This is a genomic window from Sporolactobacillus sp. THM19-2, assembly GCF_004153195.1.
In the GTDB taxonomy this organism is placed as follows: domain Bacteria; phylum Bacillota; class Bacilli; order Bacillales; family Sporolactobacillaceae; genus Sporolactobacillus.
Genome location: NZ_SEMC01000017.1, coordinates 1 through 55,246, shown reverse-complemented (window position 1 = coordinate 55,246; position 55,246 = coordinate 1). Strand labels below are relative to the sequence as shown.

The following is a 55,246-nucleotide window of genomic DNA, read 5'->3' as shown; positions in this document are numbered from 1 at the left end:
CCCACGTGTTACTCACCCATCCGCCGCTCACCTCAGGGAGCAAGCTCCCCTCTGTGCGCACGACTTGCATGTATTAGGCACGCCGCCAGCGTTCGTCCTGAGCCAGGATCAAACTCTCCAAAAAAGTGTTGCTTCTTCCGGATCCCTTTCGGCATCCGGGTCAGACTTTTTTCGTTCATAAGATCCATAGCAAATTGAATTGATCAGGGGATAACCCCCTCAAATCACGCTTGGCTTTTGTTCAGTTTTCAAGGAACATTCAAACAGCAACTCTAATATTATACTATCAAACAGGAATGATGTCAACACCTGAAAAATATCAGACGAAACATTCACTGTCTGTCGAAAAGGGCAAGAAAAATCTTATCATGTTCGTTCAGACAAGTCAACCGGAAATTTTAAATCAATCCGTCAATCTGTCGCTGAAAGAACATGTTTGATGTTCCCGCCAAAAGACAACGATATATAATCTAACATGGATTTTATCGATCGTCAATACCTGATCGTAAAAATCAGTAAAGCAAAATCCGCCAGAATATAATCAATCAACAAAACCAGGCTCCAATGGAATTGAAATCAGGAGCCTGGTTGAATCTCACACATTCATCTCATTGATTCAGACTTCCATCGGGAACATGCCTTACTCTATTTTCCGACGGTATCCGGATCGTCGGTATGAATGGCTTCTTTATGCTGACATTCCGGACAGATACCATACACTTCCAGCCTGTGCGAATCGACTTTAAATCCTGTCACCTGAGCCGCCAGAGACTGAACTTCATCCAGTCCCGGATAATAAAAGTCTACAATTTTTCCACACTTGCGGCAGATAATATGATAATGCTGTTTGGTTGAAAAATCAAAACGGCTTGACGAATCTCCATAGGTCAGTTCTTTAACCAGACCTGTCTTTTTAAAAACACGCAGGTTGTTATAAACCGTCGCAACACTCATATTAGGAAATTTATGTTCCAGAGCTTTATAAATCTCATCAGCAGTTGGGTGCGAACCGGAAACCACAAGGTATTCCAGAATCGCATGGCGCTGCGGTGTAATTCGAACACCGGAGTTTTTAAGCATATCAATGGCTTTATCAACTTTCACCGTTCCTGTATCCACCGTCACGCACCTCGCTTTCAGACAGATAGCGTTATCAAATATAAATTATCACCTTAAAATGGTTACAATTCATTTTCAGTTTATCCTGTTTATGCCTGTCCTGTCAATGCAGAGCACTTAGTCTGTCTGTCCGCCATGTTTTTCCAGATTGTGTCCGGACCGGATCATATTATTATGTATATCATATACCGATTTTTCGATGTGTATCCGAATTCTTTTTCTCAACTGCGCCTGTATCTGAAAAGATCTGTTTAACAATAAGTAAAGAAAAAACCGGACAATGAACAACGTCCGGTTTACCAAAGGGAAGTGATGCATTTACTTCCGAATTAATTCAATTTTTCTTTTACAAACTGATAAACATCGGCAATATGTCCGGATACTTTAACTTTCGGCCAGACCTTTACGACCTTGCCCTGCTTATCAATCACAAACGTTGAGCGGACAATACCCATATACTCTCTGCCGAAATTCTTTTTCTTCTGCCAGGCTCCGTACAGCTTCGCTGCGGTATGATCAATATCTGCGAGAAGGGTAAACGGCAGATCGTGTTTCGCTGTAAACTTCTGATGCTTCTCGATCGGATCCGGGCTCACACCGATGACGACGGTGTCCAGGTCTTTAAACATTTTATTCTGATCACGAAAATCGCACGCTTCATTCGTACAACCCGGTGTCATGTCCTTCGGGTAGAAATACAGAACAATATTCCTTCCCTTCAATTTTGACAAGGTTACATTTTCTCCGCCGGTTGCCCGAAGAGTAAAATCCGGTGCTTCCGTTCCTTCTTCAATCATCAACAATGCCTCCTGGTTTGATTATGTTTTTCAGGAAATCCGAATACCAATCTTTCCAAACTGTGTGCCCGCCTTCAGTTTCTGAAGCGCTTCTCCGGCATGTTCCAGGGGGACGACTTCATCTACTACGGGCCTGATTTTGTTTTTACGGAATAAATCCGTCATCCGTAAAAATTCCTCAATACTGCCTAAAGTGGATCCGTGCAGATTCCACTGATTGTAGAAAAACTGTCGCAGATCCAGCTGAATGATGTCTCCCGCCGATGCACCGAAAGCAACGACCGTTCCGCCCTCCTTCAAGAGGCCGAGCGAACGGTGAAACGTCGCGGCTCCGACACTTTCAATGACCAGATCGACCGTCTCACCTTTTAAGGCTTTCTGCCAGTCCTGATCATTTTCCAGCGTGATATCGGCACCGAGGTCCCTTGCCTTCTCCAGCTTTTCTGTGCTGCGTGAGGATACAATGACTTTTGCCCCGACAGCCTTTGCCATCTGCAGCATATATGTAGCAACGCCGCTCCCGATACCAGGAATAAATACGGCTTCCCCCTCCTTCAGGGCACCGCGGGTGAACATCGCGCGGTAACCGGTCAGTGCAGACAGGGGCAGCACACCAGCTTCATCCCACGACAGATATTCAGGCTTTGCGGTCACCTGAGACTCAGCGACAACGATATATTCCGCAAGCGTCCCGTTGTCAGGCAGTCCGAGAATCTCAAAATCTGCAGGGGGGGCAGGAGACTCCTTTTCCCAGCGCAGAGCAGGGATGATCAGCACCTCATCACCGACCCGTGCTTTCGTGACACCCTCTCCTGTCGCAGTAACGACACCGGCGCCGTCTGAACCGATAATCAGCGGTGGATCACCTGCCTGATGGCGTTTCTGAACGACAAACAGATCACGATGATTGAGACCGGAAGCTCTGAGTGCGACTTTTACTTCACCCGGGCCAGGCTGAGGTTCGGGGAAATCGTTTCGAAAGTGCAGCCCTTCAAAACCCGCGTGACCTTCATGAACCAATGCTCTCATTTTGACCACCTCACGTCTATTCTCTCAAAAGTGGCATCAATACACAAATTAAACGGCATTTATATCGCCATGGATTATGGTAAAATGAGTTGAAACTGGATTTTCAAAGGTGAGGACATGGATTTAAAAAGTATTCAACGACGCATTGAAAATGACGGCATGATTATCGGGGAAGATACGGCAAAGAAAACATCCGTCTTTATCCCGCTGATCCCCGATCAGGATACATGGGACCTCCTTCTTGAAGTCCGCTCGATGAACCTGAAAAGGCAGCCGGGTGATGTCTGCTTTCCGGGCGGGCGCAGCGAGAAAATAGACAGCTCACTCCGCGGAACGGCTATCCGGGAGACGAGTGAGGAGCTGGGCGTACCGGAAGAAGCGATCACCGTGATCGGCAGAATGGCGACCTGCATTGCGACACCGGATCTGTTTATTTATCCGTTTGTCGGGGTGATCGATGCCGACGTACCGATCAGGCCGAATCCGGACGAGGTAGCGGAAGTCTTCACGATTCCGCTGCCCTGGCTGATGAAACAGATGCCGGAAAAGTTCCCGCTCTCCCTTTCCGCCGATCCTGATCAGGATTTTCCCTTCGAGCGGATTGTCTCAGGTAAAAATTACCCTTTCCGTTCGCGAAAGATTATTGAGCCCTTCTATGACTATCAGGGCCGGACGATCTGGGGACTGACCGCCCGCATTCTCGAACATTTTGTTTCTCTAATCAATCACAGAATGTTTGAATAACGAGACCGGTCTGACTCTTGTTAAAATCATCCATTTGGCGGATACTGGATATGCCCGCTCAGATAAAGTGAAACGTCGGTCAGCGGAGAGTTTTCGGACACAGGATGTGCCCGTGCAGGCACTGCGACAGCGCCATCGCTTTTAGCCCGCGTCATCCTCTGCTGATTGTCAGTTGAACCCATCCGGCTGCTGCGCGCCTCAGCCTGCTCGTTTACCCTCATGTCCTGAAGCAGGGTCTTACTGCCCGTTCATGCGGGAAAAAGAAGTAAAGAAGTAAAGAAACTAAGGGGAGATTTTTTCATGAACATCAGCACTTCAGAAAAACTTTATCAGGAAGCACTGGAACATATCGTCGGAGGAGTCAACAGTCCTTCCCGCGCGTATGCAGCGGTTGGCGGAGGCGCTCCGGTTTTTATGAAGAAAGGAAAGGGCGCCTATTTCTGGGATGAAGACGGCAATCGGTATATCGATTACCTGGCGGCTTACGGGCCGATTATTACCGGTTTTGCCCACCCGCACATTACGGAAGCCATTAAGAGGCAGGCTGAACTCGGCGTTCTGTACGGGACGCCGACAAAACTGGAAACCGAACTTGCGGTCATGCTGGAAAAAGCCATTCCTTCGATGGATAAAGTACGCTTCACCAATTCCGGTACCGAGTCGGTTATGACGACGGTACGTGTCGCCCGTGCGTATACAGGCAGAAAGAAAATCTTAAAATTTGCCGGGAGCTATCATGGCCACTTTGACCTGGTACTTGTTGCCGCCGGTTCCGGACCTTCCACACTTGGATCCCCGGATTCAGCCGGTGTGACGGAAAGTACGGCCCATGAAGTGATCACGGTTCCCTATAACAACGTCGACACCCTGCAGCAGGCTTTTGATAAATGGGGCGATGATATCGCCGGCGTTCTTGTTGAGCCGATTGTGGGCAACTTCGGTATGGTGATGCCAAAACCGGGATTTCTTGAAGCGATTAATAAAATTGCACACCAGGCGGGAGCGATTGTCATCTACGACGAAGTCATCACCGGATTTCGGTTTATGTACGGTGGTGCTCAGAATTATCTCGGCGTGATTCCCGACCTGACAGCGATGGGCAAAATCATCGGCGGCGGTCTGCCGATTGGTGCTTACGGCGGACCAAAGAAAATCATGGATGAAGTCGCACCGCTCGGCCCGGCATATCAGGCCGGTACTATGGCCGGTAACCCGCTTTCCATGGCGAGCGGCATCGCCTGCCTCGAAGTTCTTCAGAAACCCGGCGTCTACGAAGAAATGGACAGACTCGGTCATAAGCTGGAAGAAGGCATCCTGTCACTGAACGTGAAATATCATCTGCCGATTGCAATCAATCGAATTGGCGGATCGATGACCCTGTATTTTTCCGATCATCCAGTGACAAACTATGAAGAAGCGAAAAAAACAGATACGGAAATGTTCGGCCGCTTCTTTAAACTGATGCTGTCTAAAGGTGTAAACCTGGCGCCATCAAAATATGAAGCCTGGTTCCTGACGACTGAACATACAGAAGCAGATATTGATGAGACACTTGATGCTGTTGATTATGCTTTTTCAGAACTTGCAAAATAATCACCGCCCGAGCTGAGCATGCTTTAACCCGGACGGAATTGAGGGGCAGACGCCCCTTTTTTTATGCGAAAAAGCAGTCAGTCTTTGCAGGAAAAAGGATCAGAAAAAGGTCTCTGACGCCTGTAACTGGCCCGCCTGCGTTTTTCTTTATAAAAAATTATGGAGGATGGACGATGCATCTGGGTGCAAGAAGCCTGAAGACAGGAATAGCCGTTACTATCGCTCTGATGATCGCCGATCTGTTTCAGCTGACGCCTCCGATTATGGCCGGTGTTGCCGCTGCCGCAACCACATTACCTTCTGTCCGTCGCTCTTTCCGGGCGATGATCAATAATATCTATGGTAATCTGATCGGTGCCGTCATTGCGATTTTGTTTATGATTCTGATTGGTGATCACCCGATTTCCGTTGGTCTTGCCGTCGTCACAGTGATTGCCATTCATCTGAAATTCAGTCTGAATAACACGCTTACACTGACGATGATCACCGTTATTTTCATTATGTCGAGCGGGATGGATGACCAGATTGCTTTTATCTTTGAAGCCTTCAGACGTTTCGCTCTGATCTGCATTGGTGTTGGCTCGGCAACTCTGATTAACATCCTGCTCCTGCCGCCAAAATATGAAGACAGCCTTTACCAGTCAATTCTCGGACAGACCGGCGGACTTTTCAAATGGGTCCGGCTGCTCAGCGCAGGGACGTCGGACAATACAAAAATAAAAAGCGAACGGACGGCCTTTGACCGGGAGAAGCTGAAAATAGAAGACTACTATCACTGGTATAAGGAAGAACGCGTTTATTCACGCAAAATACGGCTGGTGAAATTCAGGCGGTGTGTCCTGTTCCGGGAAATGATCCGGACGACCGGGCGGCTGCATCGTATGCTTGACCTCCTCGATCGGCAGGAAAACGCCTGGCGCAAGCTTCCTGCTGATTTCCGGCAGATGTTTAAAGCACATCTGGATGCTCTGATGGACTACCACGAACGGATTTTGCTGATGTATGACGGAAAAATCAGGCGTAAACGCCATGAAGAGCAGGCAAAAAGCAGTGGCCGGGATAAAAGCGGCGTCGTCTCTGCTTTTGCGCGCCATTGTGCCGATCCCGTCGACGGGGTATGGATAGATGTTTTGCCACTGATATCCGCACTGACCGAATACAGTCAGCATGTCGAACATCTCGATTCACTTGTAAACAGCTTTCAGACCTGGCATCGCAAAGAAAACCGGATCCGGATCAACGGCAGGCCGGGATAATCTAATCTGTTTCTTTCCCATACGCCTTAAGTCCTAAATTGAAATACAGCGGAGGCTCATTACCCGGCCTCCGCCTTTTTTATACACTTAAGTCATGGAAAGGGGGACACAATTCATGAAAAAATTTCTGCTTTTCGTACTCGGAGCTGTCAGCCTGATCATTCTGCTGACCCAGATCGGCCCGCTTATCGGACTCGTCGTCAGCCTGGCTGTCCTCTGGTTCGCATTCAGAAGATTCATCCGGTCAGGCGAGACCGGGAGCAAAATCCTCTGGGCAGCGGTCGGTCTGATTGCCCTGTGCTTCTCAATCGGAAACGTTCCGGCCATCATCGGTATCGTTGCACTCGCCGGCCTTTATTTCGTGTACAAATTCTGGAATAAAGAGAAAAAGGAAGAAGCAGAACCTGCAGATCCTTTCGACAACTTTGAAAAACAGTGGAAAGAAATGCACTGAATGAAAAAAAGGAGCGAATGAAAATGAGTAACCTCTTTACCCGTATCAAAGATTCCATTTCAGCTGATCTGAATGATCTGCTCGACCAGAAGGAACAGAAAAATCCGATTGCCATGCTGAATCAGCATCTGCGCCGCTGTGAAAAGGAAGTGAAGCGTGTCCGTGAACTGATCGACCGCCAGTATCTTCTGAAAGACACTTTCATGAAAGAATATCATCAGGCAGCGGACATGGCGGCAAAACGTGAGCACCAGGCAGATATCGCTGAACACGCTGCCGAAACAGAACTCGCCGGATTCGCACGCAAAGAGCAGCAGGACTACGCAGAAAAAGCGACACGTCTAAAATCGGCGTATGAAAAAAACCTACGCCAGATTGATCAGCTGGAACAGAAGTACGCGGACATGAAGCGTAAGCTGAAGGATATGTATCTGAAAAGGATGGAACTGATGAGCCGTGAAAATATCGCCAATGCCAGCCGGCGGATCGATCATGTGATCCGTCCGGACCAGGCGTTCGGCCAGTCTTTCTCGAAGTTCGAAGAAAGTGAACTGTACCTGGAGCGTCTGGAGCAGAAAGTGAACGCGGATTATCATCATAACACCATTGATGCGCGGATCCGCCAGATTGAACGCGAGCTGGAGAAAAAGGGTACTGAAGCCCGATCCTGAGCAATAAACGGCTGTGGCAGACATAGTGGCACTCTGATAAAATGAAAAAGGCGTATCAGGCGCCTTTTTCTCTTGTACATAATGGAACGCCCCGGGAAGGCAGGTGATCCCCTTGTTCGAACAGTTCAGAAACGATAAATACAGCTGGACACTGATCGGCGGACTGATACTGATTATTGTTCAGGCCGTATTCGGCGATTGGGGATTTCTCTTCCCGGCCGCCCTCTTCGGCGCCATGGTCTATTATGGAAAAAATAAAACTCCCTCAAGGAAGGGAAAAATCATTTTCTGGATTGGGATCGCCGGGCTTATTTTCACCGTAGTGAACCTGATTGTCTTTAAATTAGTGATTCTGATCCTGCTTATTTTCCTGGTCTATGAATTTGTTCAGAACAAAAAACATCCGAAACACATTTTCCCGGCATTTCATCCGGATGCAGACGATGAAGCAGGATCAGAAACGGTATCCGGGACCCCGCTCCTGAAAAATAAATGGTTCGGGTATCAGAAGACCCCTGACGGAGATTACGAATGGCAGGATATCAATATCCAGACAGGTGCCGGGGACACGCTGATTGATCTCAGCCGGACGATACTCCCGAAGAAGGAGTCAGTGATCTTTATTCGTCACTTTGCCGGGCGCGTCCGTATTCTCGTCCCTTATGGTGTCGAAGCGGCCCTGCAGTATTCGATGGTTCTCGGTCAGCTTCAATTTTTTGACCGAAAAATACCGCAGCTGGTCAATTCATCCCTCACCTTCGAGACAAAAGACTATGCACAGGCCGAACAGAAAGTGAAAATTTTCGTCTCTGGCGTAGCCGGTAACCTGGAGGTGCGTCGCATATGACGGCCATGAAAAGGCAGATACTGACCGGCGTGTTTTTCGCATTCGGTTTTCTGATTCTGTTTTCAGTGCTTTACCTGTTTGCCTTCCCGATCGATGACTGGTCCCTGCTCTGGAGGCGGCAAATATGGAATCTTCCCTTTGTCTTTATCGTTCCTGTTCTCGCTCTGTCGGCAGGTGCAGCGGCCGGTGTGCTTTCCGGATTTTTCTGGCGGAATGCACTCATGTCAGTCAGTGACGCTGTGGACGGTCTGACAGAAGGCCTTGCAACGGACGTATCCGGGGCGCCGCATCTTGAAGAACTGGAAAATATTCAGGGGCGACTGAGCAGGCTGGCCGGACAGATGGCTCTTCAGGCTCAACAGGTGCAGAAAATGTCCAATGCGAAGGCTGAAGCTGAAGAAGCAGCCATAGAGAAAATTGTCTCTGAAGAACGTAACCGTCTTGCCCGCGAGCTGCACGACTCGGTCAGCCAGCAGCTGTTCGCCGCATCCATGCTCATGTCAACAATTAACGAGCTGCGGCCCTCTGTCGATGATCCGGAATCAAAGCAGCTCAGACTGGTTGAGGCAACGATTCATCAGGCGCAGCTTGAAATGCGGGCGTTGTTTCTCCATCTCCGTCCGATTCAGCTTCACGGTAAGGCGCTGAAAGACGGGATGGAGGGTCTTTTGGGAGAACTCCGGCAGAAAGTCCCGATGAAAATCAGCTGGCACATTGAACCGATCACACTGGAAAAAGGAATTGAAGATCAATTGTTCCGAATCCTCCAGGAATCGGTATCCAATACTCTCCGTCACGCCCGGGCGAAGTCACTTGACGTGCTTCTGATCCGTCGTGAAAAATGGATTATTATGCGGGTGACGGATGACGGTACCGGATTCCGGCCAAAAGAGACGAAGCCCGGATCGTACGGGCTCCAGAATATGAAAGAACGCGCATCGCAGATCGGCGGCCAGCTGAAACTGGTCAGTGTCCCGGGAAAGGGAACGAGCCTTGAGGTCAAGGTTCCTGTACTTAAGGAGGATGAGGGAAATGATTAGAGTTGTGTTTGTCGATGATCATGAAATGGTCCGGATCGGGGTCTCGGCGTATCTGTCTGCTCAGCAGGATATCGATGTGGTCGGCGAAGCGTCAAACGGGAGCGAAGGCGTCGATATGGTTTTAGACCTGAAACCGGATATTATCCTCATGGATCTGGTCATGGATCAGATGGACGGCATCGAAGCAACCAAACAGATTATCGCCCGGTGGCCGGAAGCAAAGATTATTATTGTCACGAGTTTTCTTGATGACGACAAGGTCTATCCGGCAATCGAGGCCGGAGCCACCAGCTATCTGCTCAAAACATCCAAAGCTTCTGAAATTGCCGATGCGATCCGGACAACCTATGGCGGCCAGTCTGTACTTGAACCTGAGGTGACGGAAAAAGTTATCGCCCGAATGAATCACCGGCAGCCAAAGGCCCTGCATGAGTCGCTGACGAAGCGTGAAATGGAAGTGCTTCTTCTGATGGCAAAGGGAAAAAGCAATCAGGAAATCGCCGATGAACTTTACATAGCCCTGAAAACGGTCAAAGTGCACGTCAGTAACATCCTGAGTAAACTGGAGGTTCAGGATCGGACGCAGGCCGTCATTTATGCCTTCCAGCATAATCTGTGCCACTGACAGCATGGCCCTGCAATCCTTGAACATTTCTTTGCTTTTAATGTAATGGTATGAAAAGCGCCCCGCCTGTTGCTCACAGGCGGGGTGCTTTTCGATAATGTAAGGTGATTACTGTTTGTTTTGCTGAGATTTCTTGTTCTGCTGACGAACTTCCTGAGCGTTTGTTTCGCTGGCAAATTCGCTGCCGAACTGACCTGCCCCGGACTGGGACTGGGCATTTTGCTTTTTCACTTGTTCAACATTCGTGCCCGCATTTGTCTTCTTAGCCATTGAGTATCACCTCCACGACCATTAGACTTGCCAACTTTTCGATATTTTATGAGTTCATGCTGTAATTTTTTTTCATCCATTCAATGACTTTCTGATGCGGGACAGGAAAAGGATACCGCTCCAGCTGCTCAGGCGTGACCCAGTGCCTGTTTCCCATTTTATCCGCTTCATCCAGTTTCCCGGTATAAAGAGACAGGTTCCAGATCAGATGTGAGAACCTGTGGGTACAGGTAAAAGAAGTTTTATGCAGATCACACCGCGTCCCGAATGTTTTCTCCGCAGACCGCCTGACATGGCCTTTTCCGTGACCGGTCATGCTGATCATCGGAAACTGCCAGAGTCCGGCGAGCAGACCCGTTGATGGCCGCCTCTCGATCATCAGACGTCCCCGGCTGTCACTGATCAGTAAAACCGCGTAATCTGCCAGACGTGGTTTTTTTGCCCGGCTCTTTACCGGATAATCCTGCTGCACGCCCTCTTCATATGCCTTGCAGTATTTCCTGACCGGGCAGGCGCCGCAGTTCGGGTTCTTCGGGCGGCAGATCATGGCGCCAAGATCCATCAGGCTTTGATTAAATGCGGATGGATCAGTCTCGGCAATAAATGCAGCAACCCGCTGCTCAAACAGTTTTCGTGTCCGCGCCCTGGCAATATCCGCGTCGATGAGAAAAATACGGGACATGACACGCATCACATTGCCGTCTATTGCCGGCTCAGGTTCACCGAATGCCATACTGAGCAGTGCACCGGCTGTATAGGGACCGATTCCGCGGATCGAGAGCAGTTCTTTTTTTTCATCCGGGACCTGTGCCCCGTATTTCTCCGCGACTTCACGCACACCCGCCTGAAGATTGCGCGCTCTTGAATAATAACCCAACCCTTCCCATCTTTTCAGAACGTCTTCTTCAGGCGCATGAGCAAGTGCTTCTATAGTTGGAAAACGTTCGATAAATTTCTGATAATACGGGATCACCGTATCCACCTGGGTCTGCTGCAGCATGATTTCGGAAATCCAGATATAATACGGATTCTTTGTACGCCGCCAGGGCAGGTCCCGGCTGTTCTGATGAAACCATGACAGAAGATCATGATTAAATGACTGAATAAATTCCGGATTCACAGGTTTCACTCCATTTGATTTCTTCAATTGCCAGGAAGGTTCTGCACGAGGTTCTATTTTACACACTTCTGTCATTTTTTTCACCACATTTTCCATATATATCCCTTTCATTATCACTGATTTTGTGTGACAATGATAGTATATAAGCACATGTTTCCGGGATATATTTACTTTAAGGAGGACATTCGCCAGGAATGGATACAGCAACTCATGTTGTTATTGGATTTGGTCTTGCGGGCATTGCGACACTGGACCCGGCTGTAGCGGGAAGTTCGCTGACTTTTCAGGCTGTCATGCTGGGTACTGTTGCAGGATCCGTTATTCCGGACATTGATACGGTTTTGAAACTGAAAAACAATGCCACGTACATCCGCAATCATCGGGGCATGACGCACTCTCTTCCGGTCACTATGCTGTGGCCGTACCTGATTGCCATGCTGACGATGATGATTTTCCCAGGAGCGAATGCATCACATGTTCTGTTCTGGGCCGCAGTCGGCGTCTTTCTGCATGTGTTTTCAGACATTTTTAATGCCTATGGCACACAGGCGATCCGGCCGCTGAGCGATCAATGGATTGCACTCGGCGTTATTAATATCTTTGACCCGTTTATTTTCAGCCTGCACATTATGGGATTGATCATCTGGCAGACGATCGGTCATCCAGGGATCACCTTCCTCATCATCTATGCCATCCTGATTGCCTACTATATACTGCGCATCCATCATCATCACCAGATGGTGATGGAAGTAAGAAAACAGCTTCCGAACCTGACCAAGGTTCTTCTGTCTCCGACAATGAGATGGTCGCATTATCATCTTGCTGCCGAAAGTGCAGATCGTTATTATGTAGGGAAAATCGAAGGCAAAAAGCTGATTCTGATAGACGCGTTCAATCGGAAACCGATAGATCGCCGTGATGGAAAAATTCGGGCCGCGATGAAGGATAAAAATGTGCGCGCCTTTCTGTCTTTTTCGCCAATGTATCGCTGGACGGTATCTGAGAGAAACGGCCGCTACGTTATTCAGTTCACGGATCTGCGCTATTTTTCAAAGGGCATGTATCCTTTTACGGCTACTGTGTGGCTGAATAACGATCTATCTATACAGAGTTCTTACACGGGCTGGGTCTTCAGCGAACAGAAGCTCAGGAAGAAGCTGGTCCTTGCCCAGACTAAAGCTTAAATTTTGAAAGCCGGGATATCCCGGCTTTTTTTATACCTCACCGAATGAGTCCGTTGTTTTCCGCTTCCATACGCTTGCTTTCTGCAGACGACCCCGTAAACCGGCAACAGCGACCGGCCAGCCGGCGAGTTTTTCTTCAATTATTGCCGTACCCATTTTTTCTTCTTCAGAAGTGATATAGGGAAAGCACAGAATTTATCTTCATTTTCAAACGTTCCCCAGGCAAATGTGCCTTTCATGTGATCAATTGTAAACGGGCGCTGATCCACATAATAGATCTGACCGGGTTTAAAGCTTTGCGGATCCATCAGGTATGCCTTTGCCATATCGATCTTCCGCTCATAGACGGCGAGCTCATTGAGCATCCCCGACTGCTCTAGTTTTCTGGCTTTCTCTGTAAATTCCCTGATTTTATCGGTTAATTCATAAGGCGTCATTTCACTGAATCGTCGCTCCAATTTTCGCATCTCCTCATTATTATCTGTCACCTGTCTGCTCCCGAAGATAAGAAGTAATGGCATCGACGGGAAATCCTTTTTTATATAGAAACGTCCGGACTTTTAGATTAAATTCTTTTCCGCTGAATTTCCTGAATTTCTGCATGGCTTTCTCCGCCTGATGTTGCAGGGCATTTCTTTCATTTTCAATCAGAAAATCATTGATCTCGTTTACGACCTGTTCCGTGATTTTACGTGAGTAGCCTCTTTGCATCAAGAGACGTGAGAGCACCTGTCTTGATTCAATATATGATTTCTTGTTTTTTACTGACGCCTTCTGCTTATGCAGATATTTCCGCGCATGTTCCAGCTGCTCTTTAGCAGGAAACAGATCTTCTGTTTCTGCTGCCAGCTCCTGATTTATTCCGGCCTGAAGCAGTTCGCGATAGATCATCTGCGGACCCTTTGTCGACGTCCTGATCCGTGTTTTGGCAAATGATAATGCGTATTGACGGTCATCCAGTAACTTTTCTTCCTTCAGGTGTTCGATGGCGAAGGTGATCTGCTGGTCTGAAAAATGCTTCCTGTTCAGATAATCCCGCATTTCATGGACAGAGCGGATCCTGTAGGACAGATAACGCAGTCCGGCGTGATACGCCCGGATTCCCTGAGCCTCACGCCGCAGCTGCTCCAGCTTTTCCCGCGAGAGCATCATCCCTTTATGCAGTCCTTCATGTACGAGAACATCCTCATGAACATCCACCGTGGAAATTTCTCCGCCCTCTTCCGTCACATCAATCTGATAAAACCCCTGTTCCTGATTATTGGTTCGGATTCTGGCGATCACCGGCATCCCGTTCATCCTTTCAGCTCTTTTTAAGTATCATAGCACAACCTCAAAATCAGGGTTATGTCTGCTGTTTCGTCTACTCCGCGTATACGATCCATCACCGGTATCAGAAAGCTCCGGAATTTCACTTCTCCTGATACTCATTATATCGTAACAAAATGATTATGCGTGAACCTTTTTAATCGCTTTGTCTGAAATTTTAAAGGAGAACAGTGGATATAAATTTCCTATTCTGAATTTGTCAGGTCAAAACATATGAAATTGTCAATAACTCTGTGGATAAGTGGATAAGTTGGATAAATGGCGGTACTAAGCCAGTCGAAATGTGGACTTTTTTGTTGATAATTCACAGGTTATCTGTGGATAATGTGCATAAGTGGTGACTATTTCGATATGATCGGGAATGGCAGATGTCAAGTCTGTGGATAAATCTGTGGATCCTGTTCTTTCATATTTTTTATAAATTTTTTTTGAAGAAAAAATGAACCTTCTTCCCTGTTTTACCGGAAGAAGGTTCATTTTGAATATTGAGCAGCTCACCAGAATACGGCGGGAAGCTGTTTTTTGGCTGTCAGATCATCCAGACTGCGGAAGTGATACCCCATTTTCTTTAAATTATGAATAACCCGGGGCAATGCCTCTGCATTATCACTGGAAACGGTGTGGAGAAGCAGAATCGCTCCGGGGTGCATCCTTTTCATGATCTGCATGTAAGCGTAATCCGCCCCGCGCGGCTGATCACGCAGCCAGTCCTTATAAGCCGCAGACCAGAAAACGCTGATATAACCCTGTTCCTGCGCGAGCTTCATCGAACGCTCGCTGAATGTTCCGCGTGGCGGGCGCAGATAAGGCATCGACCGCTTTCCTGTCAGTTCGGTGTATGCCTGTCTGAGTTTTTCAAGCTCCATTTTATATTTTTCATCGCTGATACGGGACAGATCCGGATGACCCCAGGAATGATTGCCGATAATATGCCCTTCCCGTACCATCCGTCTGACCAGTCCCGGCTGATCCTTGATGTAATGACCGGTGATAAAAAAAGCAGCCGGTACATGTTCCTTTTTCAGTGTATCAAGGATTTTCGCAGTATAACCCGCTTCATAACCGTTATCAAATGTAAAGTAGACTTCTTTTTTCGTTATGTCGCCAATATAGATGCCGTCGTATTTTTTCAGAAGCGCCTTATACTCAGGTTCTGTTGTTGCCGGCTGATGATTCTTCGATGGTTTGAAATACCAGTCCGCAGCAGCAGCGGTGCCCGGCGCAGCCAGAATGACAGCAGCCAGCAGAACAGCCAGCCCTTTTTTCAAATCGATCCCCCCTAAGTCGTCCTTCTCTTAGGGTGACCATCTCTTATCGGATTATGTCTGTTCGGATAGAAACTTCAATCCGTGGGGAGCTTACTGTCCATTAAAGCGGGATAAATCTTCTTTCCAGTCGTCACGGAACCGGCGGATTCTGATTTCAAATTCATCCATCATATGAAGTAATTGATCAAGATCTTCCGGCTGCGTGCTCCCAGCTTCGAATGCCTGAACCATATAAGAAATTAATTGAATCCGATTCTTCATGTAACTGATTTGCGCATCCTTTGAATGTGTTGCTCTTCCCATTTCTATTCCTCCGGTAAAAATTCAGTCGAACAGATGCAGTGCGCCAATGCGTTCAACGGCTTCAGTCAGGCGTTCCGGTTCGGTCAGAAGCCCGACACGAATGTAATTTCCGCCGCTGCTCCCAAAGCCAATGCCCGGTGCCACAACCACGTGCGCCTTAGTGAGCAGTTCATCAAAAAATGTTTCAGAGGTAAATCCTTCCGGCACCGGCAGCCAGCCAAAGAAGGAGCCCTGTGACGGAGCGGCATTCCATCCGATCCGGTGCGCCGCATTGAAAAAGGCATTCCTTCTTGTCTCATAGCGTGCCACAAGGTCGCGCACGCAGTCCTGCGGTCCGAGAAGCGCCTTCGCACTGGCTTCCTGGATAGCGCCGAACAGGCTGACATAATAATGATCCTGGATCAGTTCGATCGCGCGGATCACGCTCTTGTTTCCGAGTGCGAACCCGACGCGCCAGCCGGCCATGTTGTACGTTTTCGACATGGTGTACATCTCCACACCGATATCTTTTGCTCCCGGCGTTTGGAGGAAACTGCGGGGCTTTTTCCCGTCAAACCCCAGTGCCCCATAGGCAAAGTCATGTACCACACAGATGTTGTGCTTCTCAGCCGTTCTCACGGTCTGTTCAAAAAAATCAGCGGGTGCCGTAACCGCCGTCGGATTGTTCGGATAGTTGAGGAACATCAGACGGGCTGTGTCCAGTACACTTTCCGGAAGCGCGTCATAATCCGGCAAGAAGCCATTTTCCGAGGTCAGCGGCATTTTTTCCACTTTCAGATTGGCCAGAGCGAATCCCGACAGATAATCCGGATACCCGGGATCCGGCATTAATACGGTGTCTCCGCTGTTCAGCAGGCACTCCCCGACCTCAACGAGTCCCGTTTTTGAACCAAACAGGATCGCAACTTCTGTTTTCGGGTCGAGATCAACATCATATTCCCTCTTATAGAAAGTGGCGATGGCTTCCTTCAAAAAGTCATAACCGCGAAAAGGTGAATACTTATGATACAGCGGATTCGCAGCAGCCTGCTGCAAAGCACGGACGATGTGCTGCGGCGTTGGCTGATCGGGATTCCCCTGTCCGAGATTAATCACATCATACCCCTTTGCAATCTCCGCATTCGTTTTGACAACAAGATCGGCGAAAAACTGTTTCGGCAGACGCTTCAAAGCGTCCGACATTGGATAATCAACCACAATCCATCACTTCCACTTCAATAATTTAGAGATAACCTGCTGCTTTTGATTCATCCTGCAAGAAACAGGAAGCATCAGCTTATATTTGACCCCGTTGTTTATTTTCAACAGTGTGAAAAAAACATATAATAGAGCTACGGTTTCTTTTATTGTCGGAGAAAAAAAGCGTTTTGTAAAGACGTGAAAGGGGGATCTGAAATGAAAGCAGCGATTATTCAGCTGAATATTGCATTTGGCAACCCGGATCAGAACCTGGAGCATGCGGAACATCTGATTTCTGAGGCACTGAAAGACCATCCGGACGTCATCATCCTTCCTGAACTCTGGACAACAGGCTATGATCTGGAACATCTGAACCGGACGGCGGACTCTGAGGGAAAAGCGATACGGCGCGCAGCCGGACGTCTGGCCGGAAAACATCATGTGAATCTCATCGCCGGTTCAACAGCAGTAAAAACCGATAAGGGCATTTTTAACAGAATGGCCGTTTTCAATCGTGAAGGAACATGTATCAAAACATATGATAAAATCCATTTGTTCCGTCTGATGCGTGAAGAACGATTCCTTAAGGCGGGCAGGCGGGACGGTCTGTTTCAGATCGACGGGGTCCTTTCAGCCGGTTTCATCTGTTATGATATCCGCTTTCCCGAATGGATCCGGAAACATGTCCTCGCCGGGGCGAAAATGCTGTTCATCCCCGCAGAATGGCCAAAACCCCGGCTTGACCACTGGCGGACCCTGTTAACCTGCCGGGCGATTGAAAACCAGGTCTATGTGGTGGCCTGCAACCGTGCCGGCAGCGACCCGGACAATCATTTTGCCGGTCACTCCCTGGTGATCGGTCCCTGGGGAGATATCCTTGCAGAAGCGGATGAGAATGAAGGGATTCTGTCTGTTGATCTGCCTCTTTCAGCTGTGGAAGAGGTCCGTTCCCGGATTCCCGTCTTCGAGGACCGGCGTCCGGAAATATACTAACGGTTTTGAAACGAAAGTATGTCAACTACTGTCGAAGAACAGTTGAGCAAATAACCAATACCACCGCTTTGCATACAATAAAAGGGCAATCCATCAACTATTGAGGAATGGAGAATGCCCGATGAAGAAAAATCTGAAGTTGCCCGATCTGAGTCAGGCTACGCACTGGATCAATCAAAGACCCGATCAAAAGGCCCTGTCCGGCCGGCCGTTGCTTGTTTATTTCTGGTCTCTTGGCTGCGTCTACTGCAAAAAGGTCATACCTCAGATCCATGAATTACGAGAACGGTGCCGCGATCAGCTGAACATCATCGCCATTCATATGCCGTTATCTGAATCTGAACTGGATCCGGAACAGGTAGCCCGGAGCTGTATGATGCATGAAATGAAGTGCCCCGTTCTGATTGATAACCGGCACCGTCTGGCAGATGCATTCGGCAACCGCCATGTCCCCACCTGTTATCTCTTCGACAGACGCGGACAACTGCTGGAATACCATATGGGGGAACTCGGAGTCAGGCGCGCCTTGAAAGCGGCAGAACAACTCGTCTATTCTTTGGAATAGAATATGATGAAATGGCGACGGACAAACAGGAGAAAGCTGAAGATCATGCGGCCAATAACTGCACCGGTAATATTCAGCCACATATCATCAATATCAAAAATGCGGGAGGCAAACAGATACTGCGAGGACTCGATAAACAGACTGAACAGAAAGGCAGACAGAATGAGCAGCGGATACCTCCCCGCCGGTTTTGACAAGATTGGAAGCAGGAGACCAAACGGGAGAAACAGCAGCATATTTCCGATGACATTTTTAAAAATCAGGGCCAGACTCCCACTCCTTATCATCAGAGCAAGGCTGCTGAAAATCTTCAGGTTTTCTGATCTTCCATAGGTGTAGTAGTTGTGGGTGAAAAGGGTCAGTAGGAGCACAACAGAAAGGTAACTGAGAAAGAAAAACATAAGAAGATATTTTTTCTGAAAGAGGTTCATCAGCTTTTCCCTCCCTTTTGCATAGGTATGATCTGTTGCGGACAAACATGCCCGCCGGCAGTTATCCTGTGTGCGTCCGCCCTTTTCCTATATGAAGCTGATAACAGAGCGCATTGATCTGACCACCGATAATAATCGTAAATGCAGTCAGATAAAACCAGAGCATCAGAATGATGATCCCGCCAAGGGTCCCGTATGTAGAGGTATAATTGCCCAGATACCGGACATAAAAGGAGAACGCGTAAGAGGCGAGCTGCCACCCGGCGCCGGCTATCACTGCCCCGATAATCACTTCGCCCGGCTTCAGCCTGATATTCGGAGCGAGCATAAACAGAAAATCAAAGATCATAATGATCACCACAAACGTGACCAGTGTGCTGATAACAGACCACATTCCGGCAAAGCTTTCGGAAAAGCCGAGATATCTGAACAGAGAGCGCATCCACGCTGCAGCAATAACGTTGACAGCAAGCGTCATCGCAATCGCAAAAATCATGGCCAGTGTAAAACACATGGCAAGAAAGCGGGTCAGAATAAAGGGCCTTGTTTCTTTGACATGATACGCCCGGTTCAGCGTCCGTATCAAGGCATTGATGGCGCCTGAAGCCGGCCAGATGGTCGCAATCACGCCGAGAGAGAGCAGACCCCCGCTTTTTGTAAAGACGCCGTTCAGGTTCTGCTCAATTAAGGACATGACCTCCCCCGGCAGGTAACGTTCAAGAAATGGAATGATCTCCGCCTGCGTCAGGCCGAGATAAGGGAGGATCGCAAAAAGAAAAATCACCAGCGGAAAAAGCGACAACAGGAAATAAAACGCTAATGTTGCCGCCAGATCCACCGTATGATCTTCAATAAATCTTTTTGTGAGAAGTTTAATGAACAAACGGACTTCCTTAAACTCCTTTTCTCTTTTCACTTTCTCCATCTCCGCGTCTTTCCTTTTCATTTCCGGACAATGACCGAAGTCAGGCGTCGTCCGAACCTTCAGGCTTATATCCGGATGGCATGGATTTCAGCGGCATCGTACCGGGATTTGGTACAGTGGTTTCATTTTCAAGACGCTGCAAAGCCTCTTCTTCAGGACTAATCAGGGACGGTTCCTGATAGTTCGCCACACTCTGCCCGGCGCGTCTTATTTTCCCTGCTATTTCCGTCAGCTCGCTGCCTGCTTCCATGACATACTGATACGTATTTCCCGTACTTTTCCTGGCCTTCTCCGCGTTGTCGATCATCTGCTGGACGTCTTCCGATATTTCACGTGCCAGACCTTTCAGCCGGGATCCCGTCGCCGTAAAATAATTTCCGACCTGATCGGGATGCCTCCAGACCGTCTGAATCACTCTTCCGCTGTTCTTTGCAGCGGTCTGCAGCCGGTTTCCCCATACCGACCGTGTCTCCCGTCCGAAGAGTGACAGTCCGCAGCCGATCATTCCCCCGATCAGCATAAACCTGCCCATCCGGCTCCTGCCGTATATGCTCATCAGAATCAGCTCCCCTGCGATAAGCTATAACCCATCAAGGATTACGCTTTTTAGTGTGCACCGGGAGGCCGTTTAATATGAGAATCCAGGGTCTGTTAAAAAGTGGAGAAACTCCGTAATAGAAAACCGGACAGCTTATCACTGCACTCATCATAACAGAAACGGTATAAAAAAACATAAACTCAAGTGTCGTTCGGTCTTGCAAGACGGGTATGCTAAAATGAGGCAAGAATACAGAAAGAAGGGACACTGTTGGAAAAACTGAATCAGAAGTGGGATCTTGATCCCGTTTTTAAAGGGGGAAGCGCGTCCCCGGCATTTTCCGGCTTTCTTAAGCAACTGCAGGAAGACCTCAGGCATTTCAAGTCTGTCCTTCCGCACAGAATTCAGGTAACTGCAAATGATGCCGACGCCTTTCAGACCATCGTGAAACAATACGGTGAGCTCGCAGAGCGGCTGCGTGAAGCGGCTGCATTCACGGAATGCCTGACTTCTCAGAATGTCAAAGATGAGAAAGCGCTGGCGCTGAGCAGCCGGGTGCAGCGTCTTATCGCTTTATTTGAAGCCTGCGACACGCAGACTGATGCGCTCCTGCGCCGGATTGACGATAAGGACTGGAAGAAGCTTGTTGAAAACCTGGGCGACATCCGTTTTGCCCTTGAGGAGAAAAGAACTCTTTCCAGAAAAAAGCTGCCTGCTGAGCAGGAAGAACTGATCAGCAGCCTGTCGGTTGACGGTTATCATGCATGGGGACAGCTGTATTATGCCCTCGTCGGGAAAATAAAGATCCCGCTGGCGCATCCTGCAGGTGGAAAAGAGACCCTCTCCGTCAGCCAGGCCAGTAATCTGCTTGATGATCCGGATCGCACCGTACGACAGCAGGTCTTTCATGCGCTGGAGAATTCCTGGTCGGAAAACGCCGACCTTTTTGCTGCAACCCTGAATCATCTCTCCGGGTATCGCCTGTCCGTCTACGAAGCACGCGGCTGGTCAGACTTTCTAGCTGAACCTCTGGCTTTTAACCGGATGACGCGCCGTACACTGGACATGATGTGGCAAACGGTCACGGAATATAAACCGAAATTTGTCAGGTTTCTCGAAAGAAAGGCAAAACTGCTCGGACTGGACCGACTCTCATGGTTTGACGTTCATGCCCCGCTCACCCGGGATACAAAAAAGGTTTCCTATGAGGATGCAGCCGGTTTTATCGTTAAGCATTTTCGGACATTCAATCCGAAGATGGCCGATTTTGCAAAACACGCCCTGGAAAATCGCTGGATTGAGGCGGAAAACCGCCCTGATAAACGACCGGGCGGATTTTGCACCAGTTTTCCTCTGGCCGGCGAATCGCGTATTTTCATGACATTCAGCGGCACTGCCTCAAATACGTCGACTATTGCCCATGAACTTGGTCATGCCTATCATCAGTCTGTGATGCAGGATATTCCTTTCCTCTCGCAGCAGTACGCCATGAATGTCGCAGAAACGGCATCAACCTTTTCAGAAATGATCGTCAGTGATGCCGCCGAATCAGCCGCAAAATCTAAAGAGGAAAAGCTGACTTTTCTCAGCACCAAACTGGAACGCAGCATTGATTTACTGATGAATATCCATGCCCGTTTCCTGTTTGAAACGCGGTTTTATGCCGAGCGGAAAAAAGGGATGGTTCCGGCTGACCGGCTTAATCAGCTGATGGAAAGCGCAGAGAAGGAGGCTTATCTGAATACACTGGACGCTTATCACCCGACATTCTGGGCATCCAAGCTGCATTTTTATATTACGGACTGGCCCTTCTACAATTTCCCGTACACATTCGGGTTCCTGTTCAGTACCGGTATTTATGTCCAGGCGTTTAAGGAAGGAAAATCTTTTGCGGCTAAATACGATGCACTTCTCCGCGATACAGGACGTATGACAACCGAACAGCTGGCTGAGAAACATCTGGGCGTCGATCTGAGTGCACCGGACTTCTGGCGTTCCGCACTGGACTATCTGGCGCAGGACGTAGATAAGTTTCTGGCGCTCACAGACTCACCGTGAAGTGAAGCTTCAATCAGTGGGGGTTTTTCGGACGCGCAGGACGTGCCGTGCAGGCGTCGCGACAGGAGGTTCTTATTTTTAGCCTGTGCGCATTTCCCACTGAATGTCAGTTGAACCCACCCCGATGCTGCGGGATAAATATTTCGTCCGACGCGAAGTGAAATGGAATCATTTTTCTATAGACAAAAATTCTCTTTCCGAATATAATAAGAGTGGAAAATTAAATTATAATTGTTTTAATCAACAAATCATGCTGTCATCCAAACGGGTGGCAGCATGTTCCGTTTTAAGAGGTATGAAGATGATTCCCATTCTCAATTAAAATGACAGTTTTTCATTCTGACAGGTATTTATCAGGAAAAGAGGACAAAACCATGAACGAACAGGCTGGAACCATGAATCAAAAACTGAACGTCCTTCGCGCCGGTGTTCTCGGAGCAAATGACGGGATTGTCTCAACTGCAGGACTGGTTGTCGGTGTGGCCGGGGCGACAGGAAATACGATGACTTTACTGATATCCGGTCTCGCCGGGCTGGTTGCCGGCGCGCTTTCCATGGCCGGCGGTGAGTATGTGTCTGTCAGCACACAGAAGGATACGGAAAAAGCAGTTGTGGAGGCAGAAAAGGTCAGATTAAAAGAAGATTATGAAGGTGAAGTGAATGAACTGACAGACATCTATATGGCCAATGGCTTATCGGAACAACTATCCAGACAGGTCGCCCTGGAACTGATGAACAAGGATGCCATTGGGGCCCATGCGGCCGCGGAGCTGGGCATCAGGCCGGGCGAATACGTGAATCCATGGCATGCCGCCTTCTCCTCCATGTTCGCCTTTTCTATCGGAGCGATTCTTCCCCTGCTGATGATTGTCCTGATGCCGCCGCCGGTCAGAGTGCTGTTTACTGTGATTGCCGTTCTGATCTCACTTGCTTTAACCGGTTATATCAGTGCCCATCTCGGCGGTGCGCCAAAATGGCCGGCTGTCCTGCGCAATGTGGTTGTCGGTGCCCTGACCATGGGATTAACCTTCACGGTCGGCACGCTTCTATAAGAAAGGCACTCAGGCTGAGCAAGTCGCCGGCATCACAGAGGTCTGGTTTACCCAGGCCTTTTTCCGTAAAAAATTTTTTATGAAGTGAAACGTCAATCAGTGGGGGCTTGATTCCCCACTGATTTTTAGTTGTACCCATCGGGCTGCTGCGGGAAGTGATCCCCGCCCGGGCCTGTTCGTTTGCCCTCATCACCCTGGGGCGATGCTGCCGTTCATGGGGAATAAAGGATAAATAAGGCGGGTATCCGGACGGTCCCTGCATGTGGACCGTCTTTTTCAATGGCTGTCTGTTTCTCATTTTTCGTCTATAATGGTCTATATATATAGAACCGGTACGAGGAACGGGAAATCTGTTACGACGTTCTGGCGGGAGAGGAGAAAGACATTTGACAGGGACAAGAGAGACTTATATCCACAGGATTCATACTGCTGCAAAAAAGGAACCTGCAGATCTGGTGATTAAAAACGGCAAGGTGGTCGATGTGTTCAGTGGAACACTGATGGACACAGATGTCGCGGTCAGGGATGGCATGATTGTCGGCCTGGGCCATTACGAAGGAAAGAAAACACTTGACGCAGCGGGAAAATTCATCTGCCCCGCGCTGATTGACGGGCATGTGCACATCGAGTCATCGATGCTTACCCCCGGTCCGTTTGCCCGCGTACTTGCGGCACACGGGGTGACCACGGCCATCACAGATCCACATGAAATTGCCAATGTGCTTGGGACAAAGGGCATCCGTTTCATGCTGGAGAGGGCACGGGACAGCCTGATTGACATCTATGTGATGCTGCCCTCTTCTGTTCCATGCGCCTCCTTTGAACATAGTGGTGCAACGCTTCATGCTGAGGACCTTGAACCGCTGTTTCGTTATGATCATGTCCTCGGTCTTGCTGAGGTCATGGATTTTCCGGCTGTGCTGCATGCTGATCCGCAGATGGTCGACAAACTGCTCATGGCGCAGAAACACACGTGGCGAATTGACGGGCACGGCGCCGGGCTCGATGCCGACGGAATAAATGTGTATACGGCAGCAGGCATCCATACCGATCACGAATGTGTTTCAATCGATGAAGCCCGGGAGCGGCTGTCACGGGGCATGTATGTCATGATCCGTCAGGGAACCGTGGCAAAGGATCTCAATCAACTGATCGGACTGGTGAATGAGAAGAACAGCCGCCGTTTCCTGTTTTGTACGGATGATAAATATCCAGATGATCTGATTGCGGAAGGCAGCGTGGATTACAATGTGCGCCTTGCAATCAGGAACGGTCTTGATCCGATCACCTGCATCCAGATGGCTTCGCTGAATGCAGCCGAGTGTTTCGGCCTGCGGACAAAAGGGGCCATAGCACCGGGATACGAAGCCAGTTTTCTTCTTCTGAATGACCTTGAGTCCTTTCAGATTCACGAAGTCTATGTCCGTGGAAAACGGGTTGCCGCGGGCGGTGCAGCCGAAGAGGCGGGCAGTGGCTCATCGATTCCTGCCGCCTCCCATCCGCTGGTCCTGAACGGTCTTAAGCCTGACAGGCTGCAGATTCCCATTGGCGATTCCGGAAAAGCACATATTATTGAGATTATCCCCAACAGTCTGGTTACCCGCGAAAAAATAGCCAGGGTCCCGGTTAAGGACGGGAACTTTCAGTATACAGACAAGCAGGATCTTCTGAAACTTGCCGTTATTGAGCGCCATAAGGGACTGGGTACGATCGGACTCGGGATCGTCAGTGGATTTGGACTGCACTCCGGAGCGATCGCAACAACAATCGCTCATGATTCCCATAATCTGGTGGTCACCGGACACAGCGATTCCGATATGCTGGTCGCCGCTGAACGTCTGAAACAGCTGGATGGCGGAATGGTTGTCGTTGACAGGGGCAGGGTCCTGGCTGAACTTGCTCTGCCCATTGCCGGACTGATGACGGACGCGCCGGCTGCTGAAGTAGCCGCCGCCCTGCAAGAACTGCGCGCGGCAGCAAGCTCCCTTGGGTCGGCCGAATCTTTTAATCCGTTTCTGACTCTGTCGTTTCTCAGCCTTCCGGTCATTCCAGACCTGAAGCTGACTGACACCGGCCTGTTCGACGTACGCGCCTTTCACCATATTCCGGTCTCTGCCGGATGATCCATTCAATGTTCCGACCCGGAAGGCCACAAGCCAGAGTAACCCATTGTTCTCGCTGACAGCAACGGCTGCTGATGATACCATGCAGAGAGATCGTAAAAGTCAGCCTGAAAGAGATTGATTCGCTGAAATTAAGATTGATCAATCAAAATGAGTAATCTGAAAATCGTTCGGCCGAAGTTCAGAACAGGGTATGCCCGCCCTTTTCGCGGATTCTAATAAAATGGATGATTGACACTTCATGGGAGGTTCTTTTCTTGACGCTGCCTGAAGCATTTACAGAAAAAATGACACACCTGCTGGGAGACGAGGCCCCCGCCTTTCTGGCCACATACCAGGAGAGCCGTTCGTACGGCCTGCGGGCGAATCTGCTGAAAATAACCCGTGATGAACTGATGCATAAAAGTGACTTTGCCCTGAAGCCCGTGCCCTTCTGCCCGTCCGGGTTCTATTATTCAGAGGCGGACAGGCCGGGAAAACACCCGTGGCATCAGGCGGGGTTATATTACATCCAGGAACCCAGCGCGATGTTCGTTGCCGAAGCCGTTGGTGCCGAGCCTGGTGATCGAGTGCTTGACCTGTGTGCCGCCCCCGGGGGAAAGTCCACACAGCTCGCTGCAGCAATGCATAACCGGGGATTACTCGTGACAAACGAAATCTATCAGAAGCGGGCAAAAGTGCTGTCCGGAAATATTGAGCGTATGGGGATCACGAATGCCCTTGTCACGAATGAAACACCTGATCGTCTTGCTGCTTATTTCCCGGGCAATTTTGACAAAATTCTTGTCGACGCCCCCTGTTCGGGTGAGGGCATGTTCCGGAAAGATCCGGAGGCTGCCGAATACTGGAGCCCGGAGCATGTCCGTGAATGTGCGGCGCTGCAGGCCCGGATCCTTGAGGAGGCCTGCAGCATGCTGCGCCAGGGCGGAGTGCTCGTCTATTCGACCTGCACCTTCTCACCGGAAGAAAATGAGCAGCAGATTGAAGCCCTCCTCACCCGTTATCCGGATCTCGAACTGGTACCACTCAAAAAAAGCGACGGGGTTGAAGACGGCCGTCCGGAGTGGAGCCGGTCAAAAAATCCTGCCCTGCTCCGAACGGCCCGGCTCTGGCCGCACCGTCTCAGGGGAGAAGGCCATTTTGTTGCGAAACTGATCAAAAACGGACCTGCCCCGACTAAGAAACTAAAGGCAGCACCCTCTGCCGGAACATCCTTATTGAAAGACTACCGGACGTTTGAAGCCCAAGCCCTGACCAAGAGAAGACACGGCCGCTTTTTCTATCGAGGCAGCCAGTTGTATCTTCTTCCGGAAGACTGTCCGGATTTTGGAAAACTCCGGGTCATCCGGGCAGGACTTCATCTCGGGGAACAGAAGAAACACCGCTTTGAGCCGAATCACGCCCTCGCCCTTGCGGGATCTGCAACGTCATTTCAATCACTTCTCCCGCTCCTGTCATCAGGAAAAGAATGGGTACGCTATCTGCATGGCGAAACCCTGCCTGTTCCACCGGAAATAAAGGGCTGGACCGTGGTGACCATCGACGGCTGCCCGCTCGGCTGGGGCAAAGCCTTGGGCGGTATTCTGAAAAATTTTTATCCGAAAGGTCTGCGTCTTTACGGACTGAATCACTAACTATTAAAGGAGCTGGTCATTTGCCATTGCTGAATATTGGAGATGCCGTCGGTCTGATCTCTTGTTCAGACGGACTGTATCCGGATGAGAAGAAAAAACTGAGAAAGATTATCCGGACCCTGGACGGGATCGGCCTGGACATCCGGGTCGCGAGAACCATCTATCGTACTGAGGAAGCGCCCTTCAGTGGAACACCTGAAGCCCGGGCGAAGGAACTGATGAAGCTGTTTCGCGATCCTTCCGTCGAAGTCATTTTTGATGTATCCGGCGGCGACAGCGCCAATCAGATTCTGCCTTTTCTTGATTATGACGTGATCAGAAAATCAGGCACCCTGTTTACCGGCATCAGCGATCTGTCGGTGATCAACAATGCCATCTTCGCTCAATGCGGCCTCCCCGCCTGTCATTACCGAATCAAAAATCTCGCCGGTTCCTGTGCAACGGATCAGAAAGCTGTCTTCCTCAATTATTTCTCCCATCCGTCGGCACGGACCACCTTCAATTGCCGCTGGCTGCGCGGTCACAAAATGAGCGGCACGGTCGTCGGAGGAAACATCCGCTGCTTCCTCAAACTCGCCGGAACAGTGTATTTTCCAGATACCTGGCATCGCATTCTTTTCCTCGAATCGCTCGGCGGAGGGCCTGCCCGCATGGCCTCCCTTCTCGCCCAGCTTGACCAGCTTGGCGTGTTCAGCAGAGTCAGCGGTGTTCTTCTCGGCACGTTTACCGAAATGCAGTCACGAAACAGAACCCCGGCGATCGATCAGCTGGTTCTTGCGGTGACGGAAAAATATCAGCTCCCCGTCGCAAAGACGAATCAGCTTGGGCATGGAGAAGATGCTGTTCCTCTGCCGATCGGACTGCCGCTTACGCTGACGGACCCCGGTTTCGTATCTTAGGTATTCGAAACGGTCTCCTGTTTATTCAGCCGGATGACACGTTTTTCCATCAATCCGGTCAGCCGTGAGTCACAATCATTCAGCCGTTCCGGTCAGCCGGATCACAAAACGTTGAGAAATGAGGGAGATACGGTGAAGAGGATCACGATCATGCTGATTATGCTGATACTTGTTGCAGGGTGCGCTCCGTCACCCTCCGGCTCTGTCCCTGAATCCCCTCCTTCTGACAAACCTTCCGAAACCGTCCGTGTAATCCTACGAATCATGGATCATACTGACAAATACAGGTACTACGGAATCAGTGTCAATAAAGTACGTCCGGATCCCGGCCAAACCATGGTTTTCCGAATAAAATATATCAAAAAGAAGACAGAAATCCTCCATCTCGATAAGGGAGATCCGTACCGGATTGACCTCGCACCTGCCGTAACCAACCCCATTGACGCCATGAAGGACGGAACATGGCTGAAGAAGAAAATAGAGCAGGCTGACCAGATGAATGAAAAACATGGGCCGATCAGAACATATATCACACCGTTGAAAGACAATCAGACGGTCACCATCGAAATCAGGTGATATCAGCCATTGAACATAATAAACATATCAAACAGAAAGGACGGATCAGATGAAAAAATGGAAAACACTGCATTCTGATTATCTGTATAAAACGCCTTATGGCAACCTGAGAACAGATCAGTGCCTGCTGCCGAACGGAATGACCATTAACGATTACCATGTTATGGAATATGACGATTGGGTTAACGGTGTAGTGCTGACAAGGGACGGAAAGCTCGTTCTGGTTGAACAATACCGGCAGGGCGGCGGTGACTTTTTTCTCGAAATACCCGGTGGAAAGATGGAGAAAGATGAATCTTTTGAAGAAGGGATCCTGAGAGAGGTCAGGGAAGAAACCGGATACGTTTCTTCGGCCCGTCCGGTTCTTCTCGGAAACTATATGGTCAATCCGGCAGCTCAGAACAATCGCTTACATATTTACCTGATCCGTGAGGCCGTAAAAACAGCGGAGCAAAATCTCGATCCAACCGAAGACATTACCATTCATCTCGTTACCTTTGATCAGCTGGATGAGCTGATCCGTGCACATCGGGTCAGAATCTCCTTTTTTACCGTTGCCGCCTGCGCCATGGCAAGGCCGTTCATCAATCGCTGAAACATCAGATGATATTGTGATGAAGCAAAAATTCCCGGTCGCGCATCACCGACTCATAATCATCGCAGCGGATCAGCCGATGATCTTCCGAGAACACCGCAGCCCGCCGGAAAATCCCTTCGACGTAGGCAAAGTCATGGGTTGAGCAAATGAGGGTTTTCCCGAGCTGATTCAGTTTAATCATAAACTGACGCAGGAAGCGTTTGGATTTTGGATCGAGATGATTCATCGGTTCATCAAAAATATAGACCTGAGGATTAAGTGCTACTACTGCGGCGATGGCGACACGCTTTTTCTCTCCTTCACTCAGGTGGTACGGCGGCCGTTCCGCGAGTCCTGAAATCCCGAGCAGACGCATCGAATCTGCAACTCTTATGTTGACCTGATCTTCGGTAAGCCCCATCTGATCCGGACCAAAAGCAATTTCTTCTTTGACACTGCCACAGAAAAGCTGTGTATCCGGATTCTGAAAGATTAAGCCGATGTGTTTATGAAGCTGCTGCGCGAATCGACGGTCCTTTAGCTTCTTTGCCGTGACCGCTTCTCCATTTAAAAGATATTGACCCTTTTCTGCCGTGATCAGCCCGCCGATCAGCTTCATCAGTGTGGATTTCCCGCTTCCGTTCGGACCGATGAAAGCCACCGCTTCACCGGGCTCGATACGCAGTGACACATCTTTCAGCGCCTCAAACTGATCTGAATAGCGATAAAAGAGATGCTGTAAATCAATCATCATCAATACAGACTCCTTATTTCAAAATAAAAAACAGGCAAACCGAAAGCAGGATAAAGCCGGCGCACAAGCCGTCGGCCAAATGAAAAGCCGGCTTTTCCCGCAACCGGTACGTTCCGGAAAATCCTCTGCAAACCATGGCTCCGTATAATTCTTCAGCCATTTCCTTCGATTTCAGGAAAAGCGTGCCCGCGATACCCCAGACCGCACGCCTGCCCGATCTCCCGACGGACCGTGCTTTCAGTGCATAAAACAAATGAAGCGTGACTTCAGTCAGAATAAAAATATATTTCAGCGTGACATCAAAGATTAAAATAACCAGATCGGGTATATGGACGATTTTTAACGCACGGACAAGCCCATGCCGGGAGGTGGTCAGGGCAAGCAGACTGGAAAAGGAAACGCTCAGCCAGACCCTGGCGGTGACCAGAAAAATATGTCCGCCGAATCCGAACCACAGGGCGGGAATCAACGTCAACAAAGTAAAAGCGGCGCTGATCAGGCCGAGGGCGAGCACCCGCTTCAGCAGCTGCAGCGGCATCATCGCCAGAAGGACAAGCAGAATGACCGACATGACCTGAATATAAGCTGCAGTACCCAGAGAAATCAGCAGAATGAGCAGAACCACGGCCGGCAGTTTCACAGCGGGATGAATCTTCTCCGGCAGACTGCCCGTACGCCGCTGATCACGCAGGCTCGCCAGACTGCGGGCAAGGTTTGCAATATTCTTTTCCACAAAGGATGTTTTCCCTGAACCGGTGTCGCAGAACTCATCCTCAGCCAGCCAGTCCGGAAGATTCACCGTTTTCACTGTTCAGCATCCTTTTTCTTATGTATTTTCAGTAACCGGAACACGATCACGAGAACGGCCGTACCGGCAAGGGCGGAGAGTATATAGCCGATGACGTCCGGCAATCCGGAAAAGGTATAATCGGCAAGCGGTGCATGAAAATCAAAACCTTCTGCCATACCGTGCGGCAGATAGCCGAGTGCATTTCTCAGATCATGCCGGCTCCACTCACCCCAGGCATCCGCTGCTGCCAGCAAACCAAGCGGCGTCAAAAGGATTATGGTCATAAGAGCGACCATCAGTTTTCCCGCAGGCAGCACCTGTTTCTGACTCAGCATCGCCGGCGATACCTTCTTCAGAAAGGAAAGAACGCCTGCCGTGAAAGCCATTTCCGCCGCGCCGGCAACGGTCAGGGACGGGATCAGCATCGCCGGGACGGCAATCTCCGGCGGGTAAGGCGCATACAGCGGCAGGCCCCGGGCATCGGAGAAAAGCAGCGGCTGAACACCAAACTCAATACCGGCAAACAGAGAGGCCAGGTTGAGCGCCACCCAGGAAGCGACGGCAGCAGAAAGAATATTCCTGCGTGTCAGTCTGAGCAGCATGCGGTAAAAGGCATAGCCGGCATACGGCATCACAAAAGCCATGTTGAATAAATTGGCGCCCAGGGCGAGAAGCCCCCCGTCCCCAAAGAACAAGGCCTGAATGAGCAGGGCGGCGGAAAGGGCCAGGCAGGCCGCCGCAGGGCCAAGCAGAATAGAAAGCAGCGTCCCGCCGACCGCATGTGCAGTGGTCCCCCCGGGCACCGGAATATTAAACATCATGACAAGGAAGGAAAGTGCTGCGCCGACCCCGATCAGCGGGACACCGCCTGCCTGTACTTCTTTTCTGACACGCCGGATGGATACAGCAAGCACAGGAACCATTGCTGCCCCCATCACAAGACATGTTTCCGGGCTCAGATAATTGTCCGGAATATGCATAGACGACTCCTCCTCCGAAAAAAAGCCGCGGAAGCCGAACATCCTCTCAAGCAGGATGCACATCAGCCTTCGTGGCTCATCTATTATCTATTTTCATGATCATTCAGGAAATTTTCATCAGACTTTCGTAGTCTGCGACATTAATCATAAACAGGTTTCTGGTTTTTGTAAACCCTTTCTTTTAAACGTTCACTTTTTCTCCAACTTTTGCGGCAATCGCCTCATAAAGTCTGTCAATCCCCTCACCGCGCAGGCAGGAGGTTCGAAATACCTTTGCATCACCGTTCAGTCCGTTCACATCCGTTTCTACCTGTTGATCGTTGAAATCAAAGAAACGCATCATATCCCATTTATTCAGGACAACCAGGTCGGCTTTTGAGAAGAGAAGCGGATATTTTACCACTTTGTCGTCCCCTTCAGGGATACTGACCAGAGCTATTTTCATATCCTCGCCGACTTCAAACTCGGCCGGGCAAACCAGATTTCCGACATTTTCAATAAAAAGCACATCAATATCATCCAGATCAAAATAATCAAGCATCTTTTTCATGGACATGGCTTCAATATGACACGCCCCGTTTGTATTCAGCTGTACGACCGGAACACCCAGGGCATCCAGCTTTTCTGCATCAATCTGACCGGCGATGTCCCCTTCGATTACCGCCACCTTATAATGTGGCTGCAGTTTCTCAATCAATTGAATGATCAGACTCGTTTTACCGGCGCCTGGTGCAGCCATCATATTGATGGCATAAATCTTTTTTTCTTTTAAAATGCTTTTTACTTCATTACTGCAGTCTTCATTCCACTCCAGAAGCTGCCTGACTACCTTAATGGTATTCATGATCCGCCACCCCTCCACTGCTTCGGGAAATCTCTCGCATTCTATTATATAATATTCAGAGACAGACGTTAGAAAAATTTCAACCAGGCTGAAAGGAATTGTTTATGAAAATTGCTGTACTGGATGGTCAGGGCGCAGGGCTTGGCCAGTCGATCATCAAAAAAATCAGGCAGGAGCTGCCGCAGAACACATCCATTATCGCCATTGGTACAAATACCTTTGCCACATCAAAAATGGTTCGGGCCGGAGCAAATATTGGTATCAGCGGTGAACAGGGCTTCTGTGCCTTCTGCCACAGAGAGTCGATCGATGGCATCATTGCACCGATCGGTATGATTCAGCCCGGTTCGATTCACGGCGAGGTCACCCGCCGTATCGCCCATACCTTTTCTGATCTTACCTGCCAAAAATACCTGCTGCCGATGCATCATAAACAGGTGATGATTCCCTGCACCGGGAAAATTCCGATTAAAGAACTGATACAGGCAGTCATTGAGGACCTGAAACAAAAAAGCAGGGAATCTCCTTGCTGAAGCGATCAGAAGCTCTGTCCATACCCCATCTCAAGGTACCGTTTCGCCTGTTTCATGTAGTGTTCAGCATCATATTTCAAATAAGCGGCATTTTCCTCTGTCAGTTCACGCCGCTTTTTTGCCGGCACGCCGGCGACAAGTGTCCCTGCCTCAACCACCTGATTTTCCAGTACCAGTGCACCGGCTGCAACAAGCGCTCCTTTTTTAACCACGGCTCCATTAAGAATTGTCGCTCCCATGCCGATCAGCGCTCCGTCTTCTACCGTACACCCGTGCAGGGTCACATTGTGGCCGACCGTCACATGTTTTCCCACCCTGACCGGATCAGATGTATCCACATGAACGACGCTGCCGTCCTGAATATTCGAACCTTCACCAATAAAAATACCGGACTCGTCCCCACGAAGAACCGCATTAAACCAGACAGATGCGCCGGCTGCGAGTTCTACCTGACCGATCACCTGTGCTCCCGGTGCGATAAAGGCAGACGGATCAATGCGGGGCACATACTCACCATATTGATTCATCACGGATCACCTCATTTTTATTTGATAACGTTTACACCCCTTATTATGCCACAAGTTAGCAAATAAGGAACGCGGTTTGTATGGCTTCGATTTCAATCGTTCTTGTCAATCCCTCGATAAGCGGTAGAATAAAGGATGTAAGCGATGCAGTGACGACCCGAAATTACATTCGGGAGCAGGGAGGCGTGGTGTCATGACATTGCTGCAGGATGGAATCACTTTTTTAAATTTTGACGGGACATATGAATACCAGCATCGTCTGACAAGGCATCTTTCTCATCAATGGATTGATTTCAGGACTTTGCGTGGAACCAGCCTGTACTGCTCGCCGGAAGCCTTTTGTGCGATCCGGCGGAAGCTCGCCGCTCATCCCGGCCACGGCCTGACCTTTATCGGAAGCGGCAATTACCATTATGTGGCACTGGCACTGATGGAGGAGCTGTCGCAGCCGTTCACTCTGATCCTGTTTGATCATCACACCGACCTGAATGAAGGACAACTTGGCTCCTTGCTGTCATGCGGTTCCTGGGTGCATCAAGCCATCAGGCGACTGCCTCATCTTCGCCGGGTGATCATAATCGGGCCTGATCCCCGGACTGCCGAACAGGTACCCCTGTCGATCAGGCGTCACGTTGTCATCATACCGGACAGCAGGCTCCCGGAAATGCGGCGTCTTGATCAATCGATTCCGACCGACCATATTCGAATCAGTATCGATAAAGACGTCCTCTCGCCGGAAGAAGCCCGGACCAACTGGGATCAAGGGCATCTTCGTTTAGATGAGCTTTGTCGCATGATTGATTTTCTTGCTCGCAGTAAAAAAACAGATGGAATCGATATCTGCGGCGAGTGGCCGACCCGGCCGCATGAGCAGTTCAATCCGCAGGCCGTAGCGTGCATCCATAAAAATGAAGCGGCCAACCTGAGGATCATGCGATTGTTCAGCAGGCTTCTCCGGGCATCCGGCCGGGGATCCGGTATATCTGTATGAAAAAAGGGCTAACCCCGGCCTCTTGCTCCGGCTTTAGCCCCTGAATCATCTTTTGAGTAACACATATCAGGCCCAGATATCTTCAAGTCTCCAGGCACTCATTTCTTTGACAGAAACCTGACCGTCATCCGCGAACAGCTGTACACCGTTATTCTCTTCAGTCGGATAGATGCGTGAGGTCATCACCGTCTCACCGTCGTCAGCAAAAACTTCAACAGATGAGCGATCAAGATAGATATGCAGTTTCAGCTGATTGGATTCCGGCAGCAGTGCCCGGCGGAATCCATCATCAACACCCTGACCACTTTTTGAACGATCAAGGATCAGTTGTCTCTCCCTGACATCGTAGCGGATGACCGTTTCTTCTGTCTTACCCGTACGAAGTTTCAGGCCAAACGTATCTGCATTAGATGCTATCAGATCAAAAGTGGCTTCAATTTCCAGCAGCTCGTCGGTCAGATCCGGAAATGCCTGAGTTCCGCTGACTTCAACGGATGACAGTGTCAGCATCCGTTTTACCCTCAACTGCTTCAGCTCGTCGACCGGTGTCATACGCATTTTCCCTTTTTCACTTAAATGCAGTTCCCGGGGCAATGTCAGTGCACCGGCCCAGCCATCCTGTTGTTCAGGCATCGGTGATTCCCACATATTCATCCAGCCAATAGCGATCCGGCGTCCCCTGTCGTCTTTAAAAGACTGAACCGCATAGAAATTATGACCGTTATCCAGTTCGGTAAATCCGCCATGAGTAAATTTTCCGGTCGCATAGTCAAAATCACCGACAAAATAACCCGTCTGATACAAGTTCTGATAGCGATCTCCTTCTGCTTCGATTCCCTGAGGCGAGCACATCAGAACATATTTTCCGTCCAGTTCATAAAAATCCGGACATTCCCACATATAACCCTGGTTTCCTTCACTTTGCCCTATGATCCCTGCATACGTCCAGTGTCTGAGATCCGGTGAGCGATACAGAACGACTTTTCCAACTTTATCATGGGAAGTACCGGCTACCAGGTACCAGTCATGACCATGCTTCCAGACTTTCGGATCGCGGAAATCACCGGATCCGCACTCCGGATGCTTCGGGATCACCGGGTTCAGCGGGTCTTTCTGAAAATGGATCCCGTCCGTACTGAATGCCCGATTCTGCACCTGATCCACTTCTGTTTTCTCTTCATCGTCGAAAAGATTACCTGTGTAAATCAAGTTCAGTTCATTACCGTCAACCACCGCGCTTCCTGAAAAACACCCGTCACAATCAGCCGGAGTATCTGGCGCAAGGGCAATGGGCAGATGCTTCCAGTGCACCAGATCATGGCTTTTCACATGTCCCCAGTGCATCGGCCCCCATTTCGTGCTGTACGGATGATGCTGGTAAAAAACATGATAGTCCCCTTTATACTGCACCAGCCCGTTTGGGTCATTGATCCAGTTGGCCGGCGCCATGATGTGATAGCCCAGACGGTACCGAGGATTTATTTTCCCCGCGTCGCGAGTCACCGCCTCATTTGCACACTTCAGTTGTTCTGTTTTCATGTTAATAACCTCCCTGAATCAGATTCTTTCTGCTTACTTCCAGCGAACACGCTATTTTTCTTTCAGGACTGTCCGGTACGGACTGCATCCAGCCTTTGTTTCTTTCTCGCTTTGCCTCCTGTAAGTGAGAAAATTGAATATACGGTAAAGGCCAGAACAACCAGGCCGATAACCAGGAAGGTCATGTTATAACCAGAATGATCATACAGTGATCCGATCAATGAGGAGAAGGCAATAACGCCAATCTGACCGGAAACCTGGAAACCAATAAGATAGATTGTTGCAGACAGCCTTGAGTCAAAATTCAGTGCAATATATTTAAAAATGGCGACAATTAAAATCGGTGTTTCAAATCCGTGCAGCAACTTGATCAATGAGATACCGATGACATTATCAACCATTGCCGAACCGAGAATTCTCGTGCACATAATTAGTCCTGCAAGAGTCAACGAACGTTTAGCCCCCAGTTTATTGATAATAAACGGTGCAGCAAACATCATTGCCGATTCAAGAAAAACCTGAAATGAATTCAAATAACCATAAACCTGATAACCGGTATCCGGATCCGTAAAATGATGGGTGAAAAACACCGGAAACAGCTGCTGATCATAAATCCCGTAGATACAGGATGTGCCAAACAGGAAAATAATCAACAGCCAGAATTTTTTAAGCCTCAAGGTATTGAACACAGTCTTCAGGTTCAGTTCGGATGTTTCCTTCTTTTCCTTTTCAGTAACATCAACTTTATAGAAGATGTTTAACAGAAAGAAGACACAGCCGAACCCTGAGGCAAGCCAGAAATTAAGGTGCGGATTAATACTCAGTGAGATACCGGCTACAAACGCACCAACCGCATACCCCAGAGATCCCCACATTCTTGATGTACCATACTCGAAGTTGTATTTCCGACTGATTTTTTCTACATAAGCTTCCAGAAAACCAACTCCAGACAGGAAGGCCGCACCGAGATACACTGCACCTAAAATTGTTCCCAGAAGAAACATCGATTGAAGCAGCGGTTCGTAGACATAAATTAAAAACGGCCCAGTACCCATAAGTAATATGCTCTGAACCCATAATAGATTTTTTCGGGTGCCAAGCTTATCTTCAATAACACCAAAAGCAAACATAAATACCAAAGAAACCGCTGAGTTGATGGAATAAACCAGGCCGGTCTGAACGCCATTCAGATTCAGTGTTCTGCTCAGCCATATGGCATAAAAGGCCCACCAGACAGCCCACGCCACGAAGAAAAAGAACAGATATCCGGACGAGAACCAGTACTTACTGTTTTTGAAAAATTTCATAGCCAATCCTCCCCAACATGTTGTAAATGTGATCAGGTAATATGATGTTTCCGCTTACACTGGAGCCCAGTCAAAATTCAGGAGATTCTTCAGGCAGAACAATGTAGTGAAATCGCTTACAAATATGATAATATGTCAACCGGTTTCATATGTCAACCGGTTTCACATAAGTAACATATATTTTTTTCGTCTGTTGTCTGATGACACAAACAAACCCTACATAAACACCATTTTGGTTTGAATCGGATCTACGCAATACTGAGAGAAATCAGTAAAACAGTGATCGTGCCTAATTAATTTTACTTACTCAACTTTTTCGTCATAGAGTATTCTTCTATATGTGTTTGTTCAACACATCTTTACCACCTGTCACGGGAATAACAGACCCGGTAATGAAATCCGAATCTTCATTGCAAAGAAAAGAAATAACACGGGCAATGTCTTCTCCAGTGCCTGGTCTGCCTATTGGATTATTTATATCACTTTGATCTCGAACATTTTTAATCTTCATTTCTTTATACTCACCCCGAATATCTCCGGGACAAACCATGTTAACAGTGATGCCATTTTCGGCCTCTTCGATAGCGAGTGTTTTAGTCAAAGAAGCCGCTCCGGTTTTTGCTGCAGCATAAGCAGAACGAAATTTCCATGCCGGAGCTGTTTCCACTCGATCAAATCCAATAGTTATCATTCGTCCCCACTGCTTTGTACGCATGATTGGAATGACTTCTTTTGATAAATAAAAAACACTGCTTAAATTTCCATCAACCATGGAATTCCATTCCTCAACCGTGTAATCACTTAGCTTTTTCCTTTTTTTTATAAATGGCCCGGCATTATGAATCAGAATATCGATGCTCCCCATCGCAGAAAGAACCCGGCTTACAAGTTTTTGAACATCTTCAAAAAGAGAAATATCCGCCTGAACAGCAATGGACCGCACGCCATACGTTTCAGAAATAAAACGGGCAGTCTCTTTCGCTGCTTCTGCGCTGTGAACATAGTTTAATACGATATCTATTCCGTTTTTTGCTAAATCTATCGCGGTCCGTTTTCCCAAACCGGTTGCGCTCCCGGTTATTAAAGCCACTTTATTGTCCAAAAAAATCACCCTTAAGTGGTAAAAGTTCTTCAAAAATTCCATTACTTTGGAACGGTAAATGTTTCATCAAGTGATTCGGATAAATAACTGTTATTTATGGAGTAAGGATAGAAACTCGTCCCTTGCACTTTGTTTATCTGCAAAAACCCCACGAACAGAAGAAGTGGTTGTCGATGAATTTGATTTTTTTATGCCTCTTCCACACACACACATGTGCCTGGCTTCGATCACAACCATTGTCCCTTTTGGCTCAAGAATTTCTTCAATAGCTTCAGTGATTTGCGTTGTCAAACGCTCCTGAACCTGAAATCTTTTGGCATAGCCCTCGACCATCCGGGCAATTTTGGAGAGTCCCGTTATTTTCTTATTTGGGATATAGCCAACATGCGCCACTCCAAAAAAAGGGGCCAGGTGATGTTCACACATAGAATAAAAATCAATATCTTTTACCAAAACTAATCCCTGATGTTCAACATCAAATGTTTTTTTCAGATGGAGCTTGGGGTCTTCCCGATACCCTTCCGTGTACTCAAGGAATGCCTTAAGGACCCGATAAGGCGTTTCTTGCATACCATCCCGGTGAGGGTTATCCCCACATAAGTTAATAAGATCCTTAACAGCGTCCATAATATGGTTACCTTGATCTAATTTTTTATTTAATTCCAATGGGTTTTCAAAAGTCTCGGGAAAAGTTTTGATCATCAGTGTGCGCTCTTTATTATCCATTAAGTTGTTTTTTCCTGTTGTGTTCATTGACTCTCACACTCCAATCATTGTAATAATAGACGAGTAACACTTTTAGAGCCTTCACTCCTCAAGGGTGAATGGGCAGGAATCTTTATCAATCGGTTGATCAAGTAAGATACGAAAAACGCATCGTCCGTCTCCATTTTGAAATCGTTCTGTTCTCTCCACCTTATATCCCAGCAACTGTGTTAGGGATGACACGGTGACACTGCATAGTGCGGGCCTTTTCATTGCGACATTCAAAAAGGGACAGTTGTGCTCAATGAAACAAATCGCATTCCCTGACTCTTCAATTTCCATAAACGCATCGTCCTGGAGGTAAAACCCTTTCAAAGCATCGACCCGTTCATTCAACGATAATCCTTGTAATTGAGGTTCCCACTTCTTAATGCGCGCTTTCGTCATTGTTTCTAATATCCTTAATAAAGCTTCCTGGCCAAGATTATCTGCTACGGTATCTATAATCTCCACAGTTAGTTGATCGTAGTTTTTGGGGAAAAGGTGTTCACCTTCAGATGTCAGATAATACTGTTTGGCCGGTCTTCCACCAGAAGAATCCCTGTTCTTCTCACTTTTCCTTTCGACAAAACCCTCATGCTTCAATTGAATAAGATGCTGTCTTAAGGCTTCTCCTGTGATATTTAATTTCGGCTGAATTGTGGCAATGGAGGCAGAACCGACTGCTTTTAAGGTTTTGAGTATCTCACGTTTCGTTTCCGGGAAACTATTGATGTTCATCGCATTCGCCTCCTTATTGGCAATAATACGTCAATATCCGTGTTCTTACTTCCTCATTGGTGCCGGTACACAAGTCACCACCATACCAACCAGCGATAACCCAACAAATAAGACCCACGAGTGAACATCCTATGACCCCATACATCTTGATGCCTTCCGGTGAAACGTCATGGATCCTCAATAAAAGGCCGCCAATAAAGAAATCGACAGCAGCGAGTATGATGGGCAAGTGAAAAAGTGCGGCTTTTTCTGCCGGATGTTTTTCGGGAATCAAAATGGAATCAATAAATCCGGGCACAGCAGCAATCGCCGAAAATGACGGCCCAACGACAATACGCCAAAATCCAAGTTTCCACCCAAATAGATGCCCATTACTAAAAGATTTCAAAGAAACAGGACAGGCAAAAGACCCAAAGGTATGTGATTTTTCTGTTACATTTATCATATGCCTTCCATTTTAGTTTTGCAATTTTTTAATTGGAAAACTTGTTAAAACAAGCGTAAAATGTAAAAAGAAGGATCTTTTTACATTTATGTTTTCGAATCCTAACATTACATTTGTAAAAAATATAAACTTCCCAGGGGGGATTCTAGTGGAGTCACGCTTAGATTATTATACAATCGCACCCGGAGCTGCAAAAATTATGATGGAGTTTGAAAAATATATAAGGTCCACAAACCTTGATTCAACACTTTTGGAATTAGTTAAGACACGTGCATCACAAATAAACGGGTGTGCGTTTTGTTTGGACATGCATACGAAAGATGCCCGGGCAAATGGTGAGACGGAACAACGACTTTATGGATTAAATGCTTGGAGAGAGACGGATTATTATAGTGACAAGGAACGAGCAGCACTAGCACTAACGGAAGCTATAACGGAAATATCAGTAAAAAATGTACCCGATGAGTTATATCAAAAGGTAAGAGAACGATTTAACGAGAAGGATTTTGTTGATTTGGTCTACGCCATCATTACAATCAATAGCTGGAATCGTTTGGCGATCACCATGCGTGCCGTACCTGGCACATATCAGCCAAAGGCGAGATAAGAAGATGACCCCCACCTGCCAGCCATGTTCTCAGAAATTTATGAAATTTTAATCTTTGATTTATTGCTCACTTACTCTTCAGTCATGAGTAAGTGAGCATATGTTTTTATTGTATTGGCATCTTCAAACAATATATAGCACTGAGGCGAATCCAGGCCATTCATACTGGAAAAAATACCACGAACATTGAAATATTCTGCCTTCAGCTAATCCGGACCTTGCCAGCCTTTAGTATCCCGGGGTCTTATATTACTTTTCCCCTTGAACTAATTGAACCGGCAATATGTATTCTTTTTTTTCTTTCACTTTCGTCCCGTTAATTTTAGCAATTATGATTTTGACTGCTTGATCAGCTATGTCATGAATGGGCTGCTGGATTGTCGTTAACTGTGGAAGGCAGATATGGACCGCTTGTGTCCCGTCATAACCGACTACTTTAATTCCCTGTTTTCCCAGATGTGATGCTTCGGAAAGAACGCTCGCAGCAACCAGATCGTCACTGGCAAAAACGCCTTCCACATCCGGATGTTCACGGAACATCTTTCTCACTGTCTCAAGAGTGTTTTTATAAATCAGGCTCTCAGCCGTCTCATAGGTCAACGGTGCATACCTGTGATCCCTCATAACTTGTTCATACCCGACTCTGCGACGGTTAGCCGGAGTCTCCAGATTTCCAGGGCCATTAATATGAATGATTTTCCGGCATCCCTGATCTATCAGCCATTGCGTGGCCATTCGTCCACCCTGAAGATTATCGGATGAAACAACAGGAATCTTATCTGACAGATAACGATCAATTGCCACAACCGGCAGATCTATTTTCGTATACTGAGGAATAAAGCGGTTATGTGCACCGACAATGATACCGTCCACCTGATTGCGTTGCAGCATGTCAAGATAAGCGATCTCTTTATCCGTGCGGCCAAGGCTGTTGCATAGCAGTACTTTGTAACCCAAAGAGGCACAGATGTTCTCGATATGAAAAATCAGTTCACCGAAAAAAGGATTTTCAGTAGTTGGAAAAATTAACCCGATGAAGCCAGTTTGCTGATGAAACAGGGCACGCGCCAGATCGTTCGGATAATAATTCAGCTTTTTCATCGCGTGATTAACTTTTTTTCGGGTCGCATCACTGATATATCCCCGATTGTTCATGACTCTGGAAACCGTGGTCGGGGAAACACCGGCCATTTGTGCTATGTCTCTTATATTTGGTTTCATCTGAATTTTACTCCCATATACTCTTTTAATTTCCTTGATAATTACATTATAGCTTTAATTCCGTTCCTGCTGGCTAAAACTGTTTTACTTTCAATGAAGTACAATAACCAAAGAAAGGCTGAATCCCGAACGATTCCTGTACAAGTGGATGATCGTCGTCGTTTCGCCACGGGGCAAGAATAAAACCTGCGGAGTCTGTTCTCACAAGTCACTACTTCACGGCCGTCCGGTCAGCGCGGGTGTCTACGACAATCTGTCCCATACCGCAGTAATGCTGTCCCGAAACAAATCAAGCGCTTCACCAGTTTCCCGCCATCCTCTTTCCCGACTGGTCCGCAGCGTTCAGCCGCGCCGTCAATCGCATCAACATGTTTCTTTGCTTATTGTACATTTTTTAAGATACAATTAAAGGGCAGGGTTGAGGTGATCTGCGAATAACAGATCAAAAGATTCGGAACATTAACCAGCAGGAAGCGAGGATCAAAATGAATATCAGAGAAACCGAACTCCCAGGCATTGGGAAAAAGTTTGTACTGACAACAGACAGCGATGAAAAAGTCGTCGTCGTCATTCATGATGACGGGCGACGGGACGTTTATCACTTTGATGCGAACGACGCGGATGAAAGCATATCCAGCGTCAGTTTCACCGATTCTGAGGCAAGACAGCTGGCATCCATTCTCGGCGGCATGACCTATAAACCTAAAGCGCTGGAGACGATTGATGTCAATCTCGGCGATCTGGTGATTGAGTGGTATAAAATCCCCCGGGAAGCGCCGGTAGTCGGAAAAACGATCGGCGAGATTGGCATGAGGCAAAATTATCGAATAAATGTCATCGGTATCATTCGAAAAGATCAGGATAAGAAGCTGAACCCGGGAGTGGACTCGACATTCGAGGCAGGCGATATGGTCGTCGTCTCCGGCGAACGGGCGGATCTTAATCGCGCCTTAAAAGAATTGTTTCAAAAGGAAAGGGGGAACTAAATGGACCATCTAGTCCTTGAAGTGGGTACCGCACTTGTCCTGATAGCAATCGGAGCTGTCATAGCCGGGAAACTCAGGTTTTCAACCATTCCTTTTCTGATCGTCATCGGCATGCTTGTCGGCCCGCATGCTCCTGAATTCGGTGTGATCAGCCTCCGCTTTGTCCAGAGTGCAGACCTCATTGATTTCATGGGACGGATCGGTATCCTCTTTTTACTCTTTTATCTTGGCCTGGAATTTTCAACCGGAAAACTGATCCGGTCTGGGAAATCGATCATCATCGGAGGCTGTATTTACATTGGCATCAACTTTTTTTTAAGCCTGATCTATCCGCTGGTGCTCAATTTCCCGCTTAAAGAAGGACTGATCATGGCCGGAATCACTACCGTCTCATCGAGTGCGATTGTCGCAAAAGTGCTGGTTGATCTGCGAAGGACCGGGAATACAGAAACCGAACTGATTCTGGGTATCATCATGTTTGAAGACATCTTTCTCGCCGTTTACCTATCCATCGTTTCGGGAATCGTACTTGGCGGCGACCAGACGCCTGGAGGAACCATACTGTCGGTCCTGATCGCTCTGGGCTACATGATGCTTTTCTTCATTATTGCCCGAGTCGGGGCGCCCATGTTGAACAAGCTGAAAATTAAATCCGATGAAATTTTTATTATCGTCGTGTTCGCAACTCTTTTTTTCATCGCAGGATTCTCGGAAACCCTTCACGTTGCTGAGGCAATTGGCGCTCTGCTACTCGGACTCGTGTTCTCCGAGACCGTACATGCAAAACGTATCGAAAAGATGGTTACTCCATTCCGCGACTTCTTCGGAGCTATTTTCTTTTTCAGCTTCGGACTGAGCATTGACCCGACGCAGCTCGGCGGTGCAGTCGGAATCACGCTGGGAGCGGTCGTTCTGACGATCATCGGTAACTTTGCCGCCGGACAATTGGCCGGAAGAGCGGCCGGACTGTCCCATAAAGCTTCCTCGAACATTGGTCTGACGATTGTCTCCAGAGGCGAATTTTCAGTCATTATGGCCAATATGGGAATCGCCGGCGGATTGATGCCCATACTTCAGCCCTTTTCAGCATTATACGTCCTGATCCTCGCCATCCTGGGACCTCTTCTGACCAAAGAATCCAGACATGTATATCTTTTTCTGAACCGCATTTTCAAGTGGGAACGCGGCTCTAACCGGGGCCGGAAGAGACAGACCGACCACGATTGAATCTTTGATTTATTCATTTAAGGGACGTGTTCCCATTGTAATGAATGATGTGAACGAAAACATAGTTATGGCCTGGTCGACCCGCAATGATTCTGAAAATCTATTGACAAACATTTACTTTCAAACACATGTCATGATGTATCATCCATCAGCCGGTTTTCACCGTTGCTCTCACTGCAGGTGTCATCCGGCATTTCATTTTTTTCCCCGCAAATGCCGCGTGGCACCAATGAAAATCACAGCAGACTACTTTGCGGGGTTTTCCACGGTAATTCCGGCGGAGGTTGATCCAGGCTGTTTGGCTGACTAATCAGCGTCCACGGAAATGTTCAGGCTGACGTACCGACAGAAATGATTTCAGGAACATTCGTTGCACCTGGCCTGACAATCTGCCATGATAAAAAAGTGCCGCCCGGAGAGGCGACACTTTTTTCAAACTTTAACAAGGCATTATCCTTTCAGAAATAAGCCTCGTTCATGTATTCACCGACATCAGGCGAGCTTTTTCAGGCTTTCACGGTTGAATGCCGGAATATCGTCAGGAGTGCGGCTCGTCACAAGATTGTGGCAAACAACAACTTCTTCATCTTTGTAGTTTCCGCCGGCATTTTTCAGGTCGACAGCAATCGATTTATATCCGGTAATGTTGTGACCCTTGACGGAATCCGCGGTAATCAGAAGCTGCGGGCCATGGCAGATGGCGAATACATTTTTATCCGCATCCATGAATGCCTTCGTAAATGAAACGAAACGATCATCGTCTCTCAGATTGTCCGGTGAATAACCGCCGGCAATCAGCAGAGCATCAAAATCTTCCGGCTTTACGTCATCTATTGAAGCGTTCGCAGTGACTTTAGCGCCATGCTTACCGGTAATCGTTTCACCTTTCTTCCTGCTTATGACAACAACTTCGTGGCCGGCATCTTTATAAGCTTTTGCCGGACCTGTGAATTCTACATCTTCGAAGTCATTTGCGAGTACTGCAGCAATCTTTTTTGCCATAATGAAATATCCTCCTTCAGAAATAGTTACGGTTTACATTTCCCGGAATGCCATTTTTTTATTCTTCACAACCGGGACATGTCATGGGACCTGTGTCCTGTCACACTATCTTAGTCTAATAAGATAAACGAAGTGGATCAAATGATCTGCTCAAGATTGAAAATTATTTTCTTATCATCCGCCGAAACGAAACAGGTCTGAGTTTCCGATTGTTTTTAAAAAAAGGCTTGAGGTTAACGTTACGTCAGGGTTTATGATACAGATGTCAGGGGGTGATGAGATGGCTTATACGGTGAAAGAACTGAGTGATCTGGCAGGGGTCAGTGCCCGGACCTTGCGTTATTACGACAAAATGGATCTGCTTAAACCTGAAAAAATCAATGCATCAGGTTATCGTATTTACGGGCCCGAACAGGTTGACCTGCTGCAGCAGATCCTGTTCTACCGGGAACTTGGCTTCAGCCTGAAGACCATCCGGCAAATACTGACCGCGCCGGATTTTGATATTGAACGCGCCCTGACCGGGCAGGCCAACAGATTATTAGCGGAAAGGAAGCGTCTCGACCGGCTGATCGCGACAGTCAGAAAGACGCTTGCTTCCAGGAAAGGGGAAACAGACATGACCGATCAGGAAAAATTTGAAGGATTCAAAAATAACATGATTCAGAAGAATGAAGACCAATATGGTAAAGAAATCCGTGAAAAATATGGTGAAAAAGCCGTGGACGACTCGTATAAAAAATTCGGCAATCTGACAAAAGAGGAATATGAGGACTCCGAAAAAACACAGGATGAGATGTTCGCCGAACTGCAGAAAGGGATGGAGGCCGGTGACCCGGCCAGTGAGCCGGCTCAGAAGGCAGCGGCCCTGCATAAGAAGTGGCTCAGTTACTTCTGGGGATTCTACACTCCTGAAGCGCACGCGGGGCTCGTTCAGATGTATGTGGACGATCCGCGGTTTACCGCCTATTACGACGACCGTGGCGGCAAAAAGACAGCGATTTTCCTGCGAGACGCCGTACGTATTTTTGCGGGGTTTGCCGATAAATAAAAAGAACAGGAAAGAAGGCCTTTTCATTTAATGAGAAGGTCTTCTTTCCAATTCATTCACCCGAAGTGACACATTTCCCGCTGCCATGTTCGTTTCTGATTTGCAGGCTGATTTCTTTTACGTTCCTCCTGGCAAGACGAAAGAGACGCGGGAACTGAAAGCGAACATTGCAAAAGTTGGAAAACCGGATCAGGATCCGGTTTACGGAGTTCACGGGCCTTTATCTGATGCATGGCCAAAATGAAAAGAGGAGCCGGAGCAGCTCCTCTTCCCTGGGATAGAATGACTATTATTGGAGATCTCGTTCCCAATTGTGCCAAGAAATTCCGGAATTTTGTTGCTTTTGAAAGTGCCGTTAAATTTCTTTGTGGTGGTTCAGACTATTTAACGGCTCGGGCTTATGATGGTCTTTTCTATCTCGAGTATGACAAAACAAAGGGCAGGATGAGGGATCGGCGAAATTTTCGTTGCGAGTTCAACCCAAATAATTGCGATAGAAAAGCAAAAACATTTTTTGTTGAAAAAATTCTTCCGAACTTGAAAAACGCGGGATTTTCAAGGCTGGATTTGGCATTTGACGTATCAGAAAACTTGAATGATCTTCTGGTTATGACAGACATTCCGCTGAAACAAATTGTCATTTATGGTCGAGATGGTGCGGTAGAAACTCGTTATTTTGGCAGTCGAGATAGTGAGCGTTACATACGAATTTACAACAAAAAAAAGAGCGCAAGGATAAAGCCGATCAGGAAATTGATTTTGAAAATTTGTGGAGGGTCGAATTTGAGTTGAAGCGTCAGACTGTCAATTTATGGGACAAGTCACTTGATAATTTAACGATAAAACAGCCGGACATTTGCTCGATTAAAGATTTCAGAACTCGTTCTGCTATTGGGTATCTCCTGCTTTCTGACCAAACAGAGTGGGGTATATCTGGTTGACTGCTTTTCCCCAAAACAAATCTTTTTGACCTATCAGAAACGGGGAACGATGGAAAACTACATCAAGGAAGCCAAATCTGGGCTTAGCCTGAATCAACTGCCCAGCCACAAATTTCAAACCAATGAAGCGCGACTGATGCTCAGCTTGCTCGCCTATAATTTGACCAATTGGATGCGTACGTTGACGTTCCCGGAGAAGCAGAAGACCATGCAAATCGAAACCATCCGCACGAGGATCGTGAAGGTAGCGAGTAAGTTGGTCCGATCCGGACGATCGCTCTATTTCAAGCTGTCTTCCAGTTTTGTCTATCAGACATTCTTCTGGAACGTGCTCAGCCGGATTCAAAAACTTCAAATCGAGTAACCAAAAAACGTTCAACTCGCTATTATAAAAACGCTCTCATACGATCAACTGGGTAAGTCTGTCTCAAAACGGCATTGTTTTACATGAATGTTCAGAAATTGATGTTCAAAGGCACTTTTCCATTCAAAAAATCAAGTGAAATCAGGTTACCTGTATTCTGATGAGCGAAATTCCGAAAAAATGAAGAACGGTGAATAATTCAGGTATATTTATATTTTCTATTTAGTTTTCCTGAATCCCTTTTTTAGGGCATAAGGTTATCGCTTACCCGCCTACATATGAAACTTATTGAAGATCCGATCCCTGTATTTACGGTAGGTTCGGGTCTTTTGTATGGAACGCTTCTCCACAAGCTGATTAAATCTCAGTTTCTTAATCTTCAATTCACCGTTGAGCCGGATCCGTTCATCTTCATCCGTGCAGCAGCGGATCAGGTCCGTCAGTGAGACGATTTCTTTTTTCACCTGAAGCTCTTCAGGCAGATAGCCGGCGTTTTTCAGCATATGATACCCGGCACGCAGATCTTCAGGAACAGATGAAAGATCCTCGAATTTCTGCGGTTTTCCTCTGCCGGGTAAATCATCAAAAGCCCCGTCTTTCATTCCCTGTTTGATTTTCTCGTCAGCCAGAATGTCGATAATACTCATCCATTCTCCGCTCCTTTATGCCGGAGTGTCACCCTCTGTATCTTTACGCTTTTCTGAATAAAGCTGTTTCAATGGTTCCTGCGCCGGGCCATCGATCACTTCGCCTGTCGCCCGGAAACGCGAGCCGTGGCACGGACAGTCCCACGTCCGCTCGCCCTGATTCCAGTTTACTTCACAACCCATGTGCGGACAAGTGGTATCTACAATGGTCAGGCGGTCATCGAGACGCTTATAGGCCCCCGCCCTTTTGCCGTTAAAGTGGATCACCGCCCCCTGATCGCTGCCGAGGTCATCCAGTGAGCCGCCCCGTTCGATTTTGCCTTTGATCAGGTTTCCGGCAACGGCACTGTTTTCGATGAAAAAGCGTTTGATCATGGGATCCGCTTCAAACCGTGCCGGGCTGAACAGATCGGTATAAGGATTATCCCTCTCCAGCAACAAATCCGCCAGAAGATTTGCCGCAAGGGTCCCGGTCGTCATGCCCCACTTACGGAAACCGGCTGCCACATAAACGTGCGGGCGATTCTTCGCCATCCGGCCGATGTAGGGAATCTTATCCACTGTCGTATAATCCTGTGCCGACCAGAAGGCCATTTTCCGGTTTTCGCCAAGCACGGCGTTGGCAAAACCTTCAAGCCTCTGATAATGGATATCGGTACTTTCCCCGCGGCCGGTTTTATGATTCTCGCCGCCGACGAGTACCCCTTTTTCCCCGGACAGCGACAGGCTGCGCAAAGACCGCTTCGGATCCGATGCACTGATATACATCCCGTCCGGAAACGGCTGATCCGTCTCGCATGCCATCAGATAGGAACGTTCCGGGTACATTCTGGAGAAATAAAACCGGTTGTCGTAAAAGGGAAAATGGGAGCAGATCAACACGTCACGGCAGTGGATGGCAAACCCCTCTCTGGTGTGAACAACCGGAGACGGTCCCTCATCAAGGGCGACGGCCAGTGTCTGCTCGTAAATCGAAACACCCATTCTGACCAGTTCCGCGATCAGAAAGTGAAGATACATCAGCGGATGGAACTGGGCCTGATCCGGCATCTCCAGCGCATTTTTTATGTTCATCGATAGATTAATTTTCTGCTTCAGACTGCCGGGGATGCCGAGCAGGTCATACGCTTCCTTCTCTTTCTCAATCTCTTCGGCTTCTTTGTCTGTTGTCGCGTAGACAAAGGCCGGATGCTGCGTGAAATCGCAGCGCAGGTCATGGTTTAAAACCATCTGCCTGATCCACTCCAGGGCTTCACTGTTCGCGTGGTAGTAAAGCTGAGCCTTTTCCTGGCCAATATGTGCCAGCAGTTCGTTATAAATCAGGCCATGCTGTGCCGTGATTTTTGCCGTCGTATAGCCGGTCGTTCCGCTGGCGAGCTGTGCCGCGTCGATCAGCGTAACCTTCATCCCGCGGCTTGCCAGTACATAGGCCGCCGTGATACCCGTGATGCCTCCGCCAACAACCAGTGTCTCCGTCTCAATATCGGTGTTCAGTAATTTAAAAGAAGGAAAATGCACGGTATCCCGCCAGATAGATGAGGTTTTCTGAGGAAAACTGCCTGCCCGTTTCTTTTGATCCATGGGAATCCCCTTTACAAGTAAGTTATCTTCCCTCAGTTTCTCCATTATCTCACCGGATCATGCTCTAAAACACGTATTCATCTCAATACAAAATCACCGGAATTCGTCCGTACCTTAATGTGATACTTGCCGTTCCCCTTTCGGCCGATAATCAGATCCTCCAATTTTTCTTTATAGAGCAGGCCTTTCGTCATGACTATTCCTTCACCGGAACGTCCGCGGTAATCAAGCGTCAGAGAATCCGGATCCTGATTAAAGCCGATGATCACATCACCACTCGATGCTTCTGCAGAAAGATTACCGGATAACCGTTCACTTTTTAACACGAGGTCACCTGCATCCGCCCGCGACGAGAGATCCCCGCTGAAATTTCGGACTGTAATGTCACCGGACGACGCGTTCACATAGGAGTGTCCTGCCACAAGACCGGTCAAATCAATATCACCGCTGCGCGTCGTGACAGAGACCTGATCCACCGCACGTGTCTGTTTCAGCACGATATCTCCACTCGACGCTTTCGCCGTAAAGTTCCCCGGCGCCTGATTGTTTTCAGCCGTAATATCTCCTGAGTTGGTGGTAACAGACAGGTCATTTGCCCGCAGGGACTGTACGGAAACATCTCCCGACCCTGAATGGACAGTGATGGATTGATATAATTGCGCAGGCACTTTAACGGCCAGCTTTTTCCAGCCGAATGAAAACGCAAAAAATTGAGGATTCTGATCAGCAAGGATATGCAGTGCCTGGCCGTGTCTTTGCATTTCCAGTTTTGTCCTTCGGGTCATCTGCCCGTTCCCCCAGCCCTGAATTTCCGCAGTCAATGTGCGGCCTGTTGTCTTCTCAACCGTGACATCCAGCGATCCGGCGTCCACCTGTATTTCGCTGATGCCCTGGCTGTCTGCCGTTTTTTTCTGCGCATCCGTTTTCTCAAAATCCAGCAGATCCGTTGACAGGAGTATCATAGCAACACCGATGATACCGATCAGAATCATTCCCAGAGCGGCGTAAATGAATTTTCTCATGACCTTTTCCTCCCCATGACGACATTGACGTTAAATCGAAGATAGCCTGCAAAGACACGCCAGAGAAATTTCCCGATGAAGATCATCGCGATGCCAAGCAGGATACCCGCCCCACACAGGATCAGCGATGAAAAGAAAACAAAGAGAAAAGGCATTCCCCCTGAATCAAAAAGGGTACCTATCGATAGCAGCGGGCTGACAATAAAAACTGCCGAAACAATGCAGAACGAGAGATAGATTGAAAAAATCCCCACAAGAGGTCCGAGGACCACAACCAGATTAAAGAAAATCATACCGATGCCTGCCAGAATGCAGCGTGTGGCGTTTGCCACCGGCTGCGGCCTTTCCGATTTCGTCGCTTCATAGTCGGAGCGTGCTTCTTCAGCAATCACCTTTGGATCACCAAGCTCGCGGATGATTTCTTCTTCCTTTTTTCCTTCATTAAAACCGATTGTGAAGTGTTCTTTGAAGTCAGCAAGGATTTCCTGCCGTTCCTTTTTTGGAATCTCGCGAAGAAGCCTGTCAAGCTCATTCAGGAACCCGTCTTTATTCATCACGCTGCACCCCCTTGATAAACTGGTCAACTGCCTTGGAAAATTGTTTCCATTCACGAATTAATGTTTTCATGTATGACTCACCTTTTTCAGTGATCGAATAATATTTTCTCGGTGGGCCTTCCGTCGACTCACTGAGGTAGGTCGATAAATAGCCTTCTTTTGTCAAGCGCCTGAGCAGTGGATACAGCGTCCCCTCTGCGACCTCTATCTTGTCTGAAATATTCTGGGCCAGTTCATAGCCATACTGATCTTTGTCGGCAATGAGGATGAGTACACACAACTCCAGAACCCCCTTTTTGAATTGTACATTCAAGCGGATCACTTCCCCGTATTAGTCAGATCACTGTTCACTACTGATTATTATTCACTAGAGGGGCAATTGGATAACTCACATTTTTGCACTTATACTATAATATATGACACAGTACTGAATAATGCAAGGCAGTATCTATGAAAATTTTTGTGATGTTGCTGTTTTCAGCACGCCAGGCTAAACGGCGCAACTATTCCGGATTGTCAAGGTTTGCCTTCCTGGCCGGGCAAATCTTCTTCTGCGTTTTGCGAGCCCTTTCAAAGTCGCCACAGGCCATCTCCCATCTTGCAAGGGCCTTCATCCCGCTTACTTGTCATAGGATGTTTTGTCCTGAGAGCAAAAAGTAAGATAAGCGGATATTTTCCGGTTATGGGCCTGAACGGCACGCTTTTCGAGGGTATATAAGCGGAAATTTTCCGCTTATGCCAGGCAACAAGCTTCATTTTCCGTTTTCTCCAGTCAATAGTCGGAATCATTCCGCCTATTTTAGCTATTCTTAAATTGAATGACTAACGTAAGCGAAATTTTTCCGTCTATTCATCTGATCAGGCGCTTAACCGGATTCCCCAACCAAAAAGAGCGCATCCCAGGTAACTTCCCCCCGATCGTCCCTGATTGTTGATCATACATGCCCCTGTTTGGGAGAAAATAATTTTCAGGACTCCTAATCCTCTATAACATAAAAAAAACTTCCCGGTACTGTTCGGGAAGTCTGAATGTCGTTACTGCAGAACAAAATCACCGGAACTCGTACGGACATCGACCCGATAGCGACCGTCACCTTTCTTTCCAACGATCAGGTGCTCACTTTTCTCCTCATAACTGAGCCCTTCCATGCGGATTTTTCCTTCCCCGGATGATCCTTTATAGTGAACAAGAAAAGAATCAGCCTGTCTGTATGCCAGGGCCACGTCCCCACTGCTTGAATGAATCGCAACATCCCCCGCGAGGACATCGCTCTTGATTTCAATGTCGCCGGATTTTGCTTCAGCACGAAGCCGGCCGCGGTAATCCGAGACCGTCAGATCCCCGGAGTGCGTGCCGATGCTGATCGTTTCACCGGTCAGGCCCCGGCAGTCAATATCGCCGCTTGAGTTCTGAACGGACACGTCACCTTTTCCAAGGACACCGTTTAACGTAATATCCCCGCTTGATGCGCGCACGTTCAGTGTTTCTTTCGCCACGCAGTCATCCAGCTGAATATCCCCGGAGCGGCAGAGGAAGATCATTTCTCCCGCCATCAGCCGTTTTGCCATCATGTCACTCGACTGGCCGCTTGCGGTGATCCTTTCGAAAAGCCGGTCGGGCACATATACGGTGAATCTCAGATACTTGTTCCAGATCCCGCCGACAATATGAAACATAGACAGGTGACCCTGCTGAGTGATTCGGACCCTCAGCTCATCATCCCGGCGCAGCAGCTCAAGTTCAATATGCCGCGCTTCATCTTCACTGTGTTCGCCGCAGAGGGTCGCCTGCAGTTCGTCGCTTTCCGACTGAATCAGCTCCACGTCCAGCGATTGAGTCTCCACACTGATTTTATGGATCCCTTCAACAGACGCTGTTTTCTCCTGGTATGTTTCCACATCACAACCGCCCTTCATCATGACCTTATATTAAGGGTAAACAATTTGCCGGGAAAAAGGATCCGCCTGCAGGCTGAATCTCACTTTAATTTCTGTCATTTGGAAAAATAATACCGTTTTCTTTCCGGACTGTTTCCATGATCTGCAGGACGCTGCGACTGAGATCTCTGAGCTGTCTGTATTCTGCCCGGTCATTTTGTTCAAGAATGTCGGCAAAATGATGAATCTCATAAAGTTTATCATTATCCGAAACATGTTCCGCAAGAAGTTTCGTTTCTTTCGTATGAGCGTCCGTCCATTCCAGCCTGGCAATGTCCGATGCACTGTTGATGCTCAACGTCCCTTTCTCGCCATGAATCTCGGAAGGTGACTCCGAATGAGCGATTTTTGAGAAGAGCACCGTGCAGATCAACCCGTCGTAACGCAGAACCAGCGTCCCGCTGCCGTCAATCCCATTTGAAAGCCGGACCGGAAAATACGTTGCTTCCTGCGGTGTGCCGAACAGTGCGACCGCGACATAGAGCGGATAGACACCAAGATCCTCGAGCGCCCCGCCTGCAAATTCCGGTGAGAAGATATTGGTCATGTGTCCGGAAAGAAACTGGTCATAACGCGACGAATACTGGATCTGCTTTAGAATGGCCGAGCGCAGACGGCCGGCCCGCGGCAGTTCTTTCTTCAGCCGGTGAAAAACCGGGGTCTGGATATTGCGGATGGCTTCGAAGAGAAAAACATGGTTCTGCTCCGCCAGTTCAAAAGCCTCATCGAACTCTCTCCGTGTGACAAAAACCGGTTTTTCGCAAATGACATGTTTCCCGCCGCTAAGCATCTGTTTCACCTGTTTAAAATGCAGTCCATTTGGTGAAGCCACATAAACCACATCGACATCGCGACTTGCCGCAAGCGCTTCAAGTGACGTGAACCACGTGCTGCCATGATGTTTTTCAGTAAAAGACCGTGCTTTCTCCTCTGTTCGCGAGTAAGCACCTGCATAGTCAAATCTTCCTCTCTTCTTTACCGCCTGCAGGAATGAATCCGTAATTTTGCTTGTCCCAATCGTAGCCAGTCTCATGCTGTCTGTCTCCTCCCTGTTGATCCTTTTTCTTTCATTATAGCGGAAGGTTGATCGGCTGACAGCCTTTTCAGGCGCAGACGGTCAAATATAAAAAATTATACATAAAGAAAATGTACCTGTTTCTTTTCATTATAAATGAGGGTAGAGATACGGATTTCGGGGGATTTTACCGTGAGACCTTTTATTAAAAACATCAGCAGCCGGCCTTTTTCCGTCGGCTTTATCCTTCTTTACGTCCTGCCGCCCGCAGGCATGGCCTGGTTCATCGTTCTGGCGATGATGAAGTGGGGCGATTCGATCAGGAGACGCCGCCTGATTCCCGGGGACTCAATCAGCATACTGCTGACGATGATGATTCTGGCATCCGTCGGTGCGGCACTGAGTCATCATCAATCCTGAATTATTCATAGCAGCTTATTTTCTATGGTTTAGGTGGTAATTTCGCAAAGGATTTTACAGATTTTTACTAAGCGAACAACTTAACGATGATTTTGAATGCCTGTTGGCCCGCATGGAACATGCGGACAGCCATTTTCTCGTTTTCAGGGCAGACGAATCCCGTCGTTTCCA

General features: G+C 48.2%; 60 protein-coding genes, 1 rRNA gene and 1 pseudogene. 27 read left to right on the top strand and 35 right to left on the bottom strand.

Annotated features, from left to right (window positions below; all coding sequences use genetic code 11):
• From EWH91_RS11365 to EWH91_RS11350, 4 genes are all read right to left on the bottom strand, one after another.
• Positions 1-124 (bottom strand): 16S ribosomal RNA (locus tag EWH91_RS11365); the annotation flags it as partial.
• A 521-nt stretch (positions 125-645) separates the two neighbouring features.
• Complete coding sequence (gene perR / locus EWH91_RS11360) at positions 646-1,080, bottom strand: peroxide-responsive transcriptional repressor PerR (RefSeq protein WP_129930161.1); 435 nt, start codon at positions 1,078-1,080, stop codon at positions 646-648.
• Positions 1,081-1,448: 368 nt separating this feature from the next.
• Positions 1,449-1,916, bottom strand: coding sequence for a thioredoxin-dependent thiol peroxidase (gene bcp / locus EWH91_RS11355; protein WP_129930156.1), 468 nt, complete (start codon positions 1,914-1,916; stop codon positions 1,449-1,451).
• A gap of 30 nt (positions 1,917-1,946) precedes the next feature.
• Entirely contained in the window at positions 1,947-2,945 is a 999-nt protein-coding gene (locus EWH91_RS11350) for a zinc-binding dehydrogenase (RefSeq protein ID WP_129930155.1), read from the bottom strand.
• Positions 2,946-3,062: 117 nt separating this feature from the next.
• Between EWH91_RS11350 and EWH91_RS11345 the strand changes: the two genes are divergently transcribed.
• The 8 genes from EWH91_RS11345 (at position 3,063) to EWH91_RS11310 (ending at position 10,175) form a co-directional block, all read left to right on the top strand.
• On the top strand, positions 3,063-3,689 hold the full coding sequence (locus EWH91_RS11345) for an NUDIX hydrolase (RefSeq protein ID WP_129930154.1): 627 nt from the start codon (positions 3,063-3,065) through the stop codon (positions 3,687-3,689).
• 300 nt (positions 3,690-3,989) lie between these two features.
• Positions 3,990-5,282 (top strand): glutamate-1-semialdehyde 2,1-aminomutase, encoded by a 1,293-nt coding sequence (locus EWH91_RS11340; RefSeq protein ID WP_129930153.1) that lies wholly within the window; start codon positions 3,990-3,992, stop codon positions 5,280-5,282.
• 173 nt (positions 5,283-5,455) lie between these two features.
• The gene (locus EWH91_RS11335) at positions 5,456-6,538 is read left to right on the top strand and encodes an FUSC family protein (RefSeq protein ID WP_129930152.1); all 1,083 of its coding nucleotides are present in this window, start codon (positions 5,456-5,458) and stop codon (positions 6,536-6,538) included.
• 115 nt (positions 6,539-6,653) lie between these two features.
• A complete protein-coding gene (locus EWH91_RS11330) occupies positions 6,654-6,992 on the top strand; it encodes a lmo0954 family membrane protein (protein WP_129930151.1) in 339 nt (112 codons plus the stop codon).
• 23 nt (positions 6,993-7,015) lie between these two features.
• Positions 7,016-7,663: a PspA/IM30 family protein gene (locus EWH91_RS11325; protein ID WP_129930150.1), complete on the top strand. Its 648-nt coding sequence runs from the start codon at positions 7,016-7,018 to the stop codon at positions 7,661-7,663.
• 112 nt (positions 7,664-7,775) lie between these two features.
• Positions 7,776-8,510: a cell wall-active antibiotics response protein LiaF gene (liaF, locus tag EWH91_RS11320; RefSeq protein ID WP_129930149.1), complete on the top strand. Its 735-nt coding sequence runs from the start codon at positions 7,776-7,778 to the stop codon at positions 8,508-8,510.
• Positions 8,507-9,550, top strand: a complete 1,044-nt coding sequence (locus EWH91_RS11315) for a sensor histidine kinase (RefSeq protein WP_129930148.1) — start codon at positions 8,507-8,509, stop codon at positions 9,548-9,550. Before liaF ends, EWH91_RS11315 begins: the two co-directional genes overlap by 4 nt.
• Positions 9,543-10,175, top strand: coding sequence for a response regulator (locus EWH91_RS11310; RefSeq protein WP_129930147.1), 633 nt, complete (start codon positions 9,543-9,545; stop codon positions 10,173-10,175). Before EWH91_RS11315 ends, EWH91_RS11310 begins: the two co-directional genes overlap by 8 nt.
• A gap of 108 nt (positions 10,176-10,283) precedes the next feature.
• On the opposite strand, the gene EWH91_RS11305 is transcribed toward EWH91_RS11310, so the two are convergent.
• Together EWH91_RS11305 and mutY are read right to left on the bottom strand one after the other, a co-directional pair.
• Positions 10,284-10,445, bottom strand: coding sequence for a gamma-type small acid-soluble spore protein (locus EWH91_RS11305; protein ID WP_129930146.1), 162 nt, complete (start codon positions 10,443-10,445; stop codon positions 10,284-10,286).
• 46 nt (positions 10,446-10,491) lie between these two features.
• Complete coding sequence (mutY, locus tag EWH91_RS11300; RefSeq protein WP_240697347.1) at positions 10,492-11,661, bottom strand: A/G-specific adenine glycosylase; 1,170 nt, start codon at positions 11,659-11,661, stop codon at positions 10,492-10,494.
• A gap of 98 nt (positions 11,662-11,759) precedes the next feature.
• Here mutY and EWH91_RS11295 point away from each other — a divergent pair, with 98 nt between their 5' ends.
• A complete protein-coding gene (locus EWH91_RS11295) occupies positions 11,760-12,749 on the top strand; it encodes a metal-dependent hydrolase (protein WP_129930144.1) in 990 nt (329 codons plus the stop codon).
• 30 nt (positions 12,750-12,779) lie between these two features.
• Here EWH91_RS11295 and EWH91_RS14870 read toward each other — a convergent pair whose 3' ends face one another.
• The 6 genes from EWH91_RS14870 to EWH91_RS11270 all read right to left on the bottom strand — a co-directional run bounded on the left by EWH91_RS14870 (position 12,780) and on the right by EWH91_RS11270 (position 16,849).
• A complete protein-coding gene (locus tag EWH91_RS14870) occupies positions 12,780-12,905 on the bottom strand; it encodes a hypothetical protein (RefSeq protein ID WP_256359837.1) in 126 nt (41 codons plus the stop codon).
• Positions 12,890-13,207, bottom strand: coding sequence for a YfhH family protein (locus tag EWH91_RS11290; protein ID WP_129930143.1), 318 nt, complete (start codon positions 13,205-13,207; stop codon positions 12,890-12,892). The genes EWH91_RS14870 and EWH91_RS11290 overlap by 16 nt, the downstream gene beginning before the upstream one ends.
• Positions 13,208-13,226: 19 nt before the next feature.
• Positions 13,227-14,048 carry a RecX family transcriptional regulator gene (locus tag EWH91_RS11285; RefSeq protein WP_240697346.1) on the bottom strand — a complete coding sequence of 274 codons (822 nt, stop codon included), beginning with the start codon at positions 14,046-14,048 and terminating at the stop codon, positions 13,227-13,229.
• A gap of 524 nt (positions 14,049-14,572) precedes the next feature.
• Positions 14,573-15,346, bottom strand: a complete 774-nt coding sequence (gene pdaA / locus EWH91_RS11280; RefSeq protein WP_129930142.1) for a delta-lactam-biosynthetic de-N-acetylase — start codon at positions 15,344-15,346, stop codon at positions 14,573-14,575.
• Positions 15,347-15,436: 90 nt separating this feature from the next.
• Entirely contained in the window at positions 15,437-15,649 is a 213-nt protein-coding gene (locus EWH91_RS11275) for an SE1561 family protein (protein ID WP_129930141.1), read from the bottom strand.
• Positions 15,650-15,670: 21 nt separating this feature from the next.
• Positions 15,671-16,849, bottom strand: a complete 1,179-nt coding sequence (locus tag EWH91_RS11270; protein ID WP_326407609.1) for a pyridoxal phosphate-dependent aminotransferase — start codon at positions 16,847-16,849, stop codon at positions 15,671-15,673.
• Positions 16,850-17,044: 195 nt separating this feature from the next.
• Here EWH91_RS11270 and EWH91_RS11265 point away from each other — a divergent pair, with 195 nt between their 5' ends.
• Entirely contained in the window at positions 17,045-17,821 is a 777-nt protein-coding gene (locus tag EWH91_RS11265) for a carbon-nitrogen family hydrolase (protein ID WP_129930139.1), read from the top strand.
• Between the two features lie 121 nt (positions 17,822-17,942).
• Positions 17,943-18,386, top strand: coding sequence for a thioredoxin-like domain-containing protein (locus EWH91_RS11260; RefSeq protein ID WP_129930138.1), 444 nt, complete (start codon positions 17,943-17,945; stop codon positions 18,384-18,386).
• Here the strand turns inward: EWH91_RS11260 and EWH91_RS11255 are convergent.
• From EWH91_RS11255 to EWH91_RS11245, 3 genes are all read right to left on the bottom strand, one after another.
• Entirely contained in the window at positions 18,371-18,817 is a 447-nt protein-coding gene (locus EWH91_RS11255; protein WP_129930137.1) for a VanZ family protein, read from the bottom strand. The two genes, EWH91_RS11260 and EWH91_RS11255, sit on opposite strands and share 16 nt — an antisense overlap.
• 61 nt (positions 18,818-18,878) lie before the next feature.
• Positions 18,879-19,742 carry a YihY/virulence factor BrkB family protein gene (locus EWH91_RS11250; protein WP_129930136.1) on the bottom strand — a complete coding sequence of 288 codons (864 nt, stop codon included), beginning with the start codon at positions 19,740-19,742 and terminating at the stop codon, positions 18,879-18,881.
• A 40-nt stretch (positions 19,743-19,782) separates the two neighbouring features.
• Complete coding sequence (locus EWH91_RS11245; RefSeq protein ID WP_129930135.1) at positions 19,783-20,298, bottom strand: hypothetical protein; 516 nt, start codon at positions 20,296-20,298, stop codon at positions 19,783-19,785.
• A 249-nt stretch (positions 20,299-20,547) separates the two neighbouring features.
• Between EWH91_RS11245 and EWH91_RS11240 the strand changes: the two genes are divergently transcribed.
• The 7 genes from EWH91_RS11240 to EWH91_RS11205 all read left to right on the top strand — a co-directional run bounded on the left by EWH91_RS11240 (position 20,548) and on the right by EWH91_RS11205 (position 29,217).
• Complete coding sequence (locus EWH91_RS11240) at positions 20,548-22,338, top strand: M3 family oligoendopeptidase (protein WP_483315836.1); 1,791 nt, start codon at positions 20,548-20,550, stop codon at positions 22,336-22,338.
• Between the two features lie 374 nt (positions 22,339-22,712).
• Entirely contained in the window at positions 22,713-23,390 is a 678-nt protein-coding gene (locus tag EWH91_RS11235) for a VIT1/CCC1 transporter family protein (protein WP_129930133.1), read from the top strand.
• A gap of 386 nt (positions 23,391-23,776) precedes the next feature.
• Complete coding sequence (gene ade / locus EWH91_RS11225) at positions 23,777-25,513, top strand: adenine deaminase (RefSeq protein WP_240697345.1); 1,737 nt, start codon at positions 23,777-23,779, stop codon at positions 25,511-25,513.
• A gap of 257 nt (positions 25,514-25,770) precedes the next feature.
• Positions 25,771-27,147, top strand: a complete 1,377-nt coding sequence (locus tag EWH91_RS11220; protein ID WP_129930131.1) for an RsmF rRNA methyltransferase first C-terminal domain-containing protein — start codon at positions 25,771-25,773, stop codon at positions 27,145-27,147.
• A 20-nt stretch (positions 27,148-27,167) separates the two neighbouring features.
• Entirely contained in the window at positions 27,168-28,046 is an 879-nt protein-coding gene (locus EWH91_RS11215; RefSeq protein WP_129930130.1) for an LD-carboxypeptidase, read from the top strand.
• Positions 28,047-28,178: 132 nt separating this feature from the next.
• A complete protein-coding gene (locus EWH91_RS11210) occupies positions 28,179-28,622 on the top strand; it encodes a putative periplasmic lipoprotein (protein ID WP_129930129.1) in 444 nt (147 codons plus the stop codon).
• Between the two features lie 49 nt (positions 28,623-28,671).
• The gene (locus EWH91_RS11205; protein ID WP_129930128.1) at positions 28,672-29,217 is read left to right on the top strand and encodes an NUDIX hydrolase; all 546 of its coding nucleotides are present in this window, start codon (positions 28,672-28,674) and stop codon (positions 29,215-29,217) included.
• Between the two features lie 4 nt (positions 29,218-29,221).
• On the opposite strand, the gene EWH91_RS11200 is transcribed toward EWH91_RS11205, so the two are convergent.
• The 4 genes from EWH91_RS11200 to hypB all read right to left on the bottom strand — a co-directional run bounded on the left by EWH91_RS11200 (position 29,222) and on the right by hypB (position 32,567).
• On the bottom strand, positions 29,222-29,953 hold the full coding sequence (locus tag EWH91_RS11200) for an energy-coupling factor ABC transporter ATP-binding protein (RefSeq protein ID WP_240697344.1): 732 nt from the start codon (positions 29,951-29,953) through the stop codon (positions 29,222-29,224).
• Between the two features lie 13 nt (positions 29,954-29,966).
• Positions 29,967-30,761, bottom strand: coding sequence for an energy-coupling factor transporter transmembrane component T (locus tag EWH91_RS11195; RefSeq protein ID WP_129930127.1), 795 nt, complete (start codon positions 30,759-30,761; stop codon positions 29,967-29,969).
• Positions 30,758-31,723, bottom strand: coding sequence for a cobalt transporter CbiM (gene cbiM, locus EWH91_RS11190; protein WP_129930126.1), 966 nt, complete (start codon positions 31,721-31,723; stop codon positions 30,758-30,760). Before cbiM ends, EWH91_RS11195 begins: the two co-directional genes overlap by 4 nt.
• 181 nt (positions 31,724-31,904) lie before the next feature.
• Positions 31,905-32,567 carry a hydrogenase nickel incorporation protein HypB gene (gene hypB, locus EWH91_RS11185; protein WP_129930125.1) on the bottom strand — a complete coding sequence of 221 codons (663 nt, stop codon included), beginning with the start codon at positions 32,565-32,567 and terminating at the stop codon, positions 31,905-31,907.
• 104 nt (positions 32,568-32,671) lie between these two features.
• On the opposite strand from hypB, the gene EWH91_RS11180 reads away from it, so the two are divergent.
• Positions 32,672-33,100: a DUF3842 family protein gene (locus tag EWH91_RS11180; RefSeq protein ID WP_129930124.1), complete on the top strand. Its 429-nt coding sequence runs from the start codon at positions 32,672-32,674 to the stop codon at positions 33,098-33,100.
• 5 nt (positions 33,101-33,105) lie between these two features.
• Here EWH91_RS11180 and EWH91_RS11175 read toward each other — a convergent pair whose 3' ends face one another.
• The gene (locus EWH91_RS11175; protein ID WP_129930123.1) at positions 33,106-33,627 is read right to left on the bottom strand and encodes a gamma carbonic anhydrase family protein; all 522 of its coding nucleotides are present in this window, start codon (positions 33,625-33,627) and stop codon (positions 33,106-33,108) included.
• A 193-nt stretch (positions 33,628-33,820) separates the two neighbouring features.
• Here EWH91_RS11175 and EWH91_RS11170 point away from each other — a divergent pair, with 193 nt between their 5' ends.
• Positions 33,821-34,618, top strand: a complete 798-nt coding sequence (locus EWH91_RS11170) for an arginase family protein (RefSeq protein ID WP_129930122.1) — start codon at positions 33,821-33,823, stop codon at positions 34,616-34,618.
• Between the two features lie 66 nt (positions 34,619-34,684).
• On the opposite strand, the gene EWH91_RS11165 is transcribed toward EWH91_RS11170, so the two are convergent.
• The 6 genes from EWH91_RS11165 to EWH91_RS11140 all read right to left on the bottom strand — a co-directional run bounded on the left by EWH91_RS11165 (position 34,685) and on the right by EWH91_RS11140 (position 40,496).
• Positions 34,685-36,157: a glycoside hydrolase family 32 protein gene (locus EWH91_RS11165; protein WP_129930121.1), complete on the bottom strand. Its 1,473-nt coding sequence runs from the start codon at positions 36,155-36,157 to the stop codon at positions 34,685-34,687.
• A gap of 62 nt (positions 36,158-36,219) precedes the next feature.
• Positions 36,220-37,464: an MFS transporter gene (locus tag EWH91_RS11160; protein ID WP_129930120.1), complete on the bottom strand. Its 1,245-nt coding sequence runs from the start codon at positions 37,462-37,464 to the stop codon at positions 36,220-36,222.
• A 334-nt stretch (positions 37,465-37,798) separates the two neighbouring features.
• On the bottom strand, positions 37,799-38,566 hold the full coding sequence (locus EWH91_RS11155; RefSeq protein ID WP_129930119.1) for an SDR family oxidoreductase: 768 nt from the start codon (positions 38,564-38,566) through the stop codon (positions 37,799-37,801).
• Positions 38,567-38,656: 90 nt separating this feature from the next.
• Positions 38,657-39,268: a GTP cyclohydrolase I FolE gene (gene folE, locus EWH91_RS11150; RefSeq protein ID WP_240697348.1), complete on the bottom strand. Its 612-nt coding sequence runs from the start codon at positions 39,266-39,268 to the stop codon at positions 38,657-38,659.
• Between the two features lie 105 nt (positions 39,269-39,373).
• Complete coding sequence (locus EWH91_RS11145) at positions 39,374-40,051, bottom strand: helix-turn-helix transcriptional regulator (RefSeq protein WP_129930118.1); 678 nt, start codon at positions 40,049-40,051, stop codon at positions 39,374-39,376.
• 13 nt (positions 40,052-40,064) lie between these two features.
• Positions 40,065-40,496, bottom strand: a complete 432-nt coding sequence (locus tag EWH91_RS11140; protein ID WP_129930117.1) for a DUF2231 domain-containing protein — start codon at positions 40,494-40,496, stop codon at positions 40,065-40,067.
• A gap of 148 nt (positions 40,497-40,644) precedes the next feature.
• Here EWH91_RS11140 and EWH91_RS11135 point away from each other — a divergent pair, with 148 nt between their 5' ends.
• Positions 40,645-41,103 carry a carboxymuconolactone decarboxylase family protein gene (locus EWH91_RS11135; protein ID WP_129930116.1) on the top strand — a complete coding sequence of 153 codons (459 nt, stop codon included), beginning with the start codon at positions 40,645-40,647 and terminating at the stop codon, positions 41,101-41,103.
• Positions 41,104-41,352: 249 nt separating this feature from the next.
• On the opposite strand, the gene EWH91_RS11130 is transcribed toward EWH91_RS11135, so the two are convergent.
• Positions 41,353-42,324 (bottom strand): LacI family DNA-binding transcriptional regulator, encoded by a 972-nt coding sequence (locus tag EWH91_RS11130; RefSeq protein WP_129930115.1) that lies wholly within the window; start codon positions 42,322-42,324, stop codon positions 41,353-41,355.
• A gap of 485 nt (positions 42,325-42,809) precedes the next feature.
• Between EWH91_RS11130 and EWH91_RS11125 the strand changes: the two genes are divergently transcribed.
• Positions 42,810-43,310, top strand: coding sequence for a cation:proton antiporter regulatory subunit (locus EWH91_RS11125; protein ID WP_129930114.1), 501 nt, complete (start codon positions 42,810-42,812; stop codon positions 43,308-43,310).
• Complete coding sequence (locus EWH91_RS11120) at positions 43,311-44,537, top strand: cation:proton antiporter (protein ID WP_129930113.1); 1,227 nt, start codon at positions 43,311-43,313, stop codon at positions 44,535-44,537.
• A gap of 492 nt (positions 44,538-45,029) precedes the next feature.
• Here the strand turns inward: EWH91_RS11120 and EWH91_RS11115 are convergent, their stop codons facing one another.
• Positions 45,030-45,539 carry a type 1 glutamine amidotransferase domain-containing protein gene (locus EWH91_RS11115; RefSeq protein ID WP_129930112.1) on the bottom strand — a complete coding sequence of 170 codons (510 nt, stop codon included), beginning with the start codon at positions 45,537-45,539 and terminating at the stop codon, positions 45,030-45,032.
• 280 nt (positions 45,540-45,819) lie between these two features.
• On the opposite strand from EWH91_RS11115, the gene EWH91_RS11110 reads away from it, so the two are divergent.
• From EWH91_RS11110 to EWH91_RS11100, 3 genes and pseudogenes are all read left to right on the top strand, one after another.
• The gene (locus EWH91_RS11110; protein WP_129930111.1) at positions 45,820-46,590 is read left to right on the top strand and encodes a MerR family transcriptional regulator; all 771 of its coding nucleotides are present in this window, start codon (positions 45,820-45,822) and stop codon (positions 46,588-46,590) included.
• 240 nt (positions 46,591-46,830) lie between these two features.
• Positions 46,831-47,382 (top strand): hypothetical protein, encoded by a 552-nt coding sequence (locus EWH91_RS11105; protein WP_129930110.1) that lies wholly within the window; start codon positions 46,831-46,833, stop codon positions 47,380-47,382.
• Between the two features lie 156 nt (positions 47,383-47,538).
• Positions 47,539-47,895 (top strand): annotated as a pseudogene (locus EWH91_RS11100) (transposase); the annotation flags it as partial.
• Between the two features lie 272 nt (positions 47,896-48,167).
• On the opposite strand, the gene EWH91_RS11095 reads toward EWH91_RS11100, so the two are convergent.
• From EWH91_RS11095 to EWH91_RS11065, 7 genes are all read right to left on the bottom strand, one after another.
• Positions 48,168-48,542, bottom strand: coding sequence for a DnaJ family domain-containing protein (locus tag EWH91_RS11095; RefSeq protein ID WP_129930109.1), 375 nt, complete (start codon positions 48,540-48,542; stop codon positions 48,168-48,170).
• Between the two features lie 15 nt (positions 48,543-48,557).
• On the bottom strand, positions 48,558-50,123 hold the full coding sequence (locus EWH91_RS11090; RefSeq protein ID WP_129930108.1) for an FAD-dependent oxidoreductase: 1,566 nt from the start codon (positions 50,121-50,123) through the stop codon (positions 48,558-48,560).
• A gap of 77 nt (positions 50,124-50,200) precedes the next feature.
• The gene (locus EWH91_RS11085) at positions 50,201-51,145 is read right to left on the bottom strand and encodes a DUF4097 family beta strand repeat-containing protein (protein WP_129930107.1); all 945 of its coding nucleotides are present in this window, start codon (positions 51,143-51,145) and stop codon (positions 50,201-50,203) included.
• Positions 51,142-51,699: an HAAS signaling domain-containing protein gene (locus EWH91_RS11080; RefSeq protein ID WP_129930106.1), complete on the bottom strand. Its 558-nt coding sequence runs from the start codon at positions 51,697-51,699 to the stop codon at positions 51,142-51,144. Before EWH91_RS11080 ends, EWH91_RS11085 begins: the two co-directional genes overlap by 4 nt.
• Positions 51,692-52,015 (bottom strand): PadR family transcriptional regulator, encoded by a 324-nt coding sequence (locus EWH91_RS11075; protein ID WP_129930105.1) that lies wholly within the window; start codon positions 52,013-52,015, stop codon positions 51,692-51,694. The genes EWH91_RS11080 and EWH91_RS11075 overlap by 8 nt, the downstream gene beginning before the upstream one ends.
• 722 nt (positions 52,016-52,737) lie before the next feature.
• A complete protein-coding gene (locus EWH91_RS11070; protein ID WP_165364311.1) occupies positions 52,738-53,601 on the bottom strand; it encodes a DUF4097 family beta strand repeat-containing protein in 864 nt (287 codons plus the stop codon).
• An 85-nt stretch (positions 53,602-53,686) separates the two neighbouring features.
• A complete protein-coding gene (locus EWH91_RS11065; RefSeq protein ID WP_129930103.1) occupies positions 53,687-54,673 on the bottom strand; it encodes a Gfo/Idh/MocA family protein in 987 nt (328 codons plus the stop codon).
• Between the two features lie 174 nt (positions 54,674-54,847).
• Here EWH91_RS11065 and EWH91_RS11060 point away from each other — a divergent pair, with 174 nt between their 5' ends.
• A complete protein-coding gene (locus EWH91_RS11060; protein ID WP_129930102.1) occupies positions 54,848-55,075 on the top strand; it encodes a hypothetical protein in 228 nt (75 codons plus the stop codon).
• Positions 55,076-55,246 lie beyond the last annotated feature (171 nt).

Coding starts and splice junctions, on each gene's coding strand:
- perR (WP_129930161.1), bottom strand. CDS start 1,080: ATGCTTAAAAACTCCGGTGTTCGAATTACACCGCAGCGCCATGCGATT.
- bcp (WP_129930156.1), bottom strand. CDS start 1,916: ATGATTGAAGAAGGAACGGAAGCACCGGATTTTACTCTTCGGGCAACC.
- EWH91_RS11350 (WP_129930155.1), bottom strand. CDS start 2,945: ATGAGAGCATTGGTTCATGAAGGTCACGCGGGTTTTGAAGGGCTGCAC.
- EWH91_RS11345 (WP_129930154.1), top strand. CDS start 3,063: ATGGATTTAAAAAGTATTCAACGACGCATTGAAAATGACGGCATGATT.
- EWH91_RS11340 (WP_129930153.1), top strand. CDS start 3,990: ATGAACATCAGCACTTCAGAAAAACTTTATCAGGAAGCACTGGAACAT.
- EWH91_RS11335 (WP_129930152.1), top strand. CDS start 5,456: ATGCATCTGGGTGCAAGAAGCCTGAAGACAGGAATAGCCGTTACTATC.
- EWH91_RS11330 (WP_129930151.1), top strand. CDS start 6,654: ATGAAAAAATTTCTGCTTTTCGTACTCGGAGCTGTCAGCCTGATCATT.
- EWH91_RS11325 (WP_129930150.1), top strand. CDS start 7,016: ATGAGTAACCTCTTTACCCGTATCAAAGATTCCATTTCAGCTGATCTG.
- EWH91_RS11315 (WP_129930148.1), top strand. CDS start 8,507: ATGACGGCCATGAAAAGGCAGATACTGACCGGCGTGTTTTTCGCATTC.
- EWH91_RS11310 (WP_129930147.1), top strand. CDS start 9,543: ATGATTAGAGTTGTGTTTGTCGATGATCATGAAATGGTCCGGATCGGG.
- EWH91_RS11305 (WP_129930146.1), bottom strand. CDS start 10,445: ATGGCTAAGAAGACAAATGCGGGCACGAATGTTGAACAAGTGAAAAAG.
- mutY (WP_240697347.1), bottom strand. CDS start 11,661: ATGGAAAATGTGGTGAAAAAAATGACAGAAGTGTGTAAAATAGAACCT.
- EWH91_RS11295 (WP_129930144.1), top strand. CDS start 11,760: ATGGATACAGCAACTCATGTTGTTATTGGATTTGGTCTTGCGGGCATT.
- EWH91_RS14870 (WP_256359837.1), bottom strand. CDS start 12,905: ATGGGTACGGCAATAATTGAAGAAAAACTCGCCGGCTGGCCGGTCGCT.
- EWH91_RS11285 (WP_240697346.1), bottom strand. CDS start 14,048: ATGAACGGGATGCCGGTGATCGCCAGAATCCGAACCAATAATCAGGAA.
- EWH91_RS11275 (WP_129930141.1), bottom strand. CDS start 15,649: ATGGGAAGAGCAACACATTCAAAGGATGCGCAAATCAGTTACATGAAG.
- EWH91_RS11265 (WP_129930139.1), top strand. CDS start 17,045: ATGAAAGCAGCGATTATTCAGCTGAATATTGCATTTGGCAACCCGGAT.
- EWH91_RS11260 (WP_129930138.1), top strand. CDS start 17,943: ATGAAGAAAAATCTGAAGTTGCCCGATCTGAGTCAGGCTACGCACTGG.
- EWH91_RS11255 (WP_129930137.1), bottom strand. CDS start 18,817: ATGAACCTCTTTCAGAAAAAATATCTTCTTATGTTTTTCTTTCTCAGT.
- EWH91_RS11250 (WP_129930136.1), bottom strand. CDS start 19,742: ATGGAGAAAGTGAAAAGAGAAAAGGAGTTTAAGGAAGTCCGTTTGTTC.
- EWH91_RS11245 (WP_129930135.1), bottom strand. CDS start 20,298: ATGAGCATATACGGCAGGAGCCGGATGGGCAGGTTTATGCTGATCGGG.
- EWH91_RS11235 (WP_129930133.1), top strand. CDS start 22,713: ATGAACGAACAGGCTGGAACCATGAATCAAAAACTGAACGTCCTTCGC.
- EWH91_RS11205 (WP_129930128.1), top strand. CDS start 28,672: ATGAAAAAATGGAAAACACTGCATTCTGATTATCTGTATAAAACGCCT.
- EWH91_RS11200 (WP_240697344.1), bottom strand. CDS start 29,953: ATGATGATTGATTTACAGCATCTCTTTTATCGCTATTCAGATCAGTTT.
- cbiM (WP_129930126.1), bottom strand. CDS start 31,723: ATGCATATTCCGGACAATTATCTGAGCCCGGAAACATGTCTTGTGATG.
- hypB (WP_129930125.1), bottom strand. CDS start 32,567: ATGAATACCATTAAGGTAGTCAGGCAGCTTCTGGAGTGGAATGAAGAC.
- EWH91_RS11180 (WP_129930124.1), top strand. CDS start 32,672: ATGAAAATTGCTGTACTGGATGGTCAGGGCGCAGGGCTTGGCCAGTCG.
- EWH91_RS11175 (WP_129930123.1), bottom strand. CDS start 33,627: ATGAATCAATATGGTGAGTATGTGCCCCGCATTGATCCGTCTGCCTTT.
- EWH91_RS11170 (WP_129930122.1), top strand. CDS start 33,821: ATGACATTGCTGCAGGATGGAATCACTTTTTTAAATTTTGACGGGACA.
- EWH91_RS11165 (WP_129930121.1), bottom strand. CDS start 36,157: ATGAAAACAGAACAACTGAAGTGTGCAAATGAGGCGGTGACTCGCGAC.
- EWH91_RS11160 (WP_129930120.1), bottom strand. CDS start 37,464: ATGAAATTTTTCAAAAACAGTAAGTACTGGTTCTCGTCCGGATATCTG.
- folE (WP_240697348.1), bottom strand. CDS start 39,268: ATGATCAAAACTTTTCCCGAGACTTTTGAAAACCCATTGGAATTAAAT.
- EWH91_RS11145 (WP_129930118.1), bottom strand. CDS start 40,051: ATGAACATCAATAGTTTCCCGGAAACGAAACGTGAGATACTCAAAACC.
- EWH91_RS11140 (WP_129930117.1), bottom strand. CDS start 40,496: ATGATAAATGTAACAGAAAAATCACATACCTTTGGGTCTTTTGCCTGT.
- EWH91_RS11130 (WP_129930115.1), bottom strand. CDS start 42,324: ATGAAACCAAATATAAGAGACATAGCACAAATGGCCGGTGTTTCCCCG.
- EWH91_RS11125 (WP_129930114.1), top strand. CDS start 42,810: ATGAATATCAGAGAAACCGAACTCCCAGGCATTGGGAAAAAGTTTGTA.
- EWH91_RS11120 (WP_129930113.1), top strand. CDS start 43,311: ATGGACCATCTAGTCCTTGAAGTGGGTACCGCACTTGTCCTGATAGCA.
- EWH91_RS11115 (WP_129930112.1), bottom strand. CDS start 45,539: ATGGCAAAAAAGATTGCTGCAGTACTCGCAAATGACTTCGAAGATGTA.
- EWH91_RS11110 (WP_129930111.1), top strand. CDS start 45,820: ATGGCTTATACGGTGAAAGAACTGAGTGATCTGGCAGGGGTCAGTGCC.
- EWH91_RS11105 (WP_129930110.1), top strand. CDS start 46,831: ATGAAAAGAGGAGCCGGAGCAGCTCCTCTTCCCTGGGATAGAATGACT.
- EWH91_RS11095 (WP_129930109.1), bottom strand. CDS start 48,542: ATGAGTATTATCGACATTCTGGCTGACGAGAAAATCAAACAGGGAATG.
- EWH91_RS11090 (WP_129930108.1), bottom strand. CDS start 50,123: ATGGATCAAAAGAAACGGGCAGGCAGTTTTCCTCAGAAAACCTCATCT.
- EWH91_RS11085 (WP_129930107.1), bottom strand. CDS start 51,145: ATGAGAAAATTCATTTACGCCGCTCTGGGAATGATTCTGATCGGTATC.
- EWH91_RS11080 (WP_129930106.1), bottom strand. CDS start 51,699: ATGAATAAAGACGGGTTCCTGAATGAGCTTGACAGGCTTCTTCGCGAG.
- EWH91_RS11065 (WP_129930103.1), bottom strand. CDS start 54,673: ATGAGACTGGCTACGATTGGGACAAGCAAAATTACGGATTCATTCCTG.